This window comes from Microbacterium pumilum (assembly GCF_039530225.1).
Lineage (GTDB): Bacteria > Actinomycetota > Actinomycetes > Actinomycetales > Microbacteriaceae > Microbacterium > Microbacterium pumilum.
Map to the genome: position 1 here is coordinate 3,431,356 of NZ_BAAAOH010000001.1, position 57,671 is coordinate 3,489,026.

At 68.4% G+C, this 57,671-nt stretch carries 46 protein-coding genes and 1 tRNA gene (2 of these 47 only partly in view); 16 read left to right on the forward strand and 31 right to left on the reverse strand.

All coding sequences use genetic code 11. The features are described 5' to 3' along the window. A protein-coding gene (locus ABD188_RS15525) for a gamma carbonic anhydrase family protein (RefSeq protein WP_344064245.1) crosses the window boundary here: on the reverse strand, positions 1 to 349 show its 5' portion. It extends 251 nt beyond the left edge of the window; the window shows 349 of its 600 coding nt (coding positions 1–349); the start codon lies at positions 347 to 349; the stop codon falls past the left edge of the window. A gap of 330 nt (positions 350 to 679) precedes the next feature. Here ABD188_RS15525 and ABD188_RS15530 point away from each other — a divergent pair, with 330 nt between their 5' ends. Next, on the forward strand, positions 680 to 2,167 hold the full coding sequence (locus tag ABD188_RS15530; protein WP_344064248.1) for an HNH endonuclease signature motif containing protein: 1,488 nt from the start codon (positions 680 to 682) through the stop codon (positions 2,165 to 2,167). A gap of 146 nt (positions 2,168 to 2,313) precedes the next feature. Here ABD188_RS15530 and mfd read toward each other — a convergent pair whose 3' ends face one another. Further along, positions 2,314 to 5,931: a transcription-repair coupling factor gene (mfd, locus tag ABD188_RS15535; RefSeq protein WP_344064251.1), complete on the reverse strand. Its 3,618-nt coding sequence runs from the start codon at positions 5,929 to 5,931 to the stop codon at positions 2,314 to 2,316. A 77-nt stretch (positions 5,932 to 6,008) separates the two neighbouring features. On the opposite strand from mfd, the gene ABD188_RS15540 reads away from it, so the two are divergent. Further along, positions 6,009 to 6,707 carry a hypothetical protein gene (locus ABD188_RS15540; protein WP_344064254.1) on the forward strand — a complete coding sequence of 233 codons (699 nt, stop codon included), beginning with the start codon at positions 6,009 to 6,011 and terminating at the stop codon, positions 6,705 to 6,707. Between the two features lie 11 nt (positions 6,708 to 6,718). Here ABD188_RS15540 and pth read toward each other — a convergent pair whose 3' ends face one another. Together pth and ABD188_RS15550 are read right to left on the reverse strand one after the other, a co-directional pair. Next, entirely contained in the window at positions 6,719 to 7,303 is a 585-nt protein-coding gene (pth, locus tag ABD188_RS15545; RefSeq protein WP_344064257.1) for an aminoacyl-tRNA hydrolase, read from the reverse strand. 126 nt (positions 7,304 to 7,429) lie between these two features. Then, positions 7,430 to 8,080, reverse strand: coding sequence for a 50S ribosomal protein L25/general stress protein Ctc (locus tag ABD188_RS15550; RefSeq protein ID WP_344064260.1), 651 nt, complete (start codon positions 8,078 to 8,080; stop codon positions 7,430 to 7,432). 301 nt (positions 8,081 to 8,381) lie between these two features. On the opposite strand from ABD188_RS15550, the gene ABD188_RS15555 reads away from it, so the two are divergent. Then, positions 8,382 to 8,504: a hypothetical protein gene (locus ABD188_RS15555; RefSeq protein ID WP_344064262.1), complete on the forward strand. Its 123-nt coding sequence runs from the start codon at positions 8,382 to 8,384 to the stop codon at positions 8,502 to 8,504. 6 nt (positions 8,505 to 8,510) lie between these two features. On the opposite strand, the gene ABD188_RS15560 is transcribed toward ABD188_RS15555, so the two are convergent. From ABD188_RS15560 to ABD188_RS15590, 7 genes are all read right to left on the reverse strand, one after another. Then, a complete protein-coding gene (locus ABD188_RS15560) occupies positions 8,511 to 9,017 on the reverse strand; it encodes a gluconokinase (RefSeq protein ID WP_344064264.1) in 507 nt (168 codons plus the stop codon). Next, positions 9,014 to 10,252 (reverse strand): D-mannonate dehydratase ManD, encoded by a 1,239-nt coding sequence (manD, locus tag ABD188_RS15565; protein WP_344064267.1) that lies wholly within the window; start codon positions 10,250 to 10,252, stop codon positions 9,014 to 9,016. The genes ABD188_RS15560 and manD overlap by 4 nt, the downstream gene beginning before the upstream one ends. A 45-nt stretch (positions 10,253 to 10,297) precedes the next feature. After that, a complete protein-coding gene (uidB, locus tag ABD188_RS15570) occupies positions 10,298 to 11,761 on the reverse strand; it encodes a glucuronide transporter (RefSeq protein ID WP_344064270.1) in 1,464 nt (487 codons plus the stop codon). Between the two features lie 53 nt (positions 11,762 to 11,814). Then, positions 11,815 to 13,593 (reverse strand): beta-glucuronidase, encoded by a 1,779-nt coding sequence (gene uidA / locus ABD188_RS15575; protein ID WP_344064273.1) that lies wholly within the window; start codon positions 13,591 to 13,593, stop codon positions 11,815 to 11,817. A 200-nt stretch (positions 13,594 to 13,793) separates the two neighbouring features. Continuing rightward, on the reverse strand, positions 13,794 to 15,218 hold the full coding sequence (locus tag ABD188_RS15580) for a mannitol dehydrogenase family protein (protein WP_344064276.1): 1,425 nt from the start codon (positions 15,216 to 15,218) through the stop codon (positions 13,794 to 13,796). Next, positions 15,215 to 16,621 (reverse strand): glucuronate isomerase, encoded by a 1,407-nt coding sequence (uxaC, locus tag ABD188_RS15585; RefSeq protein WP_344064279.1) that lies wholly within the window; start codon positions 16,619 to 16,621, stop codon positions 15,215 to 15,217. The genes ABD188_RS15580 and uxaC overlap by 4 nt, the downstream gene beginning before the upstream one ends. 84 nt (positions 16,622 to 16,705) lie before the next feature. Then, positions 16,706 to 17,755, reverse strand: coding sequence for a LacI family DNA-binding transcriptional regulator (locus ABD188_RS15590; protein ID WP_344064282.1), 1,050 nt, complete (start codon positions 17,753 to 17,755; stop codon positions 16,706 to 16,708). A gap of 50 nt (positions 17,756 to 17,805) precedes the next feature. Between ABD188_RS15590 and ABD188_RS15595 the strand changes: the two genes are divergently transcribed. Both ABD188_RS15595 and gndA read left to right on the forward strand, forming a co-directional pair. After that, positions 17,806 to 18,042: a hypothetical protein gene (locus ABD188_RS15595; protein WP_344064285.1), complete on the forward strand. Its 237-nt coding sequence runs from the start codon at positions 17,806 to 17,808 to the stop codon at positions 18,040 to 18,042. A 311-nt stretch (positions 18,043 to 18,353) separates the two neighbouring features. Continuing rightward, complete coding sequence (gene gndA / locus ABD188_RS15600; protein WP_344067169.1) at positions 18,354 to 19,841, forward strand: NADP-dependent phosphogluconate dehydrogenase; 1,488 nt, start codon at positions 18,354 to 18,356, stop codon at positions 19,839 to 19,841. 36 nt (positions 19,842 to 19,877) lie between these two features. Here gndA and ABD188_RS15605 read toward each other — a convergent pair whose 3' ends face one another. Continuing rightward, the gene (locus ABD188_RS15605; protein ID WP_344064288.1) at positions 19,878 to 21,203 is read right to left on the reverse strand and encodes an FAD-binding oxidoreductase; all 1,326 of its coding nucleotides are present in this window, start codon (positions 21,201 to 21,203) and stop codon (positions 19,878 to 19,880) included. Between the two features lie 33 nt (positions 21,204 to 21,236). Further along, positions 21,237 to 22,247, reverse strand: coding sequence for a magnesium and cobalt transport protein CorA (locus tag ABD188_RS15610; protein ID WP_344064291.1), 1,011 nt, complete (start codon positions 22,245 to 22,247; stop codon positions 21,237 to 21,239). Between the two features lie 42 nt (positions 22,248 to 22,289). Between ABD188_RS15610 and ABD188_RS15615 the strand changes: the two genes are divergently transcribed. Next, a complete protein-coding gene (locus tag ABD188_RS15615) occupies positions 22,290 to 23,285 on the forward strand; it encodes an NAD-dependent epimerase/dehydratase family protein (protein WP_344064295.1) in 996 nt (331 codons plus the stop codon). Positions 23,286 to 23,347: 62 nt separating this feature from the next. On the opposite strand, the gene ABD188_RS15620 is transcribed toward ABD188_RS15615, so the two are convergent. From ABD188_RS15620 to ABD188_RS15630, 3 genes are all read right to left on the reverse strand, one after another. Beyond that, positions 23,348 to 24,646, reverse strand: coding sequence for a vanadium-dependent haloperoxidase (locus ABD188_RS15620; protein ID WP_344064297.1), 1,299 nt, complete (start codon positions 24,644 to 24,646; stop codon positions 23,348 to 23,350). A 114-nt stretch (positions 24,647 to 24,760) separates the two neighbouring features. Beyond that, positions 24,761 to 25,504, reverse strand: a complete 744-nt coding sequence (locus tag ABD188_RS15625) for an ABC transporter ATP-binding protein (protein ID WP_344064300.1) — start codon at positions 25,502 to 25,504, stop codon at positions 24,761 to 24,763. Between the two features lie 70 nt (positions 25,505 to 25,574). Continuing rightward, positions 25,575 to 27,041, reverse strand: a complete 1,467-nt coding sequence (locus ABD188_RS15630; protein ID WP_344064302.1) for an ABC transporter permease — start codon at positions 27,039 to 27,041, stop codon at positions 25,575 to 25,577. A gap of 171 nt (positions 27,042 to 27,212) precedes the next feature. Here ABD188_RS15630 and ABD188_RS15635 point away from each other — a divergent pair, with 171 nt between their 5' ends. Then, positions 27,213 to 27,941 carry a response regulator transcription factor gene (locus ABD188_RS15635; protein ID WP_344064304.1) on the forward strand — a complete coding sequence of 243 codons (729 nt, stop codon included), beginning with the start codon at positions 27,213 to 27,215 and terminating at the stop codon, positions 27,939 to 27,941. Positions 27,942 to 28,105: 164 nt separating this feature from the next. After that, positions 28,106 to 29,494, forward strand: a complete 1,389-nt coding sequence (locus ABD188_RS15640; RefSeq protein WP_344067171.1) for a sensor histidine kinase — start codon at positions 28,106 to 28,108, stop codon at positions 29,492 to 29,494. A 114-nt stretch (positions 29,495 to 29,608) separates the two neighbouring features. Here the strand turns inward: ABD188_RS15640 and ABD188_RS15645 are convergent, their stop codons facing one another. From ABD188_RS15645 to ABD188_RS15670, 6 genes are all read right to left on the reverse strand, one after another. Continuing rightward, a complete protein-coding gene (locus tag ABD188_RS15645; protein ID WP_344064306.1) occupies positions 29,609 to 31,174 on the reverse strand; it encodes an FAD-dependent oxidoreductase in 1,566 nt (521 codons plus the stop codon). Positions 31,175 to 31,196: 22 nt separating this feature from the next. Next, positions 31,197 to 32,084, reverse strand: coding sequence for an FAD:protein FMN transferase (locus ABD188_RS15650; RefSeq protein ID WP_344064308.1), 888 nt, complete (start codon positions 32,082 to 32,084; stop codon positions 31,197 to 31,199). Between the two features lie 5 nt (positions 32,085 to 32,089). Beyond that, entirely contained in the window at positions 32,090 to 32,578 is a 489-nt protein-coding gene (locus ABD188_RS15655) for an FMN-binding protein (protein WP_344064310.1), read from the reverse strand. A gap of 145 nt (positions 32,579 to 32,723) precedes the next feature. Then, a complete protein-coding gene (locus ABD188_RS15660; protein WP_344064313.1) occupies positions 32,724 to 33,758 on the reverse strand; it encodes a ribose-phosphate diphosphokinase in 1,035 nt (344 codons plus the stop codon). After that, on the reverse strand, positions 33,733 to 35,205 hold the full coding sequence (gene glmU / locus ABD188_RS15665) for a bifunctional UDP-N-acetylglucosamine diphosphorylase/glucosamine-1-phosphate N-acetyltransferase GlmU (RefSeq protein WP_344064316.1): 1,473 nt from the start codon (positions 35,203 to 35,205) through the stop codon (positions 33,733 to 33,735). The genes ABD188_RS15660 and glmU overlap by 26 nt, the downstream gene beginning before the upstream one ends. A gap of 1 nt (position 35,206) precedes the next feature. Then, positions 35,207 to 35,278, reverse strand: a tRNA-Gln gene (locus ABD188_RS15670). Positions 35,279 to 35,449: 171 nt separating this feature from the next. Here ABD188_RS15670 and ABD188_RS15675 point away from each other — a divergent pair. After that, entirely contained in the window at positions 35,450 to 35,947 is a 498-nt protein-coding gene (locus tag ABD188_RS15675) for a MarR family winged helix-turn-helix transcriptional regulator (RefSeq protein ID WP_344064319.1), read from the forward strand. 18 nt (positions 35,948 to 35,965) lie between these two features. Here the strand turns inward: ABD188_RS15675 and ABD188_RS15680 are convergent, their stop codons facing one another. The 4 genes from ABD188_RS15680 to ABD188_RS15695 form a co-directional block, all read right to left on the reverse strand. Then, on the reverse strand, positions 35,966 to 37,780 hold the full coding sequence (locus ABD188_RS15680) for an ABC-F family ATP-binding cassette domain-containing protein (RefSeq protein ID WP_344064321.1): 1,815 nt from the start codon (positions 37,778 to 37,780) through the stop codon (positions 35,966 to 35,968). A 47-nt stretch (positions 37,781 to 37,827) separates the two neighbouring features. Next, complete coding sequence (locus ABD188_RS15685; RefSeq protein ID WP_344064323.1) at positions 37,828 to 39,195, reverse strand: GNAT family N-acetyltransferase; 1,368 nt, start codon at positions 39,193 to 39,195, stop codon at positions 37,828 to 37,830. Between the two features lie 68 nt (positions 39,196 to 39,263). After that, the gene (locus ABD188_RS15690; protein ID WP_344064326.1) at positions 39,264 to 40,211 is read right to left on the reverse strand and encodes a 4-(cytidine 5'-diphospho)-2-C-methyl-D-erythritol kinase; all 948 of its coding nucleotides are present in this window, start codon (positions 40,209 to 40,211) and stop codon (positions 39,264 to 39,266) included. After that, complete coding sequence (locus ABD188_RS15695; RefSeq protein ID WP_344064329.1) at positions 40,208 to 41,275, reverse strand: aldo/keto reductase; 1,068 nt, start codon at positions 41,273 to 41,275, stop codon at positions 40,208 to 40,210. The genes ABD188_RS15690 and ABD188_RS15695 overlap by 4 nt, the downstream gene beginning before the upstream one ends. Before the next feature lie 180 nt (positions 41,276 to 41,455). Here ABD188_RS15695 and ABD188_RS15700 point away from each other — a divergent pair, with 180 nt between their 5' ends. Next, the gene (locus ABD188_RS15700) at positions 41,456 to 43,042 is read left to right on the forward strand and encodes a stealth conserved region 3 domain-containing protein (protein ID WP_344064331.1); all 1,587 of its coding nucleotides are present in this window, start codon (positions 41,456 to 41,458) and stop codon (positions 43,040 to 43,042) included. Here the strand turns inward: ABD188_RS15700 and ABD188_RS15705 are convergent. Both ABD188_RS15705 and rsmA read right to left on the reverse strand, forming a co-directional pair. After that, positions 42,990 to 43,913 carry a phosphodiesterase gene (locus ABD188_RS15705; RefSeq protein ID WP_344064333.1) on the reverse strand — a complete coding sequence of 308 codons (924 nt, stop codon included), beginning with the start codon at positions 43,911 to 43,913 and terminating at the stop codon, positions 42,990 to 42,992. The genes ABD188_RS15700 and ABD188_RS15705 overlap by 53 nt on opposite strands. A gap of 118 nt (positions 43,914 to 44,031) precedes the next feature. Further along, on the reverse strand, positions 44,032 to 44,877 hold the full coding sequence (rsmA, locus tag ABD188_RS15710) for a 16S rRNA (adenine(1518)-N(6)/adenine(1519)-N(6))-dimethyltransferase RsmA (protein ID WP_344064335.1): 846 nt from the start codon (positions 44,875 to 44,877) through the stop codon (positions 44,032 to 44,034). A 79-nt stretch (positions 44,878 to 44,956) separates the two neighbouring features. Here rsmA and ABD188_RS15715 point away from each other — a divergent pair, with 79 nt between their 5' ends. Then, positions 44,957 to 46,417 (forward strand): sugar porter family MFS transporter, encoded by a 1,461-nt coding sequence (locus ABD188_RS15715; protein WP_344064336.1) that lies wholly within the window; start codon positions 44,957 to 44,959, stop codon positions 46,415 to 46,417. 35 nt (positions 46,418 to 46,452) lie between these two features. After that, the gene (locus ABD188_RS15720) at positions 46,453 to 47,718 is read left to right on the forward strand and encodes an MFS transporter (RefSeq protein ID WP_344064338.1); all 1,266 of its coding nucleotides are present in this window, start codon (positions 46,453 to 46,455) and stop codon (positions 47,716 to 47,718) included. A 12-nt stretch (positions 47,719 to 47,730) separates the two neighbouring features. On the opposite strand, the gene ABD188_RS15725 is transcribed toward ABD188_RS15720, so the two are convergent. The 3 genes from ABD188_RS15725 to ABD188_RS15735 all read right to left on the reverse strand — a co-directional run bounded on the left by ABD188_RS15725 (position 47,731) and on the right by ABD188_RS15735 (position 51,460). Next, complete coding sequence (locus tag ABD188_RS15725; RefSeq protein ID WP_344064340.1) at positions 47,731 to 48,621, reverse strand: TatD family hydrolase; 891 nt, start codon at positions 48,619 to 48,621, stop codon at positions 47,731 to 47,733. Between the two features lie 129 nt (positions 48,622 to 48,750). Then, entirely contained in the window at positions 48,751 to 50,325 is a 1,575-nt protein-coding gene (gene metG, locus ABD188_RS15730) for a methionine--tRNA ligase (RefSeq protein ID WP_344064342.1), read from the reverse strand. A 118-nt stretch (positions 50,326 to 50,443) separates the two neighbouring features. Beyond that, positions 50,444 to 51,460 (reverse strand): LacI family DNA-binding transcriptional regulator, encoded by a 1,017-nt coding sequence (locus tag ABD188_RS15735; protein ID WP_344064344.1) that lies wholly within the window; start codon positions 51,458 to 51,460, stop codon positions 50,444 to 50,446. Between the two features lie 191 nt (positions 51,461 to 51,651). Here ABD188_RS15735 and ABD188_RS15740 point away from each other — a divergent pair, with 191 nt between their 5' ends. From ABD188_RS15740 to ABD188_RS15755, 4 genes are all read left to right on the forward strand, one after another. Then, on the forward strand, positions 51,652 to 53,685 hold the full coding sequence (locus tag ABD188_RS15740) for a beta-galactosidase (RefSeq protein ID WP_344064347.1): 2,034 nt from the start codon (positions 51,652 to 51,654) through the stop codon (positions 53,683 to 53,685). Positions 53,686 to 53,840: 155 nt separating this feature from the next. Next, positions 53,841 to 55,079: a sugar ABC transporter substrate-binding protein gene (locus tag ABD188_RS15745; RefSeq protein WP_344064350.1), complete on the forward strand. Its 1,239-nt coding sequence runs from the start codon at positions 53,841 to 53,843 to the stop codon at positions 55,077 to 55,079. Positions 55,080 to 55,163: 84 nt separating this feature from the next. Further along, positions 55,164 to 56,786 (forward strand): ABC transporter permease subunit, encoded by a 1,623-nt coding sequence (locus ABD188_RS15750; RefSeq protein ID WP_344064353.1) that lies wholly within the window; start codon positions 55,164 to 55,166, stop codon positions 56,784 to 56,786. Then, positions 56,786 to 57,671 carry the 5' portion of a sugar ABC transporter permease gene (locus ABD188_RS15755; protein ID WP_344064356.1) on the forward strand. It continues 38 nt past the right edge of the window, so the window shows 886 of its 924 coding nt (coding positions 1–886); it begins with the start codon at positions 56,786 to 56,788; its stop codon lies off the right edge, out of view. The genes ABD188_RS15750 and ABD188_RS15755 overlap by 1 nt, the downstream gene beginning before the upstream one ends.

The following is a 57,671-nucleotide window of genomic DNA, read 5'->3' on the forward strand; positions in this document are numbered from 1 at the left end:
TGATGCGCACTTCGCTGCGCTCTCCGATCCGCGCGCCGTTGAAGATGCGCGTGCCCGTCGCGAGGAACACTTCATCGCCGACGGAGGCGCCCGAGACACTGGCCATCGGCCCCACCAGCACGTGATCGCCGATGTGCACCGGGTTCGTCGAGGTCGCGCGGATGAGCGCGTTCTCCATGACGATGACGTTCTCGCCGAAGGTGATCGCACCGCCTTCGGCCGTGATCACCGCCCCATGGAGGATCTGGCAGTCGGCGCCGATCACGACATCCCCGCTGATGACCGCCGTCGGCGCGACGACCGCGTCGGGGTGGATGCGGGGCCGCGCCCCGAGGTGTTCGAACTGCACGGTTCCTCCTCGGTCGGTCACAGCGTAGCGGTCCGGCGGGCCCGGGATCAGGCCCCCGCGGAAGCCGCCAGTCGAAGACACGGCCAGCATGCGCAAGCACGAAGGCGACCGAGAAGCCCACGGCGAGTGCGAACTTCGGGCGGCCGGTCGTCGTGAGCAGGATGCCGGTGGTCACGGCGAACAACGCGAGCTGGCAACTTTTTGTTCGAGTATGGGATGGCAACAGATGCTGCTGATGTCTTATTTTGTCGATACTTTGTGCTATAGTGACACGACTACCAAGCGCATGTGCCCACTAGCGCGACTCGGCAGAACCGATGCGGAGATTCAATGGGGCACACGGTCGGCAGCGACGGACCCGGTGCGTGGCACGAGCTCGACGAGCTGGTCACGCGGGTGGTCGAGCAGCGCGCCGCGATCGCATCGCTCCAGGCGGGCGAGGCTGCTTTGCTGTCCGAGGCGGTGGATCTTGTGATCTCGCGTACGGCCCAGCGTCACGCCGAGGGACGACGCACCGGCAACGATCTGCCCCTCCGCGAGGTCTGCGCCGAACTCGGCGCGGCGATGCGTATGAGCGACCGCACCGTTCAGACGCGCCTCGGTGACGCGAGCACTCTCACGACTTCTTTCTCCGCCACCCACGATGCGTGGCGAGCCGGTCGCATCGATGCAGGACATGTGGCTGCGATCCTCGACGCCGGCGCCGGGATCGCCGACCAGGACGCACGGGCGCGGTACGAACATCAGGTTCTGGATGCCGCGGCCCACGAGAGCCCTGGCCGGCTGCGACCACTCGCGCGAATAGTCGCCGCCCGAGTTGATCCGCAGTCGATCGATGAGCGGCACCGGCTGGCTCGCGCGCGCCGCGATGTTCGCGTCATCGACCTCGAAGATGCGATGGCTCGGGTGATCGCCGACGTACCTGCGACCCTGGCGTATGCGATCCTCGACCGGATCACGCAGATGGCACATGAAGTCAGGGCAGCCGAGGGTGCGGCGGCGGCGTCACACAGAGGCGAAGCCGGCGAACAGAGCGCTTGGCCCTGTGGGCAGAGCGACCCGATCGACGCAGGCGAGGGGACCGGCGACGCCGTGCTGACCGGGCCAAGCACCCGCGAGTCGGTCGCCCCTTCGACTGAGCCGGGACACTCAGCCGGCAACGGCGGTGCAGAGACAAGCGGACCCGGAAGCGACGACCGCTCGATGGGCGAACTGCGAGCGGACATCCTGGTCGACCTGCTTCTGACTTCTACGCCGACGGCACATGGCGATGCAGACGCCATGGGTGCGATTTCGGGACGGGTTCAGGTGACCATTCCCGTGTTGACCGCCGCCGGCGTGGGTCACGAACCCGCGATCCTCGCCGGGCACGGTCCGATCGATGCCGCGACGGCGCGCCGCCTTGCGGCCGATGCCCCTGGGTGGGATCGGATCATGACCCATCCCTGCACCGGCGAGCCGCTGTCCGTCGACCGATACCGGCCCAGTACCGAGATCACCCGCTTCTTGAGCGTTCGCGATGAGCATTGCCGCTTTCCCGGGTGCCGGATGCCGGTGTGGCGTTGCGATGTGGATCACACCGTCGACGCGGCACTCGGCGGAGCGACATGCGTGTGCAATCTCGCCAACCTGTGCCGTCGACACCACACTCTCAAGCACGCGTCCGACTGGATCGTCAGACAGCTTGGCGGCGGAGTACTCGAGTGGACGAGCCCGACCAGGCGTCGCTACATCGACCGGCCGCCCAGCACTGTCAGCTTCGTGCCGGACCCCGCGTTCGCGGTCGGACGATACGCAGACCCGCCGCCGCCCTTCTGAGCGAGCCGGCCTGCATGGGCCGGCCCGCATGCGCGGCCATGCGTGACGGGCATGCGTGAGCCGACCTCTGCGAGCCGACGCTCAGTGTGCCTACCCGCGTGTGCCTACCTGCGTGTGCCCACTTGCGTGCCGAACCGAGCCGACGCTCAGGCGCCGGCATCCACGGTCGCCGGCTCGGGCTTCGGCGCGGGCCACAGCTGGTCGATCAGCTGGCCGACCCACGTGATGAGGTCGGCATCCGCCACGGCCTCTCCCCCGACACGCGGCATGGGCACCACCAGTGCATCGCCGCCAGCGAGGAGCTTGGCCGTGGGATGCAGCCGCTGCAGCCGCACGCGCATCGAATCGGGCAGGTTCGCCGGGGCGATCCGCAGGTTCGGTCCCATTGCGACCACGTCCGACAGCCCCGCCTGCGCGGCACGCCGGCGAAGACGTGCGACGGCGAGCAGACCGTCGACCTCGGGCGGAAGATCGCCGTAGCGATCCTGCAGTTCATCGGCGACGTGGTCGAGCGCGTCATCCTTCGCCGTCGCGGCTGCCGCCGCCGAGAGCTTCTGGTACGCCTCGAGACGAAGGCGCTCGCTGTCGATATAGGACTCCGGGATGCGTGCCTGGACCGGCAGCTCGAGCCGCAGCTCGGTCTGCGTCTCAACCTCGTCGCCGCGAAACGCAGAGACCGCTTCGCCGATCATGCGCAGGTACAGGTCGAAGCCGACGCCGGCGATGTGGCCGGCCTGCTCGGCACCGAGCAGATTGCCGGCGCCGCGGAGCTCGAGGTCTTTCAGCGCGACCTGCATCCCACTGCCGAGGTCGTTGTTCACCGCGATCGTCTCAAGGCGGTCTGCGGCCGTCTCGGAGATCGGCTTGTTCTCGTCATAGAGGAAGTACGCGTACGCGCGCTCGCGCGCCCGGCCGACGCGGCCGCGCAGCTGGTGCAGCTGCGAGAGACCGTACTTGTCGGCCCGGTCGATGATGATCGTGTTGGCGTTCGAGATGTCCAGGCCGGTCTCGACGATCGTCGTGCACACCAGGACGTCGGCCTTCCGCTCCCAGAAGTCGTCGACGACCTGCTCGAGGGCGTTCTCGCCCATCTGGCCGTGCGCTACCGCGATGCGCGCCTCGGGCACGAGCTCGGCGAGCTGCGACGCGACGCGCTGGATCGACTGCACGCGGTTGTGGACGAAGAACACCTGTCCCTCGCGCAGCAGTTCGCGACGGATGGCGGCCGCGATCTGCTTGTCGTTGCGCGGGCCGACATACGACAGGATCGGATGCCGGTCCTCCGGCGGAGTCTGCAGCGTCGACATCTCGCGGATGCCGGTGACAGCCATCTCGAGAGTCCGCGGGATCGGCGTCGCGCTCATCGCGAGGATGTCGACGTTCGTCTTGAGCTTCTTGAGGGTCTCCTTGTGCTCCACCCCGAAGCGCTGTTCTTCGTCGATGATCATCAGCCCGAGGTCCTTGAAATGGATCTTCTCGGTCAGGATGCGATGGGTGCCGATCACCATATCGACGGTGCCGTCCGTGATCCCTGCGAGGGTGTCACGCGCCTGCTTGTCGGTCTGGAATCGTGAGAGCGCGCGCACGTTGACGGGGAATCCGGCAAATCGCTCGCTGAAGGTCTCGAAGTGCTGCTTGACGAGCAGTGTCGTCGGCACCAGCATCGCGACCTGCTTGCCGTCCTGGATCGCCTTGAACGCGGCCCGCACCGCGACCTCGGTCTTGCCGAAGCCGACGTCACCTGAGAGCAGCCGGTCCATCGGGATGGGCTTCTCCATGTCGGCCTTGATCTCGTCGATGGTCTGGAGCTGGTCGGGTGTCTCGGCGAACGGGAACGCCTCTTCCAGCTCGCGCTGCCATGGTGTGTCGGGACCGAAGGCGTATCCCTTGGCGGCCATTCGCGCCGAATACAGCTTGACGAGCTCGACGGCGATGTCACGGACCGCCTTGCGGGCGCGACCTTTGGCCTGCGCCCAGTCGCTGCCGCCCATCTTCGAGAGCACCGGCGCCTCGCCGCCGACATACCGCGAAAGCAGGTCGAGCTGATCGGTGGGGACGAAGAGCTTGTCGCCCGGGTAGCCGCGCTTGGACGGCGCGTACTCGAGGACGAGGTACTCGCGGACCGTCTTGACGGGATTGCGGCCACCGCTCGAGACCTCGCGCTGGGTCAGCTCCACGAACTTGCCGATGCCGTGCGTCGCGTGGACGACGTAGTCACCCGTCTTGAGCTGCAGCGGGTCGACGACGTTGCGGCGCCGCGATGCCAGTTTCCTGATCACGCGCTGGTCGCCGCCGATGGTGCGTCCGTAGAACTCCGACTCGGTGAGCACGGCGAGCTTCGCCTCGGCCGATTCGAACCCGCGCTCGAGCACCGAGAGGACGACGTGCGCGACGCCCGCATCCGGCACATCCGACACGTCGTCGACGCGTCGCGCCGCGATGCCGCGTTCGGCGAGCACGTCGCGCGCGCGTTCCACCAGTCCGGGGCCGGATGCCGCGACGACGACGCGCCATCCATCCGCGAGAAGCTGACCGACATGGGCGGTCGCCCCGTCCACGTTGCCCTGGAACGCCGGGACGCCGGCACCCGGAACCCGGATCATGGCGGCGGACTCGAGGGCCGCATCGATGTCGATGAGACCCTCGGCTGCGGCATCCGCGTGTCCGGAGTCGAAGGAGCTCAGCGTCCACCACACGTCGCCCCGCGCCTGGGCAGCCTCTCGGAGTCGCGGGAGCGTCACGAAGTCGCCCGCGCCGAGGTCGACGGGGGTCGCGGCGCCGGCCGTCGCCGCGCTCCAGGCCGCATCGAGGAATTCGCGGTTGGTGTCGCCCAGCGTGATCGCGCGGGTCACCGAGCGCTCGGGGTCGACGAGCGCGACGGCGGCGGCCTCGGGGAGGTAGTCGACGAGCGTGACGAGTGCGTCGGCGAGCACCGGCAGAAGCGACTCCATGCCCTCGACGGGAATGCCCTCGGACATCTTCTCGAGCATGCCGCGAAGCCCGGGGAACTCCTCCTTCAGCTCGCGTGCGCGCTCGCGCACCGGCGTGGTGAGCAGGAGCTCGCGACTCGCGACGAGCGACACGCTGCGGACCTCCTCCGGCAGCGATCGCTGGTCTGCGACGGAGAAGGCGCGGATCTGATCCACCTCGTCGCCGAAGAACTCGACGCGATACGGGTGCGGCGCCGTGGGCGGAAAGACGTCCAGGATGCCGCCGCGGAGGGCGAACTCGCCCCGGCGCGAGACCATGTCGACGCGGTGATACGCCAGTTCCACCAGCCGCGCCGCGACCTCGCCGAGGTCATGGCCCCGCGCGCCCATCGTGAGTTCGACCGGCTCGACATCGGTGAGCCCCGCGGCGAGGGGCTGGATGGCGCCACGCACCGACGCGGTGATCACGAGCGGCGTGTCCGCGTGCCAGCGTGCGATGTGGCCGAGCACCTCGAGCCTGGTGCCGACGATCTCGGCGCTCGGGCTCAGTCGTTCGTGCGGGAGGGTCTCCCACGCCGGAAAATGGAGCACCTCGGCGCCCGGCACGAGCGCCTCGAGCGCCGGCCCCAGCGATTCCGCACGTCGGCCGGTCGGCGCGATCGCGAGGAGAATCGGCGGCTTGCCCGCTGCCCGTCGGCGTTCGAGCAGGGCGGCGAGAAGAGGGGCATCAAGGCCCTCAACGAGCGAGAAGTCCGCGTCGACGGATGACGCAGCCACAGCGTCCCGGAACGGTTCAGCCTGTTCGAGGGCGCGCACGATCCCGGGAACTGTCACCGGACGAGTCTACGCACCGGCAGTGACACCCAGCGCCCCGAGGGAACGCGAACCGCCCACCACAGGGCCCTCGTAGGATGAGTCGAGTGAGTCATCCTGCCGAGCCGGCGCCGCCCGTGCCGCCGATACCGCCGCTTCCGGCCGGGTCGCCGCCGCAGTCCGCGCCGCACTGGGTGGCGCCGCCCGCACCGCCGATGTCCGCTGCGCCCGCTGGAGCTCGCTCCACGCCCACGCCGGTGGCACCGGCATCCGGACCATTGCCGCACCCCCCGAACTTCACCGCGCCGTACCCCGCGCCGGGGTCATACGCGCCGCCGCCCGGCTATGCCGGCCCGTACCTCGCATCGCCCGCACCGGTGGGTGGCATGGCGACGAACCCGCGGCACGCGACAGGGGCCGGACTCGGCCTCGTCGCCCTCCTCGCGGCGATCGCAGCGACCGTCATCTCGGGGATCGCCATCGTGATCGCAGCCTTCAACATCGGGCTCGGCGCAGGGCGCGAGATCGCGCTCCGCCCGATGGACGTCCGCTTCGACTGGTCTGCACTCACGCCCGTGCGGGACTGGGTTCTCGTCGCGGAGGTCTCGTTCTGGATCGGAACCGCGCTGGGCGTATGGGCGATCATCCAGGGCATCGTCGCGATCGCGAAGAACCGCGGTCGGGGTCTGGGCGTCGCCGCGATCGTGGTGGCGGCGCTCGGACTCATCGTGTTCGTCATCGCATTGCAGAGTGCCCTGACCGCGGGGCTGGCCGCGGGCACCGGCATCGGCGGCTGACCCCGCGCGCTCTACGCGCGCGGGGCGTGGTGCCGCTGCTGGGCGGCGAGCAGACCCTCGTCGACGAGCTGTTCGACGGCATCCGCCGCATCGCCCAGCAGAATCGGCAGGTTCTTGCGCTCGGAGGGGCCGAACGGGTCGAGCACCCAGTCCGCGGGGTCCTGGCGTCCGACCGGTCGGCCGATCCCGACGCGCACCCGGGCGAACTCCGACGAGTCCAGCGCCTTCGCAACATCTCGGACCCCGTTGTGGCCTCCGTGGCCGCCACCGGTCTTGAGCTTGATCGTGTCGAACGGGATGTCGAGTTCGTCGTGGATGACGACGACATGCTCCGGCTCCACGGCGTAGAACTTCGCGAGACCCGCCACCGGACCGCCCGAAACGTTCATGAAGGTGTTGGGCTTGGCGAGGATGAGCTTCGCGCCGCCCGGACGGAGCCAGGTCTCGGCGACGCGCGCGTTCGCCTTGTGGGAGCGGAATCCCTCACCGCGTCGCGCCGCGAGCTCGTCGACGACGAGCTGACCCACGTTGTGGCGCGTGAGCTCATACCGCGGGCCCGGGTTTCCGAGCCCCACGATCAGCCACGCCTCTGCCATGTCATCCATCCTGCCCGAGCCGCGGGCATCCGCAGCTCGCTGCCGTCCTGCCTGCTCCGCCGGCGGCGTCTTCGAGGAACAGGAAAGGGGACGCGGAACCCGCGTCCCCTCCCCTGCAGAGTGGTCCTACTCGGAGTCTTCTTCGGTTTCAGCGGCCGCTTCGGATTCCAGAGCCTGAGCGGCCGAGACCGCTGCGTCCAGCTCGGCGATCTCGTCTTCGGCCGCGAGGGTCGAGGACGGGATCGAGATGGCGACGATGAGCGTCTCGGCGTCGACGATCAGCGACGCGCCGGACGGCAGCGTGAGGTCGGCAGCGGTGATGTGCGTGCCCTCCTCGAGTCCCTCGACGTCGACCTCGATGCGCTCGGGGATGTGGGTCGCCTCGACCTCGAGCAGGACGGTGTTGGCGTCCTGCGCGGCGATCGTTCCGGGAGCGGGCTCGCCGATGATCGAGATGGGCACGTCGACCTGGATCTTCTCGCCCTTGCGGACCACGAGCAGGTCGATGTGCTCGATGATCTGGTGCACCGGGTCCTTCTGCACGTCCTTGACGAGGGTGAGCTGCTGCTTGCCGTTCACGTCGAGCTCGAGCACGACGTTGGCGCGACGGATGAGCAGCGCGACCTGGTGACCCGGAAGGGCGACGTGCACCGGGTCGGTGCCATGCCCGTAGATGACGGCGGGGATCTTGCCGGCGGCGCGCAGGCGGCGGGCGAAGCCCTTGCCGAAGTTCTCGCGAACCTCGGCGTGGACTTTGGTGTCGGTTTCAGTCGACATGGTGGTTACTCCTTGCGGGCGCACGGCCCGGGTATGTGGTCTGGATTCGACTCGAACGCGATCGCGTGAGGAAAGCCGTGGCCTGCTTCACCGCGTCGATCACGGATGCCGCAACCTGCCATCATGGCGGGTCCGAGGCATCCCTCGCCGAAGTACAAGGGTTCAGTCTACCAGGGGGCGCGGCGCAGCCGAACGAGCCCAGCGACTCTCGCGGGATCCCCCCGCGGTCGAATGGACAGAGCCCCGCTACGATGAGGAACGCACCAATCAGCGCCCGGCCAGCACTGCCACGGAGGACACCATGGAATACGGAACCGCAAGCCACGTCCTGCTCTGGCTGATCGGAGCGATGGCCGCGGTCGGCGGCGTGCTGACGGTCTTCGGATTCTGGTCGATGGGCAGGTCGGCGTACCGCAAGGACTGACCTGCGTCAGGCCGAGCTCAGCCTCGCGGCCACGTCGTCGACCAGGTCGCTCACCGGCATCCCGACGTCTGCGACAAGACCCCTCTCGTCCGCGGCGAGCGGTTCGAGCGTCGCGATCTGCGAGTTCAGGAGCGCCGCCGGCATGAAGTGATCCGTGCGTGCGGCGGCGCGGGCCGCGAGCAGCTCGCGCGAACCGTCGAGATGGACGAACACCACGTCGGGGGCGACGGCTCGGATGCGATCACGGTAGACCCTGCGCAGCGCACTGCACGCCATCACGAGTCCCGTCGCACGATGCTCTTGAAAATGGCCGCCGACGGCATCCAGCCAGGGCCATCGGTCCTCGTCGCCGAGCGGGATCCCCGACGCCATCTTCGACCGGTTGGCGTCGGAGTGCAGATCGTCCGCGTCGGCGAACGGCACCCCCAGCACCCCGGCGAGGGCGGCACCGACGGTGGACTTGCCCGCCGCCGACACCCCCATCACGCAGACGAGCGGGGTGCTGTTCGTCACCAGTCGTGGACCGTTCCGTCGGCGAGTCGGTTGAAGGGGAGGTAGGCCTGCTCGTAGGGGTACTTGCCGGCCTCGTCGACATCCAGTGTGACACCCAGCCCGGGCGCATCGCCGGGGTGGAGGTAGCCGTCCGACCAGGAGAAGGTCTGCTGGAAGACGCTGTCGGTCGCCGCGGAGTGCTTCATGTATTCCTGGATGCCGAAGTTGTGGATCGACAGGCCCAGGTGCATCGCGGCGGCCATGCCCACCGGAGAGATGTCGGTCGGCCCGTGCATGCCGGACTTGACTTGATACTGCGCGGCATACTCCAGGGTCTTCTTCAGGGGGGAGATGCCGCCCATGTGGGTGACCGCACCGCGCACGTAGTCGATCAGCTGCTCTTTGATGAGGTCCTTGAAGTCCCACACCGTGTTGAAGATCTCACCGATGGCCAGCGGCGTCGTGGTGTGCTGACGCACCAGCCGCAGCGCCTCCTGGTTCTCGGCCGGCGTGCAGTCCTCGAGCCAGAACAGGTCATACGGCTCGAGCGACTTGCCGAGCTTCGCCGCCTGGATCGGCGTCATCCGGTGATGCCCGTCGTGCAGCAGCGGCAGCTCCGGACCGAACTCGTTGCGCACGGCCTCGAACACCGTCGGCAGATGCCGCATGTAGGCCCGTGTGTCCCAGTCCTCCTCGGTCGGCTTGGCGCCGCGGCGGGCGGGCTCGTGGTCGTACCGGATGTCGGAGTCCTTGGTTCCGGCCGCCTGCGACGCGATCCCGTAGATCGCCTGCAGTCCGGGCACACCGGACTGCACGCGGATCGACCGATACCCCTGCTCGAGGTGCGATCGGACGGAATCGAAGATCTCGGGGAGATCCTTGCCCGAGGCGTGGCCGTAGGCCATCAGACCGCGGCGGCTGGCGCCTCCGAGCAGCTGGTACACCGGCATCCCGGCCGCCTTGCCCTTGATGTCCCACAGTGCCATGTCGACCGACGCGATCGCCGCCATCGTGACGGGGCCTCGCCGCCAGTACGCCGAGCGATAGAGGAACTGCCAGGTGTCCTCGATCTTGCCCGCATCGACGCCGATCAGCAGCGGTGCGACATGATCCTTGAGGTAGCTCACGACCGCCAGCTCGCGTCCGTTGAGGGTCGCATCGCCGATGCCCACGTGGCCTTCGTCGGTGGTGAGCCGCAGGGTGACGAAGTTGCGTCCCGGACTCGTGACAATGACCTCAGCCTTGTCGATGATCATTTCTGCTGTCCCTTCGATGGAATCGATGTATTGGTCGTGGTGCCGTCAGTCCGGCAGTGAGGCCCCGGACCCGGGGTCCGCAGCGCGGAACGCAGCGGTGCTGAGCGACGGATCGCCGGCGGCATCCTGATTCTTCGCCTCACGGCGCTCGGCGATCTCGGCGACGATCTCGCGGTGCCGAGCGTCGGTCAGCGGGTAGAAGAACATGATCGCAATCGCGATGAGCGCGGCGACTGCGGGCAGCAGTCCTGCCGCGGCGCGGATGCCCCACTCCGCCGACGTGGACTGCACGTCTGCTCCTGCCGCGTAGCCGCCGATGGCGAGGGCGTAGGCCGCGAGCGCGCCGCCGACCGCCTGACCGGTCTTGCGGGTGAAGGAGAACAGGGCGTAGATGATGCCCTCGGCGCGCACGCCGGTCTTCCACTCGCCGTACTCGACGGTGTCGGCCTCGAGGGCCCAGACGAGCATGTTCACCAGCACGACGCCCACCTGGCACAGCACCAGTCCCGCGAACGCGAGCCATGGGACGCTCGGCGGCGCCAGGAACACCAGCAGACCGCCGATGATCATGATCACTCCGCCGGCGACGTAGCCGTTGCGCTTGCCGAAACGGCGGACGATGGCCGGCACGAACGCCGCAAGCCCGAAGGTCAGCACGAGCTGGACGATGGACAGCACGGCGTACAGCGGAAGTGCGTGCAGCACATCGCGCAGGTAGTAGAGCTGAACGGTGCTCAGCGCCAGCATCCCGGTCAGGAACGCGAACGAGCTCACGCAGAGCATGAGCAGCGGACGGTTGCTCTTGAGGATGGCGAAGCTCTGCTTCATCGTCACGTGGGCGACGTCGCGGATGACGGTCTCCTTCGCCGTGAAGAATGTGAACAGGTAGAGCCCGAAGCCGACGACCACGAACCCGAGCGTCATGAAGGTGAACAGCGACTGCAGGTCGCGATCGGGCGTGATCAGCGGGGCGATGAAGATGCCGAGCGCCGCGCCGACGATCATCGCGCCGACGGTGCGGGCACTGGCGAGCTTGGCGCGCTCCCCCCCGTTGCGGGTCATCGCCCCGGCCAGCGAGCCGTAGGGGATGTTCACCAGGCTGTAGGCGAGACCCAGCGCGGCGTAGGTGAGGTACGCGTAGAGCAGCATGCCCGATTCACCGATCTGGGGCACCGAGAACGTCGCCACGCTCAGGAGCAGCAGCGGCAGGGAGCCGAACAGGATGAACGGACGGAATTTGCCGAACCGCTTGCTGTAGGTGCGATCCACGATGCGCCCCGCGAGGACGTCTGCGAACGCGTCGAAGACTCTCACGACGAGCAGCAGCGTGCCCGCAGCTGCTGCGGAGATTCCCGCCACATCCGTGTAGTACACGAGGAGGAACATCGTCGCGGTGGTGAACGCGAGGTTGTTCGCGGCGTCGCCGGCGCCGTAGCCGACGACGCTGAGTGGGCTCAGCTTCTTCGGTGTCGCCACGGCGACGCCAGTGCTCTGATCGGTGATGGTCATGATGGCTTCCTTGCCTGGGAGGATCGGTGGGACTCGGTCGGATGGGGTCGGTGTCAGTCGGCGTCGCGCGGGGCGGTCCACCGGGTGCGGAGGGCGTGTGCGGCGGCCTTCGGCTTGCGGTCGCGCGTGAACACGCCCTTCTTGTTGCCGTCGACCCGCGCGAACCCGTTTTTGGTCTGGAAGTCCGCGAAATTCCACACCTGCTCGCCCACGATCGCGGGGATGCGGTCGTGCACGCGGTGGTACATCTCGAGGAAGCTCGTCTGGTACTCCTCCGTGAAGGGGGAGTCGTAGATGGAGTGATAGCCCGGTACCGTATCGGCCCCGTACTCGGTCATGATGAGCGGCCGGGCGAACTTCTCCTGCCAGCCGAGCAGCTCGGCCTCGAGCTTGCGCTCCGCCGTCTTCAGGTCGCCGGAGTCGACGTACCAGCCGTAGTAGCGGTTCAGGCAGATGACGTCGAACAGGTCCGCGATGAGGTCGTTCTCGAATGTCGAGAACATGACGTTGACGAACGTGACCGGGCGCGTGGGGTCGAGTTCACGGGTGAGGGAGACGAGCGGCTCGAAGTACTCGCGGGCGCCGTCCTCGTTCGAGGCGGGTTCGTTCGTGATGGACCACATCACGACGCTGGGGTGGTTCTTGTCGCGCGCGATGAGCTCGCGGATCGCCTGCGCATGCGTCTCACGGGTGCGATCGTTGATCGTCTCGGGCGAGAACGTGGGTGCTGCCTGTCCGCCGAAGATGCCGCCGCCCATCGCCAGGTTGAGGCCGACGGCGCCCACCTCGTCGATCACGACGATGCCGTGGCGGTCCGCGAATTCCATGACCTCCTCGGCGTAGGGATAGTGGGAGGTGCGGAACGAGTTCGCTCCGATCCAGTCCATGAGCTGGAAGTCGTGCACGAGGTAGGCGTTGTCGTGGCCCTTGCCTCGGATCGCGCTGTCCTCATGGCGGCCGAAGCCCGTGAAGTAGAACGGCGTGCCGTTGATGAGGAACTCGGTGCCCCGGACCTCGATCGTGCGGACGCCCACCGGGAGTGAATACTCGTCGACGACGTCACCGGCGACGATCGCCTGTGCGGTCAGGGTGTACAGGTACGCGGCGCCGGGCTGCCAGAGACGCACATCCTGAACGCGAAGTGCGCCGGCGATGCCGTCTCCGGTCGCCACGACCTCGCCCGCGGCGTCTCGCAGCGTGACGTTCACCGAATCGGCGCCGGTCGTCTCGATGTCGAAGCCGACGATGCCCGTGGAACCGTCGAGGTCCGTCGTGATCGTGATGTCGGACACGCGCACGGCCGGCGCGCTGTACAGCCACACTGAGCGGGCAAGCCCCGCGTAGTTGAAGAAGTCGTGCAGGTAGTCCTGCGTTCGGCCGCCGTCATCCGTGACGGTGACCTTGCCCGGCGGAATCGTGATGTTCGTGAGCTCGTTGCTCACGCCGATGGTGAGGCGGAACTCGCCGCCCGCCGTCACGACGTCGGTGATGTCGGCCTCGAACGGGGTGTAGCCGCCCACGTGCTCGGCGACCTTGGTGTCGTCGACGTAGACGACCCCCTCGTGGGTCGCCGCGTCGAGTCGGACGAAGACGCGCTCGCCGGCCCACCCGCGCGGGACGCGCACAGACCGCTGATACCAGACCCAGCCGACGTGATCGCGGATGGCGGCATCCGCGAACAGGTCGTTGTAGCTTGCGGGAACCGCAGCCTCGAGCTGCGTCGGCAGCGTCGCAGTCCACGGGGAGGCGGGCACCGAGGTGTCGACGGCGAACTTCCAGAGTCCGTCGAGGCCGACCAGTTCTCGTGTCGGGCTGGTCTGAGGCTTCAGCATGGTGGTTTGCCTTTCTTCGCGTCCTTGCGACGACGCGTCACTGCGTGGGGGATATGCGGCCGGGCATCTGGCAACCGGTTGCCTCTATTGAACCACATTCAGAACTTGGTGGCAACCGATTGCCACAATCTTCTTCCGAGGTTCCATGAGCAACCTGATCGGCAGTCTCCTCCGTTGCCGCTGTCGCGTCGACGGATTCGTCAGACGCGTTCGAACGCGGCCGCCGCCCCGGCGACGGCAGCGACGATCGACGGATCGTCCGCGAGCTCGTCATCGACCAGGCGGAGAAGTGCCACGACGCCCCGCTCCCCCGACTCCGAGGCTGCGGCCGCGAGCGAGTCGCCCACGCGGTCTGCGGGCAGTTCGCCCCGGCGGGCGGCAGCGACCCACGCGCCGATGGCGCGCACGGATGCCGCGCCATCGCGGCCCGCGGCGCGCTCCGCCTTCAGGAGCGGGGCGATGCGCACGCGAAGCTTCGTCGTGCCGTCCTGCCCGATCTGGCGGAGGAGATGCTGGATGCGGGCGTTCTCGAAGCGGGTGAGAAGCGCGGCGCGGTAGGCCTCGAGTTCGAGTCCCTCGGCCGGCAGGTGGCGGACCGCTTCGCTCCAGTACTCCTCGACCCACGACCGCACGGTCGGATCAGCGATGGCCTGGGCGACGGTGAGGTGGCCGCGAGCCGCGCCGGCGTACGCCATGAGCGTGTGCGACCCATTGAGCAGCGACAGCTTGCGGCGCTCGAAGGGATCGATGTCGTCGACGAACCGCGCACCGCCGCGCTCCCATTCCGGTCGCCCACTGGGGAACTCGCCGGAGAGCACCCAATCGTGGAAGGGCTCGGTCACCACCGGCGCCCGGTCGTTCCAGCCGGTCGCCGCGGCGACCAGGGAGATGTCCTCGGGTGTGGTCTTCGGCGTGATCCGGTCGATGGACGTCGAGACGAATGCGACGTGGTCAGCGACGTACTCGCGCGTCTCCGATGAACCGGCGAGGTCCGCGAGGCCGAGCAGGCCGCCACGTGTCAGCGCACCGTTGTCGGGAAGGTTGTCGCACGAGACGATCGCGAGGTCCCCCGCGCCGACGCGCCGGCGCGCCTCGACTCCGGCGAGAAGGCGCGCGAGCGCCGTCCGCGGCGCTGCGGACAGGTCGAAGCGGGCAGCGCCGAGGTTGCGACGGAGCCAGTCCAGGTCCGCCGCGACAGCGGCGTTCGCGACATCCGGGCGTCCGTCGGCACCGAGCGCATAGCCCGCTTCCGTGATCGTGAGCGTGACCAGCGCCGTCCGGGGCGCGGCGACCGTATCGATGAGGCGGTCGACCCGGGCTCCGTCGACAGCCTCTGAGATGCTGTCGACGATGCGGACGTCGTCGTCATCCGCAGAACGGACGAGCACGGAGTAGAGGCCGTCCTGCGCCTGGAGATCCTCGGCGGCGACGGGGCTGCGTCCGGTGAAGGCCGCGATCCCCCACTCGTTCGCGTCGTCTGCGACATCGGTGTACCACGCCTGATGGGCACGGTGGAAGGCGCCGAGGCCGAGGTGCGCGATGCGGACCGGCGCAGCGTCGACGCGGGAGCCGGTGCGCTCAGCGAGGGCGAAGCGGTTGAGGTCGGCGGTGACGGTCTCTTTCACAGCTTGAACACCTTTCGAGGGAGCGCGTCCACGAGATCCGTCACGATGCGTTCGGCGGCAGCCGGCGATACGCGACCCTCTCTCACCAGTCGCGCCAGGAACGCGGAGTCGAGCCGGCGTGCCATGTCGTGACGGGCCGGGATGGAAAGGAACGCGCGTGTGTCGTCGATGAATCCGGAGCCACGGTAGAAACCGGCGGTCTCGGTGACCGCCGAGCGGAAGCGCACGACCGCGTCGGGTGCGTCCAGGAACCACCACGGCGCGCCGATGAACACGCTGGAGTAGAAGCCCGCGAGCGGTGCGACTTCGCGCGAGTAGACCGTCTCGTCCACGGCGAACAGCACCAGGTGCAGGCCGGGCTCCAGACCGTGGCGTTCAAGGAGCGGGCGCAGGTTGCCGGTGTACGTCGTCGTGATCGGGATGTCGTGACCCGTGTCGGGGCCGAATCGATCGAACGTGGCACTGGAGTGATTGCGGTAGACCCCGGGGTGGATCGTCATGACGAGTCCGTCGCGCGCACTCATGCCTGCCATGCGCAACAGCATGTTGCCCGCGAACTCGCGGGCGCCCGCCGCATCGAGATCGCCTGCGACGGCGCGGCGATACAGGGCGGACGCCTCGTCATCGCTCAGGTCCACGGTGTACGGCTCGCGGACGCCGTGATCGGCCGAGACTGCGCCGTGTGCGACGAAGTGGGCGCGGCGGGCCTCGAGCGCGGAGAGGTAGCCGGCGAAGTCGTCCGGTGCGGTGCCGTTCGCCTCGGTGAGCCGTGCGATGCGCGCACGGAAGTCGGCAGCGGTCGGGTCCAAGTAGGCATCCGGACGAAAAGTCGGCAGCACCCGGCCTGAGAAGGTCGGATCGGCCGCGAGCGCCGCGTGCACGGAGAGGTCGTCCATCGGATCGTCGGTCGTAGCGAGAACCTCGATGCCGAACCGGTCGAAGAGCGCCCTCGGGCGATAAGCCGGGTCGGCCAGTCGGGTGGCGATCGCGTCGTACGAGGCGTCAGCGGTCTCGGCGGACGGCTCGTCGCGGATGTCGAAGAGGGTGGCGAGCTCATGGGTCAGCCAGTAGCCGGAGGCAGTGCCTGCGAGGAGGTGCCAGTTCTCGGCGAGGATGCGCCACGCGTGCCGCGGATCGACGGGCGCGCTCCGGCCGACCCCGAGCGCGCCGAGATCCACGCCGGCGGAGTGCAGCAGCCGCGTGACGTAGTGGTCGTGCGTGATGAACAGCTCCGCCGGGTCGGAGAACGGCTCATCATCCATCAGAAGACTGGGCGCGACATGGCCGTGTGGCGAGATGATCGGCAGCTGTGCGACTGACTCGTAGAGTGCGCGCGCGATCGAGCGCGTCTGCGGGTCCGCGGGGAGGAGGCGGTCGGGATCGAGTTGCAGCGGCGTTGACACGTGATCCATGATGCCCCGATGTCGCCGGTTTGTCAACCGGTTGCCATCTTGGACCGCGAGAACGAGTCGGCACCATAGGGCACGCTATGCCGCCGGGTGTCCCGTGGAGCCGCGCACGACGAGATCCGTCTGCATCAGGACGGCGTGGTCGGCGTCCGCCTTCGTGCTGTGCGGGGCTCCGCGGCTCAGCAGGTATCGGACGGCGCGCTCCCCCGCCTCGTCCAGCGGGGTGCGGACGGTGGTGATTCCGGGCGTCGTGAAGTCGCTCCCGAATATGTCGTCGAAACCCGCGATGCTCAGCTGCGAGGGCACTGCGATCCCGCGTTCGACGGCGGCTCGCAGGAGGCCGATGGCCATCAGATCGTTGAATGCGACGACCGCGGTCACCCGGGCGGCGATCACACGCGAGATCGCCGCTGTGCCGCCATCGAGCGTCGGCACACCCGGTCCGATCTCCACGATGGACATTCCACGCTCCGGAGCCGCCGCGAGCAGCGCCTCCCAGCGCCGCGCGCTGATCCACGACGTATCGGGTCCTGACAGGTATGCAAGCGAGCGATGGCCGAGATCCGCGAGGTGCGACACGAGCTGACCGACGCCGCGCTCCACGTCGGGAAGGATCGAGGTCAGGCCTTCGACGGCGCGGTTGATGACGACGATCGGCTTGCGTTCGGCGATGCTCCGGATCTGCGCGTCACCGAGTCGTGTCGTCGCGAGCACGAGCCCGTCGACCGACGGGAGCACGCGCTCGACCGCGGTCGCCTCGCGCTCACCGGACTCCTGCGACTCCGCGACGATCAGGGTGTAGCCGGCGTCGGCCGCGGCGTGCTCGGCACCGCGGACGATGCCGAAGATCACGGGGTTGGTGATGTCGGCGACCACGAGGCCGAGAGTGTTCGTGCGACCGGTCGGCAGCGCTCGCGCGATGGGGTTCACCCGGTAGTTGAGCTCTTTCGCCGCCGCGCGGATGCGCTCCTCGGTCTTGGCATTGATGCGCCCCGGCTGGCTGAGCGCTCGTGAGACTGTGGACGGATTGACATCGGCCAGACGAGCGATGTCGTAGATGGTCGGCGCCGTGCCGCCACGCGACCGTTTGGGGGTGCCGTTCGGCGCGGCAGCTGCCTCGTCGGCCATCGGACCGCCCCCTCTCGCCGAAGCCCTCTGACCCACGCTAGCGCGCGAGCATGTCTGCGAAGCCCAGCGCCGCGATGCTGTCATGGGAGGTCTGCGGCGCGTCGCACCGTTCGGCCGTACAGATCGTCGTGCTCGACGAGCAGATATCCGCCGTGCTCACTTCGTCGGGAACCCGACAGCGGATGCCGCTCTCAGGTCGTGACGATATCGAACCACATATCGCTAAGGGACGCAACCGATTGCCGCAATCTTCCGGATCGAACGTCGGCAGCGGCATTGTCATCTGAGCGAAGCAGTGGCAATCGGTTGACAAAACGATCTCATAGGAGTCAAATGGAGAGACGATCCAGCAGTTCGCCTTTGTGAGCCGGCGCAGTCGCCGCGCTCGGATCACCGCGGGATGACCGCCACGGTGAGCGGTTCGCCTCGGGCTCGTAACGCGAGCCCGGCAGACTCTAGGCTGGAAGACGATCCCCGTGTACGGCAAGGAGCAGGCGTGTCCTCGAACGAGTCCTCAGCAACGACGAACATCTCGACCGACCGGGACGACCACCCCGGTGCGACGCAGATTCACGAGGGTGCTCCCGCGCCCCAGGACGTGGAGCGTCCTGCGCCCACTCCCACAGGGCCGGATGCGCCTGCTCAGGCCGCCGCCAACATCGGCGTCGTCGGACTCGCAGTGATGGGCTCGAATCTTGCTCGCAACCTCGCGAGCCGGGAGGGCAACACCGTCGCGATCTACAACCGCACCCCTGCCAAGACCGAGGAGCTCGTCGGCGCTCACCCGGAGGCCGGATTCGTCTCGACGGCGACGTACGAGGAGTTCGCGGCGTCGCTTGTGAAGCCGCGTGCGGCGATCATCATGGTCAAAGCCGGTGCCGGGACGGATGCCGTCATCGACGCGCTGGTGAACGTGTTCGAGCCGGGCGACATCATCGTCGACGGCGGCAACGCGCTGTTCACCGACACCATTCGGCGTGAGAAGGCGGTGCGCGCCACCGGCATCAACTACGTCGGCATGGGCGTCTCCGGCGGTGAAGAGGGCGCCCTGCTCGGGCCGTCGATCATGCCCGGCGGGTCGGACGAGTCGTGGGTGACCCTCGGGCCGATCCTGAAGTCCATCGCCGCTGTCGCCGAGGGTGAGCCGTGCGTGACGCACGTCGGTCACGATGGCGCCGGCCACTTCGTGAAGATGGTGCACAACGGCATCGAGTACGCCGACATGCAGCTCATCGCCGAGGCCTACGACCTCATCCGCCGCGGCACCGGAAGGACCCCCGCCGAGATCGCCGAGGTGTTCGCCGAATGGAACCGCGGTGAGCTCGAGTCCTACCTCATCGAGATCACCGCCGAGGTGCTGCGCCAGGTGGACGCCTCGACGGGCACGCCGCTCGTGGACATCATCCTCGACCAGGCCGGCGCCAAGGGCACCGGCGCCTGGACGGTGCAGACGGCCCTCGACCTCGGCGTGCCGGTCTCCGGCATCGCCGAGGCGACGTTCGCCCGGTCGCTGTCGAGCCACCCCGAGCAGCGCTCGGTGTCCCGCGACCTGCCCGGCCCGCAGGACGACCTCACGGTCGACGACGTGGATGCGTTCATCGAAGACGTGCGCCTGGCCCTGTTCGCGTCGAAGATCGTCGCGTACTCGCAGGGGTTCGACGAGATCCGCGCCGGCGCCGCTCAGTACGGCTGGTCGATCGACCTCGGCGCGGTTTCGAAGATCTGGCGCGGCGGCTGCATCATCCGCGCCCAGTTCCTCAACCGCATCGCCGACGCCTACGCCGAGACCCCCGACCTGCCGGTGCTGCTCACCGCCCCGTACTTCGTCGAAGCACTCGGCCGCGCCCAGGACGCCTGGCGCCGAATCGTCTCCACCGCGGCGACCGCAGGCCTCCCTTCGCCGGCGTTCTCGTCATCCCTCGCGTATTACGACGGCCTGCGCGCCGATCGCCTCCCGGCCGCCCTCATCCAGGGACAGCGCGACTTCTTCGGCGCCCACACCTACAAGCGAATCGACAAAGAAGGCACCTTCCACACGCTATGGTCAGGCGATCGCACCGAGATCGAAGCCGAAGACACCCACTGACCGCCGGCTTCTGAGTCCGTCGAACCACGCCTCCGCTCAGGCGGGGCGGACGTTGTGGTTGCGGCTGAAACGGTTCTGGGGATCCCACTCCCGCTTCACCAGGGCCAGGCGCGCCATCGTGGCGGGCGGATACATCCGCCCCGCCAGCGAAGCGTCTGTCGACGTGCTGAAGTTTCCGTAGAATCCCTGTCCGACGGCCTCGATCGCGTCCCAATCGGCTTGGATGCGGGGGCGAGTCTCGTCGTCGACGACTCCCGGGATGTCGAAGGCTCCTGCCATCACGAACCACGTAGCGTCTCGCGCGGGGAACGGCGTATCGTTCTGCGGCACGTCGCCGAACGCGCCGCCCAGTGAGCGCAGGAAGATCACCGACGCTTCATTGGCCTCGCGGAACGAGACGAGCCGGTCGATCGCGTCGTCGCTCAGGTCTCGCACCAGGGTGTTGCCGCCGACGAACCCGGGCATCTGCTGTTCGGGATCGGACGCCGGCATCTCCATCAGGATGTCGGGATACGCCTGCGCCGTGATCGAGGACTCTGTCACGGCATCGAGCGCCAGCATGGGAGCGAGCGCGGCTCGGGCCGCCGACTCGTCGTCGCCGATCCAGCAGGCCGTGATCGTCGCGCCCGCGGGCGCACTCGGATCCATCGGCGGTACGTGCATGTACGTGACCGTGAGTTCGCGCGGCGCGTCGCGCATGGAGTCGCGCAGCACCCCCAGAATCGGGCGTGCGTCACCCGCGACATCCAGGGTCGAGAAGACGACGGACGACAGCGCGTGGGCTCGAAAGTCGAACCGCGTGACGGCCCCGAAATTGCCGCCGCCGCCCCGAAGTGCCCAGAGCAGCTCAGGATGGGACCGGTCGTTCGCCTCGACGACATCGCCCGACGCGGTCACGAGCTCGACGCCGACGAGTTGGTCGGCCGCGAGACCCCAGGATCGCACCATCCAACCGATCCCGCCACCGAGGGTGAGACCGCCGACCCCCACGGATGCGGTGTCGCCCGAGCTCAGGCCGAGCCCGTGATCGGCGAGGGCACGCGCGACGTCGCCCCACACCGCGCCGCCGCCGACACGCACCAGCGTGCCGTCGACGTCGATGCTGTTCAGGGCGGACAGGTCCAGTGCGAGTCCGCCAGGCAGGGCGCCCCACGCACTGTGGCCGCCGCCGCGCACCATGACATCCAGCCCTCGGGCGGTGGCATAGCGGAGTGCGCCGCTCACGTCGTCGACGCTCGTCGCGCGGACGACGACGTCGGGTTGTCCGATGCCGGAGTGGAACGTGCGAGCTGCGTCCCACTCGGCGTCACCGGGTGCGACCACGCCGCTGGGAATGAGGCCTTTCAAGGTCGAAGCAGTCATGCGGTCAAAATAGTGACCGCCTCCGACACCGCGCTACAGCCAGCCTCTGCTCTTGAACACCCGATACAGCGTGAAGCTGGTGGCCGCCATGAGCCCCACGGCCATCGGATACCCGAACACCCAATGCAGCTCGGGCATGTACTCGAAGTTCATGCCGTAGATCGTGCCGACGAGGGTCGGCGCGAACAGGATGGCCGCCCATGCCGACACCTTCTTGACCTGATCGTTCTGCTCGATTCCGAACTCCGCCATCCGGCGCATCGCCTCGTTGTTCTCCTGATCGACCATCGTGGCGTGCACGGTGAGCGCGCTGTCCAGGGTCACCCGGAAGGTGTCGACCTGCTCCACGATCTGCCGGGCATGGTCATCGACATCGCGGAACGCCGGCGCCTCCTGCGCCCCGGTGACCTCCATGACGATCTTCTGGAGGCGGTCGAACATCGACACGAGCGGTGCGGTCGCATGCTGCAGGTCGATCACTTCGCGCTGCAGTCCGAAGATGCGCTTGGACACCGCCGGGTCTCCTGAGAACAGTTCGTCCTCGATCTCGTCGATGTCGTTCTCAACGCCGGCGACGACCGGACGATACTGGTCGACGATGTCGTCGCAGACCGCCCACACCACCGCGTACGGTCCGAGTGCCAGGACCTCGGGACGAGCCTCGAGGGTATGCCGCACGGCCGCGAGGTCCGGGTTCTCGGCGTGGCGCACCGTGATCACGTAGCCCGGTCCCACGAAGACGTGCACCTCGCCGAACTCGACCGTCTCGGTGTCGTCGATGTAGCGTGCGGGCTGCAGCACCAGGAAGGTCATATCGCCGTAGCGCTCGAGCTTCGCTCGCTGGTGACCCTTGAGCGTGTCCTCGACTGCCAGCGGGTGCAGATCGAGCACCTCCGCGATCGCGTGCATCTCTTCCGCATCCGGGCGATACAGGCCGACCCACGCCATGCCGCCGAACGCCCGGGCCTCATGGAGCACCTCGGTCGCCGTGCCACTCAGGATTCTGCGACCGTTGCGGTACACGGCGGCGTCGACAAGAGTCATGAGCCCCACCCTAGGTCAGCTCACCCGGGCTAGTGTCGAACGGTGACGAGTCGCAGCATCCTCTATATCGGCGGTACCGGGACCATCAGCGCAGCGTGCGTGCGAAGGTCGCTCGAGCGGGGAGACGAGGTCACCGTCCTCAATCGCGGATCCGCCCGCAGACCCCTCCCGGACGGCGTTCGCGAGATCGTCGCGGACGTCCGGGATGCCGCGGCGGTGCGCGCCGCGGTCGGCGATGCCGACTTCGACGTCGTCGCGGAGTTCCTGGCGTTCACGCCCGATCAGGTGCAGCAGGATCTCGACGTCTTCGAGGGCGAGACCGGGCAATACGTGTTCATCAGCTCGGCATCCGCTTATCAGAAGCCGCCCCGCCGGCTGCCGGTCACCGAGTCCACTCCGCTGCGCAACCCGTTCTGGCAGTACTCCCGCGACAAGATCGCCTGCGAGGACCTGCTCGTCGCCGCCTATCGCGAGCGCGGACTGCCGGTGACGATCATCCGCCCCTCGCACACCTACGACGAGCGGATGATCCCCACCCTGGGCGACTGGACCGACATCGCTCGCCTGCGATCCGGCCGCCCCGTCGTCATCCACGGCGACGGCACGAGCCTGTGGACGATCACCCACGCAGACGACTTCGCCGTCGCGTTCGCCGGACTGCTCGGCAACCCGGCCGCGATCGGCGACGCGTTCACCATCACCGGCTCGCACGCCCCGAGCTGGAATCAGATCTACGGCTGGCTGGCGGATGCCGCGGGCGTCTCGGATCCGGACTTCGTGCACGTCTCATCCGACGCGATCTCCGCTTTCGCACCCGACCTCGGTCCGACGCTCATCGGTGACAAGGCGCATTCGGTGGTATTCGACAACAGCAAGGTGGCGGCCCTCGTGCCCGAGTTCCGCACCACGATCACGTTCGACGAGGGCGCGCGACGCATCATCCAGCACTATGACGCGCACCCCGACGAGCAGCGGGTGGACGCGGCGAAGGATGAGGTTTTCGACCGCATCACCGCGTACGCCCGCTCCGCTGGATGACGATCTGAGCCGGCTGACCGTCCTGACTCGGGTCTCGGTCAGGACGGTGAGCCGGTCGCGACCTAGCGGTGTGACCGGTGGAAGTTGTGGGCGAGCACCCACATCGATACGCGCTTGCTGATGCCGACCCCGTCCTCCACGGCAGAGCGGAAGTGGATGCCGCCCCAGATGCGGGCGTTGCCGACCTCGTACGTCAGATCACCTGGCTGCGCGAACGTACGATCACCGAGCCCGGTCAGGCTGGGAATCGTGAGGTTGATCCGCGTTGTGTGCAGGAACCTGGCGATCACCCACCCCGCGGTGGGCGTGATGCACGAGTGGGCACTCGGATACTCCGGGTGGTTCGGTGTCGCCGGGAGGAGCGTGGACCACAACGGATCGCCTGCCGTCCTGGCATTGCCGTCGGTGTCGCCGGCTCGGATCGCGGTGATCGGCCGCCAGAACGCGTAGTGATATTTGGCGTCGAAGCAGGCGATGAGCGCGTCCGCGTACGTCACCGAGATCATCGCCATGAAGCGGGCCGCGTCGACGACGTCGAGCTGGTGGTCGAGCACGAACTTGCGCCACGCGCCATGCGCCTGCTGGACCGGCGCCTCTCCCCAGAACCTGGCAGCCAGCGTCTGGTCGGCGGTCCGCGTCGTGCTGGTGCTCGAGCCGATCAGCTTGACCTCGCTGTATTCGCGAGCCCACTCCCGGCTCCCGAGGTGAGGTGGGCCCTTCGGCCGGAACTGGTCGGGCGAGCGAAGCGCGAACGGCTCCATGAGCCCGAGGTACGGGCCGATCAGTGGGGTCGCCGATGTCGGGAGGAAGACTCCCGGAATGGGCGGGTCCGGCGGCGTATACGTGACCGCGGCCCGGAAACCGTCGTTCGCGCGCACGGCGATCACTTTTCCCGCCACTTCGGTGCCGATCGCCACGCCGTCGCTCTCCGCTCTCCCGTCCGGGATCGCCTCGAGTGCCGCGGTGTAGGCGGGCTCGACGATCGACGCTGACTGTGCCGGCAGGTAGTGGACGAGGATGCCGCGCGCCGCCGCCGCCACCGCCGCCTCCGCCGAGGCGCCGTCGGGCGCGTCGGCAGCCACGAGGAACGGGTCGTACCCGCCCTTGACTGCCATCACCGAGTCGTAGACCGCGATCGCCATGTACGCGAAGATCGTGTGTCCTTCGGCAGGCGACAGGGCAGCGGCCGTGAATGCCTGCGTGCCGACGGCATCCCAACTCGCGACCGATGCATCCGGCGGGCCCGTCTCGCCGTGCCCGTGGCCGCCGCCGGCGGTGGCCGGACCACCCGGCCCGACCACATACATCGTCACGAGCAGAGGAGCGAGCAGCCAGGCCATCCGCGAAGTCGTTGATCTCATGTCATCTCCCTGCGTCATCGGGCTGGTGCCCGTTGGTGAGATGACCGTTCTGCCACGCGCCGATATCAGCGCGATATCAACCGGTTATCGGCAGAGGGATCACGCGGCCGCCGATCAGCGGGTGATATCGCGCCCTGCCGTGATGTCGCGCACCTGTCCGCGGTCGATGCGCAGGCGCCGGCGCGCCCGGCGAGCGACCGCCGAGTCGTGCGTGACGACGATGAGCGTCAGCCCCTCGGCGCATAGCGACTCGAGCACGGCGAGGATCTCGTCGCGCATACTCTCATCGAGGTTTCCGGTGGGTTCGTCGGCGAGGAGCACCCGAGGCCTCTTGACGATCGCGCGAGCGATCGCGACGCGCTGCTGCTGACCGCCCGACAGCTCTCCGGGTCGGTGATCGGCCCGGTCGGCGAGTCCGACGTGCTCGAGGGCCGCCGCAACCTGCGCCGCACGATCCGCCTTCGGGATGCCGAGCGGCTCGAGTGCCATATCGACGTTCTCGGCTGCGCTGAGGGTCGGGATCAGATTGAACCCCTGGAAGACGAAGCCGATCTCGCGCGCACGCACGTGCCCGAGCTGGGCGCTCGTCGCGCCGGCGAGGTCGACATCCCCCAGCAGGACCGAGCCGGAGGTGGGCCGGTCGAGCGCGCCGAGCAGCTGCAGCAGCGTGGACTTGCCCCCGCCGGTGGGGCCCTGGATCGTCACGAAGTCGCCGGCGGCGATCTCGAGGTCCACCCCCGCAAGCGCCTTCACCACCCTGTCCTTCTGCCGGTAGGTCCGCGTGACGTCGGTCAGGCGGTAGAGCGGAGCGGATGCGGCATCCGCTGGGTTCGTGGTTGCGATCTCGGTCATGGTCATGGTGGTCTCTCCTGTCGAGTGGGTCGGGTCGGACGGTTCCGCGGGTTCGTTCAGGTCTGACATGGCCCGGTCACCCGACCGACCTCAGTGCCTCGGCGGGGCTCAGCCGCGCGGCGCGCCATCCGCCGAACGCGCCGGCGAGCAGTCCACCCAGGAGCGCGAGACCCACGGCCGCGACGATGACCCAGAGCGTCACCGGAGCCGACAGCACGATGTCGGTCGCGCCCTGTGAGAGGGCCCCCGCGAACGAGGGACCGCCGCCACCCCCTGGCCCACCCGCTCCGCCGGGACCACCGGTGATGGCCTGCGGGGCCGTCGAGATCGTGGGCGAGATGATGTTGATGAGTGCGATGCCGATGAAGCCCAGCGCAAGGCCGGCGACGCCGCCGATGAGGCTCTGGACGACCGACTCCCCCGCGACCTGGCCGACGACGCGACGGTTGGACCAGCCGATCGCCTTGAGCGTGCCGAACTCGCGGGTGCGGCGCGAGACGCCCGAGATCGTGAACAGCACGGCGAGCGCGAGTGCCACCCCGAGCACGATGAGCGACAGCCAGGTACCGAGGCTGGTGATGAGCGACGATGCGCTGGAGAGCGATCCCGAAACGGTGGATGCGAGGTCGGACTGCGAGCTCACCGTGGCGTCCGGCAGCTCCTCCTGGAGCGCCGTCTGTACGGCCGCGATCGCGTCCGAGGACTCTGCCTGCACGTAGACGGTCGAGACCACGTCACCGGCGCCCGAGAGGGTCTGCGCGACATCCAGCGGAATGTAGACGTTCGCTGCCGTGTCGGCGTCGCTCGAGGATGACGCGACGATCCCGACGACCTCCATCTCCTGCCCGCCCACGTCGATGGTGTCGCCCACCGCCAGGTCGGCGGTCGCGGCGTACGTCGCATCGAGCACCGCGACGCTTGCACCTTCATCGTCGGCGTCGAGGGCCCGGCCGTCGCTGAGCGTGACGGCCGAGAGCGGTCCGACCGCGGTCGACGCCCCGTCGATCCCGAGGACGCTGAACGAGTCGACGTCGAACGATCCACCGGCGAAGCCGCCGCCGCCGTCCTGGGGCGGCGCGCCCTGGGTGTCCGTGCCGGCGTCGGTGCCGCCATCCGGCCGCTGCGGCAGCTCGCCGGAGAAGGTCATGTTCGTGAGGCTCAATGCCCCCGCGGCGGCGGAGACCCCGTCGACGCCCGTGACGGTGCTGACCGTGGACGCGTCGAGCGTCGCGCGCATCGGCTCGGTCACGAGCCGCGACTGACTCAGGTTGGTCGTGCCGTCATCGCCGGTCTGACCGCCATCCTGATCGAACTGGAAGGACGGTCCGCCGCCTTCGCCGGGTTCTGCCATCGCGCCGGTGACGGTCAGATCGGTGCCCACTCCGTACACCGACTCGAGTGCCTGCGCCTGTGCGTCCCGCACACCCGCGGCCAGCGAGTTGACGATCATCACGAGGGCGATGGCTATTGCAAGGCCGGTCGCGACGATGATCGTCTGCTTCTTGCGGCCGACGAGTTCACGCCGCAGATATGTGCCGTACATGGGTCTCCTCCCGGCGGGCCACATGCCCTGCCGTCGCACCGAAGCTAGAAGCGGCGCCGATGCGCTGAGCCAGCACGAGCTATGAGGGAGTTATGAGCCTCAGCGCAGACTCACAGCAGACGGATAGCGTGCTCCATAGGAAGCACATAGGAACGCGCGCACAATGGAGTCATGACAAGCGCTGCTCCTGCACTCCTCCGGCCCGACGGCTCCGCTCTGCGTGTGCTGGTGGTCGACGACGAGCAGATGCTCACCGACCTGCTCTCGATGGCCCTTCGGATGGAGGGGTGGGACGTCCGCACCGCGGGCTCCGGCTTCCAGGCGCTGCAGACGGCCCGCGAGTTCGGCCCCGACGCGATGGTGCTGGACATCATGATGCCCGACCTCGACGGCATGGCGGTGTTGCAGCGCCTGCGGCAGTCGGGCGACGACGTACCCGTGCTGTTCCTCACCGCGAAGGATGCCGTGAGCGACCGCGTCGCGGGGCTCACCGCCGGCGGCGACGACTACGTGACCAAGCCCTTCAGCCTCGAAGAGGTGGTCGCTCGCCTCCGCGGACTCATGCGCCGGGCGGGCACCGCGCACACCAGCGGAGCCGAGCCCATTCTGCGGGTCGCGGACCTGACCCTCAACGAAGACAGCCACGAGGTCGAGCGGGCCGGCGACGAGATCGAGCTGACCGCCACCGAGTTCGAGCTGTTGCGGTATCTCATGCGCAACCAGCGCCGCGTGGTCTCCAAGGCGCAGATCCTCGACCGCGTCTGGAACTACGACTTCGGCGGGCGCTCCAGTGTCGTCGAGCTCTACATCTCGTACCTGCGCAAGAAGATCGACGCGGGCCGCGAGCCCCTCATCCACACCGTTCGCGGTGTCGGCTACATGATCAAGACGCCACAGTGACCGCGACCGAGATCCATGAATCCGCCGACGCCGAGCCGGCGGTCAACGGCGGTGCGAAGGATGCCGCCGCGAAGACGGCGGGCAAAGCGCCATCGCGCCGGCGGCGACCCTGGACGCTGCAGCGTCGCCTGATCGTCACGGTGGTCGGGACGACATCGCTCATCATGGTGCTCGTCGCCGTCGCGACGAGCGTCATCCTGGGCTCGGTGCTCGAAGGTCAGCTGGATGCGCAGCTCAATGCCATGAAGAGCCGCTCGGAGGCTCTTCGGCCCTTCATCACGAACCGATTGAGTGCGGAGGAGATCCTGCAGGAGCAGCCTTTGCCCGCCGGGACCCTGCTGGCGATCCAGACTCCGCCAGCGGCACCGAGCGGAGCAGTGATGACCAGCGACGGTGAGGTCGTCGCACTCACCAGCACCCAGATTCAGCAGCTCGCAGAGGGCCTCCGGGCCGAAGGTCCGCTCGTCGTCACGATCGAAGACGTCGGCACCTATCGCATCGAGGCGTACCGCTCCGGTCCGTCCGTGATCGTCGTCGGAGTGTCGCGGGCGGATGTCGCGACGACGTTCACCCAGATGCTGACGACGATCGTGCTGCTCACCATCGGCGGACTGCTGCTGCTCGCCGCCGTCACGGCGTGGACCATCCGCGCCGGCCTCGCACCGCTGCGCTCGGTCGCGGACACGGCGGCGCGAGTGTCGAAGCTGCGACTCGACCAGGGCGAGGTGTCGATCTCGGAGCGCGTGCCTGCACGCGAGTCAGACCCTCGAACGGAGGTCGGGCGCGTCGGTGAGGCGCTCAACACACTGCTCGACCACGTCGACGAGTCCCTCGACGCCCGTCAGCGCAACGAAGAGCGGATGCGGCGCTTCGTCGCGGACGCGAGCCACGAGCTGCGGACGCCGCTCGCGTCGATCCGCGGCTACTCGGAGCTCTCGCTGCGCGCTCTCGCGCAGAGCCACGATCCCCTGACCCTCGAGACGACCGAGTCGTCGCTCGACCGCATCCAGGCCCAGTCGCTGCGGATGACGACGCTGGTGGAGGACCTGCTGCTGCTCGCACGACTCGATGAAGGCCAAGAGCTCATCTACGGCTCGGTCGATGTGTCGCGGCTCGCCATCGAGGCCGTCGGCGACGCACGGCCCGTGGGGCCGGATCACAACTGGGTGATCGACGTCGGCGAAGAACCTGTCATGATCGCCGGCGATGCCGGCCGCCTGCACCAGGTGGCGGCGAACCTGCTCGCGAACGCGCGGACGCACACCCCCGCGGGCACGACCGTGACCGTGACGGTGTCGGTCGAGGGGACGGATGCCGTGCTCAGCGTCCACGACGACGGGCCGGGCATCGACCCCGCGATCTCGGCGGAGCTGTTCGAGCGCTTCTCGCGCGCCGACCGTTCCCGCGCCCGCCAGACGGGCGGAACGGGGCTCGGGCTGTCGATCGTGCGGGCGATCGTGGAGGCGCACGCCGGCTCGATCACCGTGCACAGCGCCCCCGGCGACACGACGTTCGAGGTCCGGCTGCCGACGCGGTCGGTCGCGACGACCTGACGCCCCAGCCCCCGACCCCCTCTCCCGGTTACGGACGCGACACGCCGTTGCCCGCACGCGCGACGCGGCGTGTCGCGTCCGTAACCGTGCGGGGATGGGCGGCGCAGCGGGGGGTCAGTAGCCGCTGAAGGCGTCCGTCGTGATGGACCTAGCCTGTTCGAGTGCGGGTGCGAGGTCGGCGATGAGCGCGGCCGGCCCTGAGATGTACGCGTGCCGCGCGGCGATGTCGGGCACGACGCGCAGCAGTCCCTCGGCGTCGAGGCGCACGCCGCGCGCCCACAGCCAGCGCTGCGGGAGTCGGGCGGGCTGGTCCCGGGTGAACACGACGACGGGCACGCCCGAGGCCTCGAGTTCGTCGCGGAAGGACAGCTCCGACGCCTCGGAGGCCACGTAGACGAGCACGACGTCACGATCCTCCCCGGCGAGCCGCGCCTGGCGCAGCTGCGACACGAACGGCGTGATGCCGATTCCCGCGGCGACCATCAGCACCGGGGCTTCGACGCGCTTGGGCAGCACGAAGTCGCCCCACACCCCGGTGACCGCGAGCTCCGATCCGGTCGACACCTCGGCGAGCGCCCGCTTGTACGAGCTCTGCGACGCGCCGGCCGGACCCTCGCGGAAGGCCACGCGCAGCAGCGGCAGATCCTTCGGCGCGGACGCGATGCTGAACTCCCGCCGCGTACCGCGGGCATCCGGATGCCGGTGCGGCACCTCGAGCTCGAGGTACTGGCCGGGAACGAAGAAGAGCCGGCTGTGCGCCCGGAACGTGAGCTCACGGACCGTCGGCGTGAGGTCGGCGCGGGACTCGAGCGTGAGACGCACCGCCGTCCGCAACGCGAAGGCGAAGGCCACGGCGTTGCCGATGAGGAGTGCGCGCTCCTGACCCAGGCTGATCGCCCCGAGGTCGATCGGCCAGCCCGCGAGGACGCCGACGACCGCTGCGACGGTGAACTGCTGCCAGCGCCGCGGCGGCTGGGTCAGCGGCTCGGACAGCATGAACGCGCCGAGGAAGAGGAACGGCGAAGACCAGAGGACCGCCCACAGGATCTGCAGCGAGTCGACCTCGAGCCCCGCCGACTGATACTGCGCGGAGGTGCGGAGCACCCCGACCGCGACCGCGCTCACCAGGAACACGCCGACCATGCGGAGCTTCTCGGTGCGCCAGAGCACGGCGACGCCGAGGATGATCACGGGTGCGGCGAGTGCCGGGGTGCCGACCCACCACGACGACGAGCCCAGCGCCGGCACCGCGACGCTCAAGAGCGTGAGCGCCGTCGCACCTATCGCCGCCGGGTTGAAGATGTGACGGCCCTGCCACGCGAGCACGTACTTCGAGAGCGAAGCGACCGCGGCCGCGATGGCGATGCCGCCGAGTGCCACCGGATCCAGTGACGGCCGCAGCACGAAGAGCAGGATCTGCGCCGTGATGAGCGAGGACTCGATGCGCCAGGGCAGGTGCAGGATGCTCTGGGCCGCGGCATCCACCCCCACGCAGACGATCGCGAGCACCGCGGCCGTCACCACGAGTTCGAGCCACGTCGGCGACACCAGCTCGAAGAACGAGAGGATGAGCGCGATCCCGGCGAGTGCCGCGAGCGCCAAGAACGCGAGGCGGTACATCGAGACCTTGCCGAGCACGGCGAAGACCCGGTTCCAGATCGAGGTGAGGGTTCCGAGCACGGTCAGCGCCTCCGCAGATCTGTCACTGCTCCACGCTACCGGTCCGCACGAACAGGTCGGCGCGGCAGCCGGGCGACCACTCGACCACGCCGTCCGTCGTCATCCGCACCCACTCGATTCCCCACTCGTGTGCCAGCCGTGGCCCGCCGTCGAAGAAGAGAGCGGTCGCGAGCGCATCGGCGCGCATGGCGGTGTCGGCGACCGCCCACGTGGCCGCGATCGTCCGCACCGGCAGCCCGGTGCGCGCGTCGAGCACGTGGTGCAGGCCGTCACCCCATGCGCGGCGGTTCGTCGCTGAGGCGCACAGCGCCGCATCCGTCACCTCCCATACGCCGATCACGCGACGTGCATCGAACGGATGCTCGAGCCCGATGCGCTGCGATGCTCCGCGCATCGCGACGTCTCCGCTGGCATCCACCACGATGTCTCCGACGTCGGAGGCGGCGACGATTTCCATGACCCTGTCGACGAGACGACCCTTGCCGAGGGCGCCGACGTCGATGGAGGCGGGCTGCGCGAGGCGCACGGTGCCGTGATCCCATTCGAGGATGCCGCGCCAGTCCGCCGGCGCCGGGATGGCCCCGTGATCGACCAGCGTGTGAGCGGCGTCATAGCCGAGGCTGGAGAGCGAGGCTCCGACGAGCGGATTGACGGCACCATCGGTCGCATCCGACAGCGCCGCATAGGCGTCGAGCAAGGCCGCCGCATCCGCAGGCGCGTCGACGGCGCCACCGCGTCGCGCGAGCTCGGAGACGAGTGAGTCGTCGCGGAACCGCGACCAGTCCTGATCGAACGCCGCGATGAGGTCCGTCACCGCGCGACGCGTCACGTCGGAGAGCGGATGCCGGGTCTCGATCTGCCACGGCGTGCCGATCGCGTCGAACGCCCACGTGGCTCCCGCCTCACGCATGGCGATCAGGCGGCCGCTTCGGCCTTGATCGTCTCGATCGCCTGGTTGAAGCCGCCGCTGGTGAGCGACGACCCCGCGACGCGGCTCACCGACACCGCGTCGAGATCCTCGCCGACGACGGCGGCCGCGATACCGCCGATGAACTTGCTCTGGTACTCCTCGGACTCGCGCTTCTGCGGGTTGCCCGAGACCTCGACGTCTGTGACGACATCGCCCTCGACGGTGACGGTCACCGAGATCGTCTCGACGGATTCCGGTGTCGCGTAAGAACCCTCCGCCGAGTACGTTCCGTCGGCGTACGCGGTGTCACCGGTCGACGCCGGCGAGTCCGAGTCGGTCGTGTCGGTCGAGCCGCCGGTGCCTGATGAACTGGTGTCAGGCTCGTCCGCCGATTCTGCGGCGGTGCCCGCGCAGCCGGCGAGTGCGAGTGCCCCGGCGATGCCGACGGCGGCAACGCCGACACGGAGTGAGCGGGGTGCGGCGGTGTGGATCATGGAGGTCCTCCTTCTGCGGTGCCTCGCATCGAGGTTCGTTTCACGCTAACGGCGGGTATCGGGCATCCGGCCGGTATTGACTATGAGTCGCCTATGAAGATGCAACCGCTCGGCAATGCCGCGCGGAAGCGAAACGCCTCTGGTCCTACGCGGCTCCATCGAACATGCTCGTGACCGAGCCGTCCTCGAAGACCTCGTGGATGGCGCGCGCGAGCAGCGGCGCGATCGGCAGGATCGTGAGGGTGGGGAACCGCTTGGCCGTCGGAATCGGAATCGTGTCGGTGACGACGACCTGGTCGATCGCGGCGCTCTGCAGCTTCTCGGACGCCGGATCACTGAAGATCGCGTGGGTCGCGGCGACGATCACCTTCTGCGCGCCGTTCTTCTTGAGCGCCTCGGCGGCCTTGACGATCGTGCCGCCGGTGTCGATCATGTCGTCGACGAGCAGGCAGACTCGCCCGTCGACCTGACCGACGATCTCGTTGACCGTGACCTGGTTGGCGACGTTCGGATCACGGCGCTTGTGGATGATCGCGAGCGGCGCACCGAGGCTGTCGGACCAGGTATCGGCGACCCGGACGCGACCGGTGTCGGGCGAGACGACGGTCAAGTGCGCACGGTCGTCGGCGGACAGCGTGCGCTCGAAGTACTCCAGCAGCACCGGCTTGGCGAACAGGTGATCGACCGGTCCGTCGAAGAAGCCCTGGATCTGGGCGGCGTGAAGGTCGACGCTCATGATCCGGTCGGCACCCGCGGTCTTCAGCAGGTCCGACACGAGACGGGCGCTGATCGGCTCGCGCCCGCGTCCCTTCTTGTCCTGACGCGAATAGGGGTAGTACGGCGCAACCACCGTGATCCGCTTCGCCGAGGCGCGCTTGGCCGCGTCGAGCATGATGAGGGTCTCCATCAGCCACTCGTTCACCGGCGGGCCGAAGCTCTGGATGAGGAAGAAGTCGCAGCCGCGGATCGACACCTCGAAACGGGTCAGGATTTCGCCCGATGCGAACGTCCGGTGCTCGGTGGGGACGAGTTCGGTGCCCAGCGAGTCCGCCACGTCCGATGCCAGCGTCGGATGCGAACGCCCGGCGGCGACGACGAGCCGCTTCTTCGTCTTGGCGACGATCCCGGGAGCGATGTCATGTTCCCGGTCGAGCTCAACCGTCTTCCTCTTGCGCGCCATCGTCCGCCTTCTGTGCGGACCGAGCCCTGGCTGCGACATCCGCCGCACCGGTTCCCGGTCTGTTGGTCTCGACCCATCCCTCGATATTGCGCTGAGGGGCCACACTGAGTGCCAGAGCACCGGCCGGCACATCCTTCCGGATGACCGCCCCTGCCCCGGTCTTCGCGCCGTCTCCCACCCTAACGGGCGCGACGAACACGTTGTGCGATCCGGTGTGGACCTCGTCGCCGATCTCGGTGCGGTGCTTGGCGATGTCGTCGTAGTTGGCCGTGATGGCACCGGCGCCGAGATTCACACCGGTGCCGATCGTGGTGTCGCCGATGTACGACAGGTGCGGGACTTTGCTGCGCTCACCGATCGTGGAGTTCTTCGTCTCGACGAACGTGCCGATCTTTCCCTTGTCACCGAGGTACGTGCCGGGGCGGAGGTAGGCGAACGGCCCTACGGTCGCACTTGCGCCGATCACGGCGAGCGTGGCATCCGCGCGCGTCACGGTCGCCCACTCCCCCACCTCGCAGTCGACGAGGCTCGTGTCGGGCCCGACGGTGGCGCCCTCGGCGATGACCGTGGCGCGCAGGATGTGGGTGTTCGGCAGCACCGTGACATCCGGCGCGAGTTTGGCGGTGACGTCGATCCAGGTCGTCGCCGGATCCAGGATCGTCACTCCTTCGAGCTGCCATCGGCGCACCGTACGCGCATTGAGCACGCGCGCCGCCTCGGACAGCTGCACCCGGTCGTTGACCCCGAGTGCCGTGGCGGCATCCGGCGCGCTCGAGACGGCGACCGTGAGCCCCGACGCGCGCAGCAGCGCGACGATGTCGGTGAGGTATTTCTCGCCCTGCGCGTTCGCGGTGCCGACGAGCGAGATGTGCGCTCGCAGGGCCGGCGCCTGGAACACGTACACGCCGGCGTTGATCTCCGAGACGGATGCCTCATCCGCCGTGGCATCCTTCTGCTCGACGATGCGCTGCACGGCGCCGTCGGCCGCGCGGATGACGCGGCCGTAGCCGGTCGCATCCGGGACGTCGGCGCTCAGGACCGTGGCCGCCGCGGCACCGTCGCGGTGTGCGCGCACCAGGTTCACGAGGGTGGCCTCTTCGAGCAGCGGCACATCGCCGCTCAGCACGAGCACATCGCCGTCGAAGCCGCCGAGCTCGTCGAGGGCCATCTCGACCGCCCTGCCGGTGCCGGGGGTCTCGTCCTGGTCGACCACGACGACGTCGGGCGCCGAGTCGAGCACCGCGGCGGCCACCTGGTCGCGTTCGTGGCGGACGACGACGACCACCCGCTCGGGCGAGAGCGCGTACGCGATGTCGAGGACATGGCCGACGAGCGGCCTCCCGCCGATGCGGTGCAGCACCTTGGGGATCGACGACTTCATGCGGGTGCCCTGACCGGCGGCCAGGACGATCACGGCGAGTCGGGTATCGACGATGTTCTCGGTCATGCTCCGCCGCCAGGATTCGAACCTGGGCCTAACAGCTCCAAAGGCTGTCGTGCTGCCGTTACACCACGGCGGACCGCGGCGCCCGAGAGCGGACGTCGCCCATCAAGTCTGCCAGCCCTTCGACTGGCTCAGGGACCGGAACCGGGGGCTCGGGGCCGGGCCCGGGACGACGGGTTCGGTGGCGGCAGGCTGGGAGGCGTGGCCCGGGACGACGGGTTCGATGGCGGCACCCGATAATGGGGGCATGGCGAAGGAGACGGACGAGGTCGATCGCATCGTCGAGGCGTGGATCGCGCAGCGCCCCGACCTCGACTTCTCGCCGCTCGAGGTCCTGTCGCGGGTCGATCGGCTTTCCCGCCACCTCGACAGGGCTCGCCGTGACGCGTTCCGGCGAAGCAACCTCGAACCATGGGAGTGGGATGTGCTGTCGGCACTCCGGCGCGCCGGCGAGCCGTTCCAGCTGAGCCCGAAGCAGCTCCTGCAGCAGACCCTCGTCTCGAGCGGCACGATGACCAACCGCATCGACCGGCTCGTGGACCGGCTGCTGGTGCGACGCGAGGCCGACCCCGGCGACGGGCGCAGCATCCTCGTCATCCTGACCGACGATGGAAAGACGAGGGTGGATGCCGCGATCACGCGGCTCGTGGATGCCGAGGCGATGCTGCTGGCCACCCTCGCCCGAGGCGACCGCGAGCGTCTCGCCGGGCTGCTGCGCAAACTGAGCCTCGGCTTCGACGCCTGACCCCTTCCGCCTCGTCGGTCATCCGAGCTGGTCGGTGAGCTCGAACCAGCGCGCCTCGACGTCGTCGCGCTCGCCTTCCAGGCCCGTGATGCGGGTCATCTCGGCCCCGATCCCGACGTAGTCCGCCTGATCGTGATCGGCGAGCGACGTGCGGGCGGCCGCGATCTGTCCCTCGAGCTTCTCGAGGCGGCGTTCCAGCGCACTCAGCTCCTTCTGCGCCGCACGCAGGTCGGAACCGCTGAGCCCCGGCGCGGCGGCCGGCGTCGCAGCGGCGGGGCCGGGTTTCGCGGGCGTATCGCGCTCGCGAGCGCGCAGTCGCAGATACTCGTCCACCCCGCCGGGGAGATGCCGCAGTCGCCCCGAAAGGATCGCGTACTGCTGATCGGTGACACGTTCGAGGAAGTACCGGTCGTGCGAGACCACGATGAGGGTTCCCGGCCACGAGTCGAGCAGGTCCTCCATCGCCGCGAGCATGTCGGTGTCGAGGTCGTTGGTCGGCTCGTCGAGGATCAGCACGTTCGGCTGCTCGAGCAGGATCAGCAGCAGCTGGAGGCGGCGCTTCTGCCCGCCCGAGAGGTCTTTCACGGGTGTCGACAGCTGGGCGCTGGCGAACCCCATCCGCTCCAGCAGCTGGCCCGGCGTCAATTCCTGCGCCTTCGATCCCGATCCGAACTCGTACGTCGTGCGCAGCCGTGAGATGACCACGCGAACCGGATCGTTCAGGTGGTCCTCGAGTTCGTCCAGCCGCTGGGTGAGCGTGGCGACGTTGACGGTCTTGCCGCGCTTGACCCTGCCGGCCGTCGGCGTGACGTCGCCCGAGACGAGCCCGAGCAGCGTCGACTTGCCGGCCCCGTTCACGCCGAGGATGCCGGTGCGCTCACCGGGAGCGATCCGCCACTCCACGTCGTGGAGCACCTCCTTCGGACCTGCGGGGCCTGTCGCAGGGTAGGTGACGGACGCGCCCAGCAGATCGACCACATCCTTGCCGAGCCGCGATACGGCGAGCGACTGCAGCGCGAGCTTGTCGCGGATCTCGGGCTCATCGGCGATGAGGGCATTGGCCGCGTCGATGCGGAACTTCGGCTTCGAGGTGCGGGCCGGCGGACCACGCCTGAGCCACGCGAGCTCTTTGCGGGCGAGGTTCTGCCGGCGGGCCTCGATCGCCGCGGACTGCCGGTCGCGCTCGACGCGCTGCAGGATGTACGCCGCGTAGCCTCCGTCGAACGGCTCCACCGTCCGGTCGTGCACCTCCCAGGTCTTCGTGCAGACCTCGTCGAGGAACCACCGGTCGTGGGTCACCACCAGAAGCGCTCCGGATGACGCCGACCAGCGGCGGCGCAAGTGGTCGGCGAGCCAGGCGATCGCCTCCACATCCAGATGGTTGGTCGGCTCGTCGAGGAAGAGCACGTCGTCGTCGCCCGAGAGCAGCGCCGCAAGCGCCACGCGCCGTCGCTGTCCGCCCGAAAGGTCGGCGATCGCGGCATCCCATGGGATCTCGGCCAGCAGACCGCCGATGACGTCGCGCGTGCGTGCATCACCCGCCCACTCGTGCTCGGTCCGCGTGCCGACGACGGCTTCGCCGACCGTGAGAGCGTCATCGAGGGTGTCGGTCTGGTCGAGAACGCCGACCCGCACACCACCCCGGAACGTGACACGACCGGAATCCGGCGCGAGGCGACCCGCGAGCATCGCCATCAGGCTCGACTTGCCGTCGCCGTTGCGACCCACGATGCCGATGCGGTCCCCCTCATCGACGCCGAGCGAGATGCCGTCGAACACGACCTTGGTGGGGAATTCCAAGTGCAGGCCCCCGGCCCCGAGAAGATGTGCCATGTCTGCTCCAGGCTAGGCCAGCGCATGGCATGCCCGCATCGGGCGGATCAGTACCAGACGCTCAGCCGGGGCACGGCGTGCCAGCCGAACACGCGCGCGGCGGCGGCCGCATCCGTCGACCGCACCCGCCCGGCCGCAGCCAGGGTCGCGAGCGACACCCCACCCAGGTATGCGGCCGAGAGCTCCTCGACGCCCAGCTGCACGCCGACGGCGCCATCAGGCGCATTTCCGGGCTCGGCAGCGGTGACGTGGCCATGGCCGCCGGCATCGACGGTCAGCACCCAGCTGCCGGCCGCGTAACCCAGCGCATCCTCGACGTCCAGCACCAGGGTTCCCGAGGCGGCGTATTCGCGCGCCTCGAGCGCCACGACGATGTCGAGGATGCGGACGTACTGGTGATCGCTCACCATGACGGTCGCCGCACGCTGATCCGAGATCATCCACCGCAGCGGCTCGTCGACCGACAGCTCGTGCGCGCGAACCTCTCCGATCAGGTCGAGCTCGAGGAAGAACCGCCACAGCGCCGCGTAGGCGTCATCCGTCTCGGCGAGGAGATACGACACCGACACGGTCGACTTCGTCCAGTCCTTCTCGTTCTCTCGCACCGAGTACACCGCGACACCGCGGACCTCGCCCGCTTCGTCGGCGTACTGGACCGCGCGGGTGCTGCCGGCGTCCTTGGCGTCGGGACGGGTGCCCGCGTACGAGTCCCAATGGCCGCCCGGCACGTCGATCTCGCCCGCAACCGACAGCCGCACCCGATCGTGGAGGGGCGCGATCAGCTCGCGCAGCCGCTCGCGCGGGATGAAGTCGACCCGGCCGCCCGGTCGCGGGCCGATCCAGTGCGCCCGCTTGACATCGATGTGCCACGACGCGCTCGCGGCTGCCGGAGCGAACCCGTAGCGGCCGTAAAGCTGCGACTCGCTCACGGTGAGCATCGCGATCGGCACGCCCGCCCTATCCGCAACCTTCAGTTCGCCCTCCAGCATCGCGCGGGCGATGCCACGGCGTCGGTGCGTCGGGGCGACGGTGACCGCCGAGATGGCGCACGAGGGGATGCCGGCGCCACCGGGCAGCGCGAGCTCGCCGATCCACGAGGCGATGGTCGCGACCGGAGCCTCGGGCATCGGGGCGGAGTCGTCGTAGATGCCCGTTGCGCGGCGATAGGCGCTGCGTTCCCGGACCGCCGTGCGCTGCTCATCGGAGCGCTCCGAGTCCAGGAACCCGCGCGCGACCACCTGCAGCCAATTGCCGAACGCGTCGGGATCCTCGATGGAGACCAGTCGCGGTTCGAGCCCGACCCCGGCCAGGCGGACGACGGTGCTGGGGTCTATGGCGGCTACCCGGAACGCGGCCGGGTCCACCCGCCGTGCCTCGACTCCCGCTGTGGAGCTCGTGTCTGTGTCAGTGCTCATCGATCAGTCCTTCTCATCACGATCGTTCTGTTTCTTCTCCGCCGGTCCCCCGCCTCGCGCCGGGACGGTCACATGCTCATCACACGTGCGCCCGCGACAGGCCCGTGGACGTGCAGCGCCGTCATCCCGGCGGCAGACAGCGTCACCTGCAGTTCGAGCGCGGACTCCGCGTCCGCGGTGAGGAAGGCGAGGGTCGGGCCGGACCCTGAGACCATCCCCACGAGTGCGCCCGAGTGGTCACCGAGTTCGAGGGCATCGCGCAGCTGCGGCCGGAGTGAGAGCGCGGCGGTCTGCAGGTCGTTGCGCACCCGTTCGGCGAGGGCGACCGGATCCCCCGCGCGCAGGGCCTGGAGCACACCCGGGTCGACTTCAGGCGTGCGTCTGACACCGATCTCCCTCGGTGCGGACCCGCCACCGCTCTGATCGCGAAGCCGATCGAGGTGCGCGTAGACCTCCGGCGTGGACAGCCCGGCATCCGTCGGAAGCAGCACCCAGTCGAAGCGTCCTTTCGCGAGGGCCGGGTTCAGCTGGTCGCCGCGACCGGTCCCGATCGCAGTGCCTCCCATGAGCGCGAAGGGCACGTCGGCGCCGAGGCGCGCGCCCAGACGATGCAGCTCGGCGGTGCCGACATCCGTTCCCCACAGGGCGTCGCAAGCGACCAGCGCCGCAGCGGCATCCGCTGATCCACCGCCCATTCCGCCGGCGACCGGCACGTACTTGTGGATGTCGAGGTGAACCCCGCCGGCATGGCCGGTCTTCTTGGCGAGCAGCCGCGCGGCGCGCAGGGCGAGATTGCGATCGTCCGCGGGGACGCCCGAGACGTCGACCGCTCCGGCGATCGACACCGTGAAGTCGTCGGAGGGCTCGGCCCACACATCCTCGTACAGCGACACCGCCTGGTAGGCCGACGCGACGTCGTGATAACCGTCGGCTTGAACGTCGCCGACCTCGAAGAAGAGATTCAGCTTGCCCGGCGCCCGCACGTGGACCCGATCGGCGACGAGATGGGTGGTCACAGCTTGGTCGACTCCGCCCAGAGATCGACGTCGATGTCGTCCGACAGCCCGTCGATGCGCTCCAGCTCCTCGACCGTGAACGCCGGGCCGTCGAGGGCCGCGAGGTTCTCGTCGAGCTGCTCGGGACGGGATGCGCCGATCAATGCCGACGCGACGACCGGGTCACGCAGCACCCACTGGATCGCGAACTGTGCGAGGGTCTGGCCACGCTCCTTCGCGATCACATCCAATCCGCGCAGCGTCGCCAGCCCCCTAGGGCTCAGCGATGCCTCGGGCAGCGACGAGCGCTGCTGGGCGCGCTCGGCCTTCCCGTCGCCGAGATACTTGGAGGTCAGCAGGCCCTGAGCAAGCGGTGTGAAGGCGATGGCTCCGATGCCCTCCTGCTTCATCACGCCGGTCAGCCCGTCCTCGATCCAGCGGTTGAGGATGGAGTACGACGGCTGGTGTATGACGAGCGGCGTGCCGAGGCTGCGCGCGATGGCGACGGCCACTGCGGTGCGCTCCGCGCTGTACGACGAGATGCCGACGTAGCGGGCCTTGCCCTGGCGTACCAGCGTGTCGAGGGCGCCGATCGTCTCCTCCAGCGGCGTCACCGGGTCTACGCGGTGCGAGTAGAAGATGTCGACGTCGTCCAGGCCCATCCGCTTCAGGGACTGGTCCGCGCTCGCCAGGATGTACTTGCGCGACGCGAGATCGCCGTACGGCCCCGGCCACATGTCCCATCCGGCCTTGGACGAGATGATGAGCTCGTCGCGATAGGGAGCGAAGTCCTCGCGCATCATCCGCCCGAAGTTCGTCTCGGCCGATCCGTACGGCGGGCCGTAGTTGTTCGCGAGGTCGAAATGGGTGATGCCCCGGTCGAACGCGTGGCGCAGGAGCGCACGCTGCCGATCGAACGGGATGTTGTCGCCGAAGTTCCACCACAGCCCCAACGAGATCGGCGGGAGGTAGAGGCCCGACGCCCCGACTTGGCGGTAGTCAGTTCCTGCGTAGCGGTCGTCGGCTGCTGTGTACGGGCGGTGGATGTCTCGCACATCCGGGCGGAACCGTGGCACGTCGCTCATGCACACAGGCTATCGATGGTGCCGCGCCCGCGCAGGGCCAGCTCGTGCCGGCGGATGCCGCGACAGTCCGGTCGGCGGTGTCAAGGATCGGGCGGGGAAATGTTTCCGAAACACCGTCTGCATAGTGTGTGCCACACCCGGAGCGCGCCCGGCAGCGCGCACACCTGAAGAAGGAACCCTATGGCGAACCTCTCCGCTCTGCCGCAGCAGGAGCACTCGTGGTCCGGCCTCATCGATCGCGACGACATCGTGTGGGATCGCGGCCTGCTGCATCTGGTGCACGACAGCCTCACGCCCGATCAGGCGCGCGTCGCCGACCTCCTGCTCGTCGCGGAGGCCCTGGAGCAAGCCGGCGTACCGGTCCTGCTGATCCGTCACGATCGCGCGGTGCCGGCGCTCGTTGCAGATCTGTCGCATGGGGCGGTCGCGTCTGCCGCCCTCGCCGCGCTCGGCGAGCGCGAGCCGCTGTATGTCAAAGCTCGGCGGCAGCCTCCGCAGCTCGCCGCGGAAGCGGATGCGCTCCCCGCGTCTCCGACCGCTCTCCGGGTCTACCGCCCACGCGTGGTGCGGGGCGGCGGCCTGCGCTACGGCTCCTCGCTGGCCGCCCGGCTGGAGTTCTGGCGGTTCGGCGAAGAGCTCGTCGAGGCGCCGAACGACAACGCGCTGATGCGGCGCGCGTCGCCGGTCCATGACCTGGCTTACGAAGAGGTCGAGCGCTTCGGCCGCACCTGGCGCACGATCTCGGGCATGTTCGACGCTCAGCCCGACGAGTTCACACACGACGTGGATCTGGTCTTCTCGTGGGTGGATGGCTCATCCACCGACTTCCAGAGGCAGCGCGCCGCCCACCTGGCGGAGTACGTCGTCGGCGAAGGCGATGACGGGCCCGCACGGTACCGCCACGTCGACGAGCTGCGCTACGCCCTGCGCAGCGTCTACATGTACGCGCCGTGGGTGCGCCGGATCTTCATCGCCACCGACTCCCCCGTGCCGGAGTGGCTGCGCGAGCATCCGAAGATCACCATCGTGCGCAGCGAGGAGTTCTTCGCCGACCCGACCGTGCTGCCGACGCACAACTCCCACGCGGTCGAGGCGCAGCTGCACCGCATCCCGGGTCTCGCCGAGCACTTCATCTACTCCAATGACGACATGTTCTTCGGACGCCTCGTCGAGCCCGAGCTGTTCTTCTCGGCGGCGGGCGTGTCGCAGTTCGTCGAGTGCGAGGTGCGCATCGGCGTCGGCGCTCCCGACAGCGCGCGGAGCGGACATGACAACGGCTTGCGGGTCAACCGCGAGCTCTTGCGCAAACGATTCGGCCGCACGATCCTCCGCGATCTCGAGCACTGCGCGACGCCCCTTCGGCGCAGCGTCATGAGCGAGCTGGAGCAGACCTTCGCGTCCGATTTCGCGCGCACCGCGGCATCCCGATTCCGGTCGGCGACGGACGTGTCGGTCACCAACAGCCTGTACCACTACTACGCGCTGATGACCGGACGGGCCGTCACGACCACGCGCCCGCAGGTGCGCTACGTGCAGACGACGCTCGTCGACTCGCCGCGGCGGATGGAGCGGCTCGCGGGCCGCACCGACATCGACATGTTCTGCCTCAACGACGGCGGGGCCGCCCAGATCCCGGAGGAAGTGCGCGTACGCGCGCTGCGCACCACGCTCGAGAGGATGTTCCCGGTGCGACCCCCGTGGGAGCGCGACGAGATCAGCGAAGCACGCCGATCGGCTCGGTCGGCGCATCCTTCGGGGCGGCACTGAGGTCGGCGATCCCCGCCGCTGCGATGCGACGCCGCGCCTCGACGGGTTCGATGAACTCGAGGGTGCGCGGGGCGTCGACGGGCACGACCGAGTGGACGATCGTGTGGTCGTACACGTGGACGAGGTTGAACGCCTGAGCGCCGTCCTGCGGGCGGGTGCCGCCGACGGGCACCGTGAGATCCTGCGCGTAGCAGGTCGATGAAGCGACCGAGACCGGGATGCCGGCGAAGGTGGCGAAGGTCGAGTAGTGCAGGTGGCCGGCGATGATCGCGCGCACGTCCGTGCCGCGGAGCACCCGCGCCAGACGGCCCTGATCGCGCAGCTCGACGGTCGAGGCGAGGGGAAGCACGCTCGGCACGGGAGGGTGATGCATCGCCAGGATCGTCCCCAGCGGCGCCGGGGTGGCGAGCACCTCCGCCAGCCAGGCGAGCTGCTCGTCCCGCAGTTCACCGTGGTGCAGACCGGGAACCGTCGAGTCCAGCGTCACGAGCCGCAGCCCGTCGAGCTCGTCGACGCGGTCCACCGGTCGCATGGGATCGCAGGAGTGATCGTCGAGCAGCCGGGACCGGAAAGCCGCCCTGTCGTCGTGGTTGCCCATCACCCAGAACACCCGAGTGCCGAGTCGGGCGGCGAACGGCTCCACGATCGCGCGCAGTTCGACGTAGGCGTCGGACTCGCCGAGATCGACCAGGTCACCCGTGAAGACGATCCCGTCCGGCACCGCACCGGATGCCTCGATCGCCTCGAGCGCGCTCTTCAGATGAGCCGTCGCATCCACGAGATCGAAGAGCCGCGATCCGGCCGCACGCAGGTGGGTGTCGCTCAGATGGAGCAGCGTGCGCTCGGGAGCGGGGTACTCGGCGTGGCGCATGCGTTCATCCCTTTGGCCGCAGTGGGTTGTGCTCGCGCCGATATGACCGAGCCCACCAAATGTTACAGGCATGTTTCGTGAACGCCTGGACAACAGCCGTGTAACAGCGTGATCCGCGTCACACGAGGATGCGGGCGATGCGCACGAAATCGTCGATCGAGAGCTCCTCGCCGCGCGCGGTGGGAGCCACTCCGGCCCTTTCCAGGACTTCGGATGCCGTGGCGGACGATCCGCCGAGAACTGCCGACAGCGCCTGCCTGAGCATCTTGCGACGCTGCTGGAAGGCGGCATCCACGATCGAGAAGGTGCGGCGGCGCTCTTCGACGCTCCCCCGCGGCTCGGCATCCCGCTCGAACGCGACCAGCGCGCTGTCCACATTCGGGACCGGCCAGAACACCTGCCGCGAGACCGTGCCGGCCAGGCGCCACGGGCCGTACCACGCCGCTTTGACGCTCGGGGCGCCGTAGACCTTGGATCCCGGCGGTGCGGCAAGGCGCTCGCCGACCTCGGCCTGCACCATCACCACGCCGCGCTCGAGGCCCGGGAACGTCTCGAGGAAATGCAGCAGGACGGGCACCGACACGTTGTAGGGAAGGTTGGCGACGAGCACAGTCGGGTCACCGGGAAGCTCCGTCAGCCGCAGCGCGTCGGCATCGACCACGGTCAGAGCGCCCTCCGACACGCCGTGCGCTGTGGCGGTGACGGGCAGACGCTCCGCGAGGCGATGGTCGATCTCGACCGCGGTCACGGTCGCGCCCACCTCGAGGATCGCGAGCGTCAGGGATCCCAGCCCGGGACCGACCTCGACGACTCTGTCGCCGGGCTGAACGCGCGCGACGTGGACGATCCTCCGGACGGTGTTCGCATCGACGACGAAGTTCTGCCCGAGCTTCTTCGTGGGTGTCACGTCGAGGTCGGCGGCGAGGGCGCGGATCTCGCCGGCACCGAGCAGGGTCACGGGCATGCGTTCACACTATCTATCGTCGTCGAAGCCCTCGCGCAAGGCCTGCCCCAGTACCCGCCCGCTCGCTAATGTGACGGGAGTGAGCAGCTCAGGAGCGATTCCGATCGATGCGTTCTCTGCCAGAAGCCCCTACTCTCGGAGGGCGATAGGCCTCGCTGTCGCCGCCGCAGTGGGCGGCTTCCTCTTCGGGTTCGACTCCTCGGTCATCAACGGCGCCGTCGAGTCCATCCAGGGCGACTTCGCGCTCAACGACTTCGTGACCGGCCTGGTGGTCGCGATCGCGCTCCTCGGCTGTGCAGCCGGCGCCCTGATCGCCGGCAGCCTGGCCGACCGATGGGGGCGCCTGCGGGTCATGCTGCTCGGCTCGATCATGTTCTTCGCGAGCTCGGTCGGCGCGGGTCTGGCGGTCGGTGTCTGGGACCTCGGCTTCTGGCGCGTGATCGGCGGTCTCGGGATCGGCATCGCCTCGGTCGTGGCACCGGCCTATATCGCTGAGATCTCGCCCCGGCAGATCCGCGGCGGCCTGGCCTCGCTCCAGCAGCTCGCCATCACCCTGGGCATCTTCGTCGCCCTCCTGAGCGACTTCGTGCTCGAGGGTGCGGCCGGTGGACCTGACAACGTGCTGTGGCTCGGACTCGAGGCCTGGCGGTGGATGTTCCTGGTCGGAGCAATTCCCGCGGCGGTGTACGGCATCCTGTCGTTCACACTTCCCGAGTCTCCGCGGTATCTCATCTCGCAGGGACGCGCCGACGAGGCACGGGCGATCTTCACGCGGCTGGTGCCGCCCGCCGATCTCGACAAGACGATCAACGAGATCACCACGGCGATCGACGAGGACAAGAAGAACAAGGGAGTGTCGCTGCGGGGGCCGGTGTTCGGCCTGCAGGGCATCGTCTGGATCGGGATCATCCTCTCGGTGTTCCAGCAGTTCGTCGGCATCAACGTGATCTTCTACTACTCGACGAGCCTGTGGAATTCGGTCGGGTTCACCAACTCCGCCTTCATCAGCGTCGTGACCAGCATCGTCAACGTGCTCGTGACCCTGATTGCGATCTTCCTCGTCGACCGGGTGGGGCGACGGCCGATCCTCCTCTCCGGGTCTGTCGTGATGGCCCTCTCGCTCGGCGCGATGGCCCTCGCGTTCACGTTCTCGACCACCAACGACAAGGGCGAGGTCACGCTCGGAGCCCCCTGGGGTCCGATCGCCCTCGTCGCTGCAAACCTCTTCGTGATCGGGTTCGGCGCGTCGTGGGGTCCGCTGGTGTGGGTGCTGCTGGGCGAGATCTTCCCGAGCCGCATCCGCGGAAAGGCGCTCGGCGTGGCGGCCGGCGCGCAGTGGATCGCGAACTTCCTCATCACGGTGAGCTTCCCCGCGATGAGCTCCTGGTCGCTGCCCTTGACCTACGGCATGTACGCCGGGTTCGCGGCCCTGTCGTTCTTCTTCATCCTCTGGAAGATTCCCGAGACGAAGGGCATGGATCTCGAGCAGACCGAGACGCTCTTCCACAAGCCGGCCAAAGCGGCCGAAGCCTCCGGCTGATGCGGGGCCTCCTGCGTCGCTCGTTGGATCGAGGGATGCCCTCGATCGGCGACGCCGTCGCACCCCGCCGCCTGGGGATGGATTTCCGCTGGCTGCTCGCATCCTCGTGGACGAGCAACCTCGGTGACGGGATCGCTCTGTCGGCGGCGCCGCTGCTGATCGCATCCATGACCTCGTCGCCGATCCTCGTGGCGTCGGGGGCGATGATGCAGTTCCTGCCGTGGCTTCTCTTCGGGCTGCTCGCCGGTTCGGTCGCCGACCATCACGATCGCCGGCGCCTGGTGATGCTTTCGAACGCGCTGCGCGCGGTGGTGGTGCTGGCACTGGTCGCGTTCCTCGTGACCGGGACGGCCACTGTGTGGATCGTCCTCGCCACGGCGTTCCTGTACGGCACCGCAGAGGTCTTCGCCGACTCGGCCGGCAGCACGCTGCTGCCGATGCTGGTGCGTCCGGCCGACCTGGGCATCGGCAATGCACGGATGCAGGCCGGGTACCTCGTCGGCAACCAGCTCGTCGGTCCGCCGCTCGGCGCCTTCCTCTTCGCGATCGGCTCGTTCTGGCCGTTCGTCGTGCAGATCCTGTGCGTGTCGCTCGCCGTCATCCTCATCTCGCGGATCGCGCATACGCCGGTTCCACCCCAGCCGCCTGCGGTGTCGGGCGTCAAACCGCGCCCGATCCGCGAAGGGCTGCACTGGTTGCGCGGCAATGCTCCGGTACGCACGCTCGTGCTGATCATCCTGGTCTTCAACGTGACCTGGGCGGCGCCATGGGGCGTCCTGGTCCTCTACGCGACCGAGTACCTGCACATGGGACCCGTCGGATACGGGGCGCTCACGACCGCCTCCGCCCTCGGCGGGCTGATCGCGATCTTCAGCTTCGGCTGGCTCGAGCGTCACGTGTCGTTCGCGACGCTCATGCGCGTCTGCCTGTCGCTGGAGGTGCTCATGCACCTCTCCTTCGCGCTCACCACATCAGGAGTGGTCGCCCTCGTCATCATGTTCGGATTCGGCGCGTATGCGTTCGTCTGGGGAACGATCTCGACCACCGTGCGGCAACGTCTCGTGCCGATGGAGCTGCAGGGGCGCATCGCGTCGGTGAACATGGTCGGGGTCTTCGGCGGACTGGTGATCGGGCAGTTCCTCGGCGGCCTGATCGCGCAGGCGTGGGGACCGACGGCACCGTGGTGGTTCGCCTTCGCCGGTTCGGCGATCACGCTGCTGCTCGTGTGGCGCTCGATCTCGAACATCGCGGCCGCTCCACCCGTCGTGGGCGCGCCGACAGGGCCCGTCGACCTGCCGTGACCGGGTGGCAGCTCAGTCCTGGAACGCGCCGTAGACCGCGAGGGTGTTCTCGGCCAGCTGTGCGCAGAATTCGTCGAGATCCACGCCGAGCTCGGCCGCCATGAAGCGCACCGTCACGGGAACGAGGTAGGGAGCGTTGGGCCGCCCACGATGCGGGATCGGCGTGAGGAACGGGGCATCCGTCTCGACCAGGATGTGGTCCAGTGGAGTCATGGCCAGTGCGTCGCGCAGGTTCTGCGCGTTCTTGAACGTCACGTTGCCCGCGAACGACAGGTAGTACCCCGCGTCGGCGGCCACGCGGGCCATCGCGTCGTCACCCGAGAAGCAGTGGAAGACCGTCCGCTCCGGTGCGCCGACCCGCTCGAGCGTCGACAGCACCGCGTCATGTGCGTCGCGGTCGTGGATCTGCATGGCGATCCCATGCTTCTTCGCCAGCGCGATGTGCGCCTCGAAGGCGTGGAACTGCGCCGGAACGCCATCCGCGCCGGTGCGGAAGAAGTCCAGGCCGGTCTCGCCGATCGCCCGCACACGCGGCTGCGCGGCGAGCTCGTCGATCACCGCGATCGCCTCCTCCAGCCGCCCGGCCTCGGCATACGCCGGCGCCTCGTTCGGATGGATCGCAACGGCCGCCAGCACACGAGGGTGGGATGCCGCGGCCCACGCCGACCACCGGCTCGACTCGATGTCGCCACCGGCCTGGACCACGCCGATGACGCCGACCTCGCCGGCACGCTCCAGTTGAACCTCCAACGACAGCGGCTCGTCGCCGTCGGCGATCTCGAGGTGCGCGTGGTTGTCGTAGACGGCCACCCGCAGGGGCTCGGGCGGATCGGGCCACCGCACATCCCTGCCTTGTGTGTGGCGCTCGCGCACGTACTGGCTGGGGTCGGTCGGCTCACTCACCGAGGTCCCTCGTCCGCTCGGCCATGTGCAGCCCGGCGTCGGGCATGTCCCACTTTCGCTCGCTTCGCCGCCCCCAGTGCGGGGGAAACTGGGACATGAACCGGGGAGATCGGGACACGGATGCCCGGGTCATACCGACTGCTCGACCCGGGGGAAGAGCGGTGCCAGGCCGTTGGCTGACGTGCCGGGCACGAGCTTGCCCCACCCCCCGGCCTCGCGGATCGGCTGATCGGCGAGGCGCCCGAGGCTCTCGGCCGCGCCCAGCGCGATCCACAGCCTCTCCGTCGCGATCGGCATGACCGGCGAGAGCAGCACGGCGAGCGCGCGGAGCCCCTCGGCGGCGGTGTACAGCACCGTCCCGAGACGCTCGCGCTGGGCGTCGTCCTTCGCAAGCGCCCACGGCGCGTTCTCGGTGATGTAGAGGTTGAGCGCGTCGACGATCGTCCAGACCGATGTGATCGCCTCGTCGATGCGGAACCGCTCGATCGCGGCGTCGGCGGCGGCCGCGGCATCCGCAACGGTCTTCTGGATGGCGACATCCTGCTCCGTGTACTCCCCCGGCGGGGGCACGATGCCTTCGAAGTAGCGCTCGATCATCGCGGTGGTGCGCGATGCGAGGTTGCCGAAGCCGTTCGCGAGCTCCGCCTGGTAGCGGGCCGACAAGTCCTCCCACGAGAACGAGCCGTCCTGGCCGAACGCGATCGCCGAGAGGAAGTAGAAGCGGTACGCGTCCGAGCCGAAGACATCCGTGATCTCGGTGGGCGCGATGCCGGTGAGCTTGGACTTCGACATCTTCTCGCCGCCCACGAGCAGCCAGCCGTGTGCGAAGACGCCACGCGGCACCTCGACCCCGGCGGCCATCAGCATGGCGGGCCAGATCACGGCGTGGAAGCGCAGGATGTCCTTGCCGACCACGTGGAAGGCCGGCCAGCGGCGTGCGAACTCCTCGGGATCGGAGCCGTACCCGACGGCCGTCGCATAGTTCAGCAGAGCGTCGATCCACACGTAGATGACGTGCGTCTCGTCCCACGGCACCTTGATGCCCCAGTCGAACGTGGAGCGCGACACTGAAAGGTCCTTGAGCCCCTGCTTGACGAACGAGACCACCTCGTTGCGGGCGGACTCGGGCTGGATGAAGTCGGTCTTGTACAGGTCCAGCAGGCGATCCTGGAACTCGCTGAGCTTGAAGAAGTAGTTCTTCTCCTGCAGCAGCTCGAGCGGCTTCGAATGGATCGCGCAGACCTTCAGACCCTCGAAGGGTCCCGTGCCGTCCACGATCTCGGCTTCGGGTTTGAACTCCTCGCAGCCGACGCAGTAGAGCGCCTCGTACTCCCCCGCGTAGATGTAGCCGCTGTCGTACAGCGCCTGGAAGAACGTCTGCACGTTGCGCTCGTGGCGCTCCTGGGTCGTGCGGATGAAGTCGTCGTTCGCGACGTCCAGGGTCTTCAGCAGCGGGAACCACGATTCGCTGACCAGCCGGTCGACCCACTGCTGCGGGGTGACCCCGTTGGCGCTCGCCGCCCGCAGCATCTTCTGGCCGTGCTCGTCGGTGCCGGTCAGCATCCACGTGTCGTCGCCCGCCTGGCGGTGCCAGCGCGCCAGGGTGTCCACCGCCACGGTCGTATAGCCGTGGCCGATGTGGGGCACGTCGCTCGGATAATAGATCGGCGTCGTGATGTAGAAGGACTGGCGGCCGGAGGTCACCCGTGAATTCTAGTCAGGCAGAATGCCGCCGCCCGCCGTGTGTCGGGAGCGGGTGGCGCCGGCTTCGAATATGCGGCGATCGTCATATTCGGATGCCGCGCACGCCGCCGACGGTCGTTCAGGCGGTCTCGCGCACGATCAGCGTGGTGGGCAGCGTCACGGAACGTTGTGGCGCACCGGCGATGACATCGAGGAGCAGATCGACCATCTCCTCGCTGATGCGATCCCAGGGCTGGCGGATCGTGGTGAGCGGAGGCTCCTGGTTGGCCGCCAGCCCGGAGTCATCGAATCCGCTGACGGCGATGTCTTCGGGCACCCGCAGGCCCGCCTTGCGCAGGGTGGCGATCGCCCCGGCAGCCATCAGATCGGATGCCGCGAAGACCGCGTCGATGTCGGTCGTCCGCTCGAGCAAGCGCGCCATGGCCGCAGCGCCGGACTCCTGGCTGTAGTCGCCCTCTTCGACGAGGTCGGCGACGAAGTCCTCGCCCATCTCGTCGCGGAAGCCCACCAGCCGGAACCGCCCGCCGGGGGTGTCGTGCGGGCCGGCGATCATCGCGATGCGGCGATGCCCGTGGTTGCGCAGATACCTCGTCATCATCCTCGCCGATTCGATCTCGTCGACCGAGACCGTCGAGACCTCATCCTCATGCCCGAGTGGGATGCCGCAGCACACGGTCGGGATGCCGCTCGCGAGCAGGTCGACCAGCAGCGGGTCGGACTCGTGCGAGGAGATGAGCAGCACGCCGTCGACGTGACCGGCACTGACGAAGTGGGCGACGTTCGCCCGCTCGGTCGGGGTGCCTGCGACGAGCAGTACGAGGGTCATCGACCGATGCGAGAGCGCTTCGGCCGCGCCGCGCAGCAGCAGGGCGAAGGTGGGGTCCGCGAACAGGAGGTGCTGCGGCTCGGTGAGCAGAAAGGCGAGCGAGTTCGCGCGCCCGGTCGCGAGGCTGCGTGCATGGTGGTTGGTCGTGTAGCCGGTGCGCCGGATCGCCTCTTCGACGGCCGTCTGAGCCTCCGGTGACACCCATCGTCCGCCGTTGATGACCCGTGACACGGTGCCTCGCGAGACGCCGGCCTCTGCCGCGACATCGCGAATGGTGGGCTTGCGCCGCATCGCCGTCGTCTCCTCCACGACGTGGACTCTACCGCGCCGGGCCACAGTTCTCGCGCTCGCCGACAAGAAACCTGTGACCGGTCACAGTTCGGTAACAGAATGGTCACGAGTCTGGCTCGCCGGGATGGAGTGGGATAGAACTGTGACCGGTCACAGTCACGGTTTCAACCCGACCGGAACCCCGTCCGCTATCGACACAATGGAGCGTCATGACCTCGACGAACGCCTGGCCCGACCTCAGGGGCATCGCCTATGGCGGCGACTACACCCCCGAGCAGTGGCCGCGGGAGACGTGGGATGAGGATGTCGCGCTGATGCGCGAAGCCGGGGTGAACCTCGTCAGCGTCGGGATCTTCTCGTGGGCGCTCCTCGAGACCAGCGAAGGCGTCTTCGACTTCACGTGGCTCGACGAGCTCATCGACCTGCTCCACGCCAACGGCATCTCGGTCGACCTCGGCACTCCGACCGCCTCGCCGCCGGCGTGGTTCTTCGCCGACCACCCCGAGGCGCGCGTGATCACGCGCGACGGCACGGTGATGGGGTTCGGTTCACGAGGCATGGCCTCGCACTCGTCGCCGGAGTACCGCGCGGCGATCGTGCGCATCGCATCGACCCTCGCCGAGCGGTATGGGCAGCATCCCGCGGTCGTTCTCTGGCATGTCCACAACGAGTACGGCGTGCCGGTCGGCGAGGACTACTCAGCGCAGTCCGTGCACGCCTGGCGCGAGTGGCTGCGGGAGCGCTACGGCAGCCTCGACGACCTCAATCGCGCGTGGGGCACGGCCTTCTGGGGCCAGCACTACGGCGACTGGGAACACGTCGGCGCGCCTGCAGCGGCCCCGTCGGTCGTCAACCCGGCCCAGCGCCTCGACTTCGCGCGCTTCACGGACCACCAGCTGCGCGAGTGCTTCATCGCCGAGCGCGATGCCATCCGCGCGCACGCCGGGCAGCCCATCACGACCAACTTCATGGCCAACCAGAGCTGGACCACCGACATGTGGGCCTGGGCGCGCGAGGTCGACATCGTCTCGGACGACCACTACCTGTGGGCCGCCGATCCCGAGGGCGAGATCGGGCTCGCGATCGCCGCCGACCTGTCTCGATCGGTGGGCGGCGGGAAGCCCTGGATCCTGATGGAGCATTCGACGTCGGCCGTCAACTGGCAGCCGCGCAACGTTGCCAAGCGCCCCGGCGAGATGGCACGCAACTCGCTGTCGCACCTCGGCCGCGGCGCCGACGGCATCCTCTTCTTCCAGTGGCGGGCATCGCGCTCCGGTGCCGAGAAGTTCCACTCCGCGATGGTCCCCCACGCCGGCACCGGCGCGCGGGTGTGGCGCGAGGTCGTCGAACTCGGCGACACGCTCGGCCGCCTGACCGAGGTCAAGGGGTCGCGCGTCGTGGCCGACGTCGCAATCCTCTGGGACTTCGAATCGTTCTGGGCGCAGGACCTCGAGTGGCGCCCGTCCGAGGACGTCGGGCATGCCGAGCGGGTGCGGGCGTTCTACGAGCGGTGCTGGCGGGATGGCATCACGGTCGACTTCGCCCTGCCCGGTCAAGACCTCTCGGCGTACCGGCTGGTGATAGCCCCGGCGCAGTACCTGCTGACGACGGCGGATGCCGCGAACCTCACGCGATACGTCGCGCACGGCGGCACCCTCGTGGTGTCGTTCTTCTCCGCCATCGTCGATGAGAACGACACCGTTCACGCGGGCGGCTACGGTGCACCCCTGCGCGAGGCACTCGGTGTGGCCGTCGAGGAGTTCCTGCCCTTGCGCGCCGGTGACACATCCACCGTCGTCTGGAACGGCGAGGGCGCCGACGAGCTGTCCGCCGACGTGTGGCAGGAGCACCTCGTCGTCGACGACGCCGAGGTGCGCGGATCCTTCCTGGACGGACCCGGCGCAGGGATGCCGGCGATCACCCGCCATCGACACGGTGCCGGGACCGGGTGGTACATCAGCACCCGGCTGGATGCCGCCGGGCTCGCGATCGTGATGAAGGAGGTCTACGCCGACGCAGGCGTCGCTCCTTCAGGGCTCCTCGACGGAGTCGAGGTGATCACGCGGCGCGGAGCGGACGCCGACTTCACCGTCGCGATCAACCATCGCGCCGAGACCATATCGTTGCCAATCACCGGTCACAACCTAGTGACGGGAACGGACGCTCCGGGCATGCTTGACCTGGCAGGTGGCGAGGTCGCCGTCATCCGGACATCACGAGTCGCCGAGGGAGGTGGTCGCTGACCGGTCCATCTGCCCGGCGGCGCTCGCGCCGCGACTCACAGCACCAAGAAACTCCATGACGTCGTGCCCTCGGGCCCGACTACCAGCTCACCGGTCGTAACGGCGCGATCTCGCGAGAGGCGCGCTGGATCGACCACCTTTCGGAAGGAAAATCCATGCGCAAGAAGATTGTGTTCGGCGCCCTCGCATTCGCATCGGCCGTGGTCCTAGCCGGCTGCAGCAGCGGCAGCGGCGGCGGAACGACTGAGCCGAGCGAGACCGCGATCGACGGCACCGGCCAGGAACTCACGATCTGGGTCGACGCCAACCGCAAGCCGGCCGTCGAGGCCGCGGCCGCTTCGTTCGAGGAGGAGACCGGTGCGACCGTGACTCTCGTCGAGAAGAACTTCGAGGACATGCGCGCCGACTTCATCTCGCAGGTCCCGACCGGCGACGGCCCCGACATCACGGTCGGCGCTCACGACTGGCTGGGTGCGCTCGTCGCCGCCGGCGTCGTGAACACGGTCGACCTCGGCGACAAGGCCTCCGAGTTCGAGCAGGTCGCCCTCGACGCGATGACGTACGACGGCCAGCTGTACGCGTTGCCGTACTCGCTCGAGACCGTGGCACTGATCCAGAACACCGACCTGGTCGGTGACACCGCCCCCACCACGTGGGACGAGATGATCCAGATGGGCACCGACTCGGGCGCCGAGCGTCCGTTCGTGATCAACACGGGCGGCCAGACCGGTGACGCATACACGATGTACGGCTTCCAGACGTCTTATGACGCTCCCGTCTTCGTGCAGGACGACACCGGCTCGTACACGACCGAGGTCGGCATGGGCGGCGAGGCCGGTGACGCGTTCGCCACCTGGCTCGGCTCGCAGGGCAAGAGCGGTACGGGCGTCATCTCGACGACGATCGACTACGACACCAACAACGAGCTGTTCAACACCGGCAAGGCTGCGTTCACGGTCCAGGGACCGTGGGCCATCGCGTCGTACCCCGACGTGAACCTCAAGGTCAGCGCCATCCCGTCCGCCGGTGGTGAAGCCGCAGCGCCGTTCGTGGGCGTGCAGGGCTTCTACATCAGCTCGCAGAGCGAGAACACACTGCTCGCAAACGAGTTCCTGGTGAACTACCTCGGGACCGAAGAGGCGCAGCGCGCACTCTACGACGCGGACCCCCGCATCCCCGCGTGGTCGACCCTGGCCACCGAGGTGGCCTCGGACCCGGTCATCGCCGGATTCCTCGAGTCCTCGAAGAACGGCGTCCCGATGCCGAGCATCCCTGAGATGGGGTCGGTGTGGGATCTGTGGAACGCGGCTCAGGTGCAGATCATCGACGGTGCGGACCCGACCGCTACCTGGAACAAGATGGTCGACGACCTCAACGCCAGCCTGGGCGGCTGACGCCGACCGACCGTGGGGCGGGCGCACGCCCGCCCCACGGTCCACCCCCTACTGATCGCCCCTGATTCGACCAAGGAGCAACACATGTCGGTGCAGCAGGACACGCAGCAGGCGCCTCCGCCTCCCGGCGAGGGTGCGTTGAAACCAGTACGCGAGTCGCACGCGCGCAACTGGCGGGGCATCGGATGGGGCTTCGTCGTCAAGCTCGTGGTGATGATGATCGTGAACGCGCTCGGAATCGCCGGAATCATCTCCGCGTTCCGCGTCGAATCCTGGATCATCCTCGGCATTCTGGTCGTGCTGCTCGTCGCGGCCGACTACGTCTATTTCTCCAAGCGCGTGATACCCCTGAAGTACATGGTTCCGGGGCTCATCTTCCTTCTCACCTTCCAGATCTTCATCTTCATCTACACGGGCTACATCGCCTTCACGAACTACGGCACCGGCCATAGCGGCACGCAGGAGCAGGCTGTCAACGCAGCCCTGATCCAAGGCGAGCGCCGCGTGGAGAGCTCACCCAGCTATCCGCTCACAGTTGTGGAGCGGGGCGGCGGCGAGCTTGGCTTCGCGATCAACGACGAGGGCACCGTGAAGGTCGGTTCCGAAGTGCAGCCGCTCACAGACGTCGGCGAGCAGGCCGCGGGGGCACCCACGGATGTGCCCGGCTGGCAGATCGTCGACCGAAATCAGCTGCTGTCAGATCAGGCGCTGCAGCAGCAGGTGATCGACCTGCGCGTTCCGGTGTCAGAAGACCCCAATGACGGCGCGATCCGCACCCGTGACGGGGCGAGCGGCGCCGTCTACCAGTCGACCCTGGTGTGGGATGCCGACGCGCAGACCATCACCGATACGACGAACGGGACCGTCTACCACGCCACCGACACCGGCAGCTTCGTCGCGGATGACGGCACGGCGCTCCCAGCCGGGTGGTACGTCAACGTGGGTTTCGCCAACTTCCTGAAGCTCTTCACCGATCCGCCGCTCGCCCAGGCGCTCGGAATCGTCGCGGTGTGGACGTTCGTATTCGCGATTCTGTCGGTGGTCCTGCCCTTCGGTCTCGGGTTGCTGTTCGCCCTGATGTACAACGACCCCCGCATCCGCGGACGGAAGACTCTGCGGACGTTGTTCATCCTCCCCTACGCGTTCCCCGTCTTCCTGTCGGCGCTCATCTTCCGCGGAATGTTCAACTCCGAGTTCGGAGTAATCAACGACCTGTTCTTCTTCGGCGCAGACATCAACTGGCTGGGCGACCCCTGGCTCGCCAAGATCTCGCTGCTCTGGGTGAACGTCTGGCTCAGTTATCCGTACTGGTTCTTGGTGTGCTTGGGTGCGATCCAATCGATCCCCGCCGATGCGCTGGAAGCGGCCGAGATCGACGGTGCGGGCAGGTTCGCGCGGTTCCGCTCGATCATCCTTCCTCTGCTCCTCGTCTCGACGGCTCCCCTTGCCATCGCGTCGTTCGCCGTGGGCTTCAACAACCTGACGCTCGTGTACCTGTTCAACCAAGGTGGTCCTGCCATCCCCGGCGCGCCGTACGCGCTCGGATACACGGACATCCTGATATCCGCGATCTATGACATCTCCGGGGTATCCGGCGGCGCCGCTGACTTCGGTCTCGCGAGCGCTCTCGCCATCATCGTGTTCATCATCGTCGGCATCATCGCGGCGATCGCCTTCCGACAGACCCGTCGACTCGAGGAGTTCTGATGTCTGCACAAACGGTTCCTGCACGGTCGACGACAGCGCCCACGCGAAAGGACGACCAGCCGTCGCGCGCGGGTGCGCGACGCAGGCGCTGGTGGCTCGATATCGGCTGGAAATACCTCTTCGCTGTGATCATCGTGTTCTATGCGGCGTTCCCGCTGGTCTACACGCTTTCTGCGGCATTCAACCCGCGAGGGAGCCTCTCCGCGGCGACCGGCCTGTTCAGCGAGGTCACGTTCGCCAACTTCATCGCCCTCGGCGACACGAAGTTCTGGACGTGGATGGTCAACAGCCTCATCATCTCGTCCATCACCGCCGTCGGCTCGGTTCTGATGGGTGCCGCAGCGGCCTACGCATTCTCGCGATTCCGCTTCAAAGGCCGTCGCACCGGACTGAGCAGCCTGCTCATCATCCAGATGTTCCCGCAAGCGCTGGCGTTCATCGCCATCTTCCTGATGCTGCTCGCGATCGGCGATGTCGTGCCCGCGCTCGGCATCAATACGAAACTCGGGCTCATCTGCGTCTACTTCGGCGGAGTGCTCGGGGCGAACACGTTCCTCATGTACGGGTTCTTCAACACGATCCCGGTCGAGATCGATGAGTCGGCGAAGATCGATGGCGCGACCCACGCCCAGATCTACTGGCGGCTCATCTTCCCGCTGGTCATGCCCATCCTGGCCGTCATCGCGCTGATCTCGTTCATCGCGACGTACAACGACTTCATCATCGCCCGGCTGGTGCTCACCTCCGAGGACAACTGGACGCTCGCGGTCGGGATGTACGGTTGGGTGTCGAACCAGCTCCAGTCGAACTGGGGTCTGTTCACGGCGGGTGCGGTGATCGCCGCCATTCCCATCCTGATCCTGGCGCTGTCACTTCAGCGCTTCA

Bases quoted from the DNA above. Each gene is read 5' to 3' on its own strand.
- ABD188_RS15530 (WP_344064248.1), top strand. From the start codon at position 680: ATGGGGCACACGGTCGGCAGCGACGGACCCGGTGCGTGGCACGAGCTC.
- ABD188_RS15540 (WP_344064254.1), top strand. From the start codon at position 6,009: ATGAGTCGAGTGAGTCATCCTGCCGAGCCGGCGCCGCCCGTGCCGCCG.
- pth (WP_344064257.1), bottom strand. From the start codon at position 7,303: ATGGCAGAGGCGTGGCTGATCGTGGGGCTCGGAAACCCGGGCCCGCGG.
- ABD188_RS15550 (WP_344064260.1), bottom strand. From the start codon at position 8,080: ATGTCGACTGAAACCGACACCAAAGTCCACGCCGAGGTTCGCGAGAAC.
- ABD188_RS15555 (WP_344064262.1), top strand. From the start codon at position 8,382: ATGGAATACGGAACCGCAAGCCACGTCCTGCTCTGGCTGATCGGAGCG.
- manD (WP_344064267.1), bottom strand. From the start codon at position 10,252: ATGATCATCGACAAGGCTGAGGTCATTGTCACGAGTCCGGGACGCAAC.
- uidB (WP_344064270.1), bottom strand. From the start codon at position 11,761: ATGACCATCACCGATCAGAGCACTGGCGTCGCCGTGGCGACACCGAAG.
- uidA (WP_344064273.1), bottom strand. From the start codon at position 13,593: ATGCTGAAGCCTCAGACCAGCCCGACACGAGAACTGGTCGGCCTCGAC.
- ABD188_RS15590 (WP_344064282.1), bottom strand. From the start codon at position 17,755: ATGGCCGACGAGGCAGCTGCCGCGCCGAACGGCACCCCCAAACGGTCG.
- ABD188_RS15595 (WP_344064285.1), top strand. From the start codon at position 17,806: ATGTCTGCGAAGCCCAGCGCCGCGATGCTGTCATGGGAGGTCTGCGGC.
- ABD188_RS15605 (WP_344064288.1), bottom strand. From the start codon at position 21,203: ATGACTGCTTCGACCTTGAAAGGCCTCATTCCCAGCGGCGTGGTCGCA.
- ABD188_RS15610 (WP_344064291.1), bottom strand. From the start codon at position 22,247: ATGACTCTTGTCGACGCCGCCGTGTACCGCAACGGTCGCAGAATCCTG.
- ABD188_RS15620 (WP_344064297.1), bottom strand. From the start codon at position 24,646: ATGAGATCAACGACTTCGCGGATGGCCTGGCTGCTCGCTCCTCTGCTC.
- ABD188_RS15625 (WP_344064300.1), bottom strand. From the start codon at position 25,504: ATGACCATGACCGAGATCGCAACCACGAACCCAGCGGATGCCGCATCC.
- ABD188_RS15630 (WP_344064302.1), bottom strand. From the start codon at position 27,041: ATGTACGGCACATATCTGCGGCGTGAACTCGTCGGCCGCAAGAAGCAG.
- ABD188_RS15635 (WP_344064304.1), top strand. From the start codon at position 27,213: ATGACAAGCGCTGCTCCTGCACTCCTCCGGCCCGACGGCTCCGCTCTG.
- ABD188_RS15640 (WP_344067171.1), top strand. From the start codon at position 28,106: ATGGTGCTCGTCGCCGTCGCGACGAGCGTCATCCTGGGCTCGGTGCTC.
- ABD188_RS15650 (WP_344064308.1), bottom strand. From the start codon at position 32,084: ATGCGTGAGGCGGGAGCCACGTGGGCGTTCGACGCGATCGGCACGCCG.
- ABD188_RS15655 (WP_344064310.1), bottom strand. From the start codon at position 32,578: ATGATCCACACCGCCGCACCCCGCTCACTCCGTGTCGGCGTTGCCGCC.
- ABD188_RS15660 (WP_344064313.1), bottom strand. From the start codon at position 33,758: ATGGCGCGCAAGAGGAAGACGGTTGAGCTCGACCGGGAACATGACATC.
- glmU (WP_344064316.1), bottom strand. From the start codon at position 35,205: ATGACCGAGAACATCGTCGATACCCGACTCGCCGTGATCGTCCTGGCC.
- ABD188_RS15675 (WP_344064319.1), top strand. From the start codon at position 35,450: ATGGCGAAGGAGACGGACGAGGTCGATCGCATCGTCGAGGCGTGGATC.
- ABD188_RS15680 (WP_344064321.1), bottom strand. From the start codon at position 37,780: ATGGCACATCTTCTCGGGGCCGGGGGCCTGCACTTGGAATTCCCCACC.
- ABD188_RS15685 (WP_344064323.1), bottom strand. From the start codon at position 39,195: ATGAGCACTGACACAGACACGAGCTCCACAGCGGGAGTCGAGGCACGG.
- ABD188_RS15695 (WP_344064329.1), bottom strand. From the start codon at position 41,275: ATGAGCGACGTGCCACGGTTCCGCCCGGATGTGCGAGACATCCACCGC.
- ABD188_RS15700 (WP_344064331.1), top strand. From the start codon at position 41,456: ATGGCGAACCTCTCCGCTCTGCCGCAGCAGGAGCACTCGTGGTCCGGC.
- ABD188_RS15705 (WP_344064333.1), bottom strand. From the start codon at position 43,913: ATGCGCCACGCCGAGTACCCCGCTCCCGAGCGCACGCTGCTCCATCTG.
- rsmA (WP_344064335.1), bottom strand. From the start codon at position 44,877: ATGCCCGTGACCCTGCTCGGTGCCGGCGAGATCCGCGCCCTCGCCGCC.
- ABD188_RS15720 (WP_344064338.1), top strand. From the start codon at position 46,453: ATGCCCTCGATCGGCGACGCCGTCGCACCCCGCCGCCTGGGGATGGAT.
- ABD188_RS15740 (WP_344064347.1), top strand. From the start codon at position 51,652: ATGACCTCGACGAACGCCTGGCCCGACCTCAGGGGCATCGCCTATGGC.
- ABD188_RS15745 (WP_344064350.1), top strand. From the start codon at position 53,841: ATGCGCAAGAAGATTGTGTTCGGCGCCCTCGCATTCGCATCGGCCGTG.
- ABD188_RS15750 (WP_344064353.1), top strand. From the start codon at position 55,164: ATGTCGGTGCAGCAGGACACGCAGCAGGCGCCTCCGCCTCCCGGCGAG.